At 62.9% G+C, this 56,019-nt stretch carries 57 protein-coding genes (2 of these 57 cut by a window edge); 22 read left to right on the top strand and 35 right to left on the bottom strand.

The features are described from left to right. The 10 genes from fusA to ribH form a co-directional block, all read right to left on the bottom strand. Positions 1-797, bottom strand: partial view of an elongation factor G gene (gene fusA / locus JKV55_RS18225; RefSeq protein WP_202088396.1) — the start only. Its footprint begins 1,297 nt before the window's first position; the window shows 797 of its 2,094 coding nt (coding positions 1-797); the start codon lies at positions 795-797; the stop codon falls past the left edge of the window. A gap of 172 nt (positions 798-969) precedes the next feature. Then, a complete protein-coding gene (locus tag JKV55_RS18220; protein WP_202088394.1) occupies positions 970-2,325 on the bottom strand; it encodes a hypothetical protein in 1,356 nt (451 codons plus the stop codon). A 201-nt stretch (positions 2,326-2,526) separates the two neighbouring features. Further along, positions 2,527-3,462, bottom strand: coding sequence for an ABC transporter permease (locus tag JKV55_RS18215; protein WP_202088392.1), 936 nt, complete (start codon positions 3,460-3,462; stop codon positions 2,527-2,529). A gap of 5 nt (positions 3,463-3,467) precedes the next feature. Further along, positions 3,468-4,442: an ABC transporter permease gene (locus tag JKV55_RS18210; protein WP_202088390.1), complete on the bottom strand. Its 975-nt coding sequence runs from the start codon at positions 4,440-4,442 to the stop codon at positions 3,468-3,470. Positions 4,443-4,761: 319 nt separating this feature from the next. Next, on the bottom strand, positions 4,762-6,318 hold the full coding sequence (locus JKV55_RS18205; RefSeq protein ID WP_202088389.1) for an ABC transporter substrate-binding protein: 1,557 nt from the start codon (positions 6,316-6,318) through the stop codon (positions 4,762-4,764). Positions 6,319-6,338: 20 nt separating this feature from the next. Then, positions 6,339-8,078, bottom strand: a complete 1,740-nt coding sequence (locus JKV55_RS18200; protein ID WP_202088387.1) for a dipeptide ABC transporter ATP-binding protein — start codon at positions 8,076-8,078, stop codon at positions 6,339-6,341. An 806-nt stretch (positions 8,079-8,884) separates the two neighbouring features. Continuing rightward, a complete protein-coding gene (locus JKV55_RS18195; RefSeq protein WP_202088384.1) occupies positions 8,885-9,364 on the bottom strand; it encodes a phosphatidylglycerophosphatase A in 480 nt (159 codons plus the stop codon). Next, positions 9,365-10,330: a thiamine-phosphate kinase gene (gene thiL / locus JKV55_RS18190; protein ID WP_202088382.1), complete on the bottom strand. Its 966-nt coding sequence runs from the start codon at positions 10,328-10,330 to the stop codon at positions 9,365-9,367. A gap of 47 nt (positions 10,331-10,377) precedes the next feature. Next, complete coding sequence (nusB, locus tag JKV55_RS18185) at positions 10,378-10,788, bottom strand: transcription antitermination factor NusB (RefSeq protein WP_202088380.1); 411 nt, start codon at positions 10,786-10,788, stop codon at positions 10,378-10,380. Between the two features lie 13 nt (positions 10,789-10,801). Continuing rightward, positions 10,802-11,269, bottom strand: a complete 468-nt coding sequence (ribH, locus tag JKV55_RS18180) for a 6,7-dimethyl-8-ribityllumazine synthase (protein ID WP_202088378.1) — start codon at positions 11,267-11,269, stop codon at positions 10,802-10,804. Positions 11,270-11,774: 505 nt separating this feature from the next. Here ribH and pflB point away from each other — a divergent pair. The 3 genes from pflB (at position 11,775) to JKV55_RS18165 (ending at position 16,165) form a co-directional block, all read left to right on the top strand. Further along, complete coding sequence (pflB, locus tag JKV55_RS18175) at positions 11,775-14,057, top strand: formate C-acetyltransferase (RefSeq protein WP_202088376.1); 2,283 nt, start codon at positions 11,775-11,777, stop codon at positions 14,055-14,057. Between the two features lie 336 nt (positions 14,058-14,393). Further along, positions 14,394-15,137 carry a pyruvate formate lyase 1-activating protein gene (gene pflA / locus JKV55_RS18170; protein WP_202088374.1) on the top strand — a complete coding sequence of 248 codons (744 nt, stop codon included), beginning with the start codon at positions 14,394-14,396 and terminating at the stop codon, positions 15,135-15,137. Positions 15,138-15,283: 146 nt separating this feature from the next. Beyond that, a complete protein-coding gene (locus tag JKV55_RS18165) occupies positions 15,284-16,165 on the top strand; it encodes a DMT family transporter (RefSeq protein ID WP_202088372.1) in 882 nt (293 codons plus the stop codon). 174 nt (positions 16,166-16,339) lie between these two features. Here JKV55_RS18165 and JKV55_RS18160 read toward each other — a convergent pair whose 3' ends face one another. From JKV55_RS18160 to glyA, 12 genes are all read right to left on the bottom strand, one after another. After that, positions 16,340-16,687 carry a HopJ type III effector protein gene (locus tag JKV55_RS18160; RefSeq protein ID WP_202088370.1) on the bottom strand — a complete coding sequence of 116 codons (348 nt, stop codon included), beginning with the start codon at positions 16,685-16,687 and terminating at the stop codon, positions 16,340-16,342. Between the two features lie 12 nt (positions 16,688-16,699). Beyond that, positions 16,700-17,362 (bottom strand): alpha/beta hydrolase, encoded by a 663-nt coding sequence (locus JKV55_RS18155; protein WP_202088368.1) that lies wholly within the window; start codon positions 17,360-17,362, stop codon positions 16,700-16,702. Between the two features lie 3 nt (positions 17,363-17,365). Further along, positions 17,366-17,911, bottom strand: a complete 546-nt coding sequence (locus JKV55_RS18150) for a HutD/Ves family protein (RefSeq protein ID WP_202088366.1) — start codon at positions 17,909-17,911, stop codon at positions 17,366-17,368. A 42-nt stretch (positions 17,912-17,953) separates the two neighbouring features. Further along, positions 17,954-18,742, bottom strand: coding sequence for a biofilm regulation diguanylate cyclase SiaD (gene siaD / locus JKV55_RS18145; protein ID WP_202088364.1), 789 nt, complete (start codon positions 18,740-18,742; stop codon positions 17,954-17,956). Next, positions 18,735-19,112: a biofilm regulation phosphoprotein SiaC gene (gene siaC / locus JKV55_RS18140; RefSeq protein WP_202088355.1), complete on the bottom strand. Its 378-nt coding sequence runs from the start codon at positions 19,110-19,112 to the stop codon at positions 18,735-18,737. Before siaC ends, siaD begins: the two co-directional genes overlap by 8 nt. 20 nt (positions 19,113-19,132) lie before the next feature. Then, positions 19,133-19,675, bottom strand: coding sequence for a biofilm regulation protein kinase SiaB (gene siaB / locus JKV55_RS18135; RefSeq protein ID WP_202088353.1), 543 nt, complete (start codon positions 19,673-19,675; stop codon positions 19,133-19,135). A gap of 13 nt (positions 19,676-19,688) precedes the next feature. After that, positions 19,689-21,692: a biofilm regulation protein phosphatase SiaA gene (siaA, locus tag JKV55_RS18130; protein WP_202088349.1), complete on the bottom strand. Its 2,004-nt coding sequence runs from the start codon at positions 21,690-21,692 to the stop codon at positions 19,689-19,691. Between the two features lie 131 nt (positions 21,693-21,823). Next, positions 21,824-22,933 carry a bifunctional 3,4-dihydroxy-2-butanone-4-phosphate synthase/GTP cyclohydrolase II gene (ribBA, locus tag JKV55_RS18125; RefSeq protein WP_202088345.1) on the bottom strand — a complete coding sequence of 370 codons (1,110 nt, stop codon included), beginning with the start codon at positions 22,931-22,933 and terminating at the stop codon, positions 21,824-21,826. A gap of 15 nt (positions 22,934-22,948) precedes the next feature. Then, positions 22,949-23,602, bottom strand: a complete 654-nt coding sequence (locus JKV55_RS18120; RefSeq protein WP_202088344.1) for a riboflavin synthase — start codon at positions 23,600-23,602, stop codon at positions 22,949-22,951. Then, complete coding sequence (gene ribD / locus JKV55_RS18115) at positions 23,602-24,717, bottom strand: bifunctional diaminohydroxyphosphoribosylaminopyrimidine deaminase/5-amino-6-(5-phosphoribosylamino)uracil reductase RibD (RefSeq protein ID WP_369409664.1); 1,116 nt, start codon at positions 24,715-24,717, stop codon at positions 23,602-23,604. Before ribD ends, JKV55_RS18120 begins: the two co-directional genes overlap by 1 nt. After that, entirely contained in the window at positions 24,718-25,167 is a 450-nt protein-coding gene (gene nrdR / locus JKV55_RS18110) for a transcriptional regulator NrdR (RefSeq protein ID WP_202088343.1), read from the bottom strand. Between the two features lie 178 nt (positions 25,168-25,345). Then, positions 25,346-26,599, bottom strand: a complete 1,254-nt coding sequence (gene glyA / locus JKV55_RS18105; RefSeq protein ID WP_202088334.1) for a serine hydroxymethyltransferase — start codon at positions 26,597-26,599, stop codon at positions 25,346-25,348. A 300-nt stretch (positions 26,600-26,899) separates the two neighbouring features. Between glyA and JKV55_RS18100 the strand changes: the two genes are divergently transcribed. From JKV55_RS18100 to prmA, 17 genes are all read left to right on the top strand, one after another. Continuing rightward, the gene (locus tag JKV55_RS18100; RefSeq protein ID WP_237332988.1) at positions 26,900-27,508 is read left to right on the top strand and encodes a molecular chaperone TorD family protein; all 609 of its coding nucleotides are present in this window, start codon (positions 26,900-26,902) and stop codon (positions 27,506-27,508) included. Then, on the top strand, positions 27,505-27,852 hold the full coding sequence (locus tag JKV55_RS18095; RefSeq protein WP_439654917.1) for a DUF2956 domain-containing protein: 348 nt from the start codon (positions 27,505-27,507) through the stop codon (positions 27,850-27,852). Before JKV55_RS18100 ends, JKV55_RS18095 begins: the two co-directional genes overlap by 4 nt. Continuing rightward, the gene (locus JKV55_RS18090; protein ID WP_202088322.1) at positions 27,852-28,280 is read left to right on the top strand and encodes a YqaA family protein; all 429 of its coding nucleotides are present in this window, start codon (positions 27,852-27,854) and stop codon (positions 28,278-28,280) included. Before JKV55_RS18095 ends, JKV55_RS18090 begins: the two co-directional genes overlap by 1 nt. Positions 28,281-28,384: 104 nt before the next feature. Beyond that, positions 28,385-30,175, top strand: a complete 1,791-nt coding sequence (locus tag JKV55_RS18085; RefSeq protein ID WP_202088321.1) for a DUF294 nucleotidyltransferase-like domain-containing protein — start codon at positions 28,385-28,387, stop codon at positions 30,173-30,175. After that, positions 30,175-30,789 carry a 3'-5' exonuclease gene (locus tag JKV55_RS18080; protein ID WP_202088319.1) on the top strand — a complete coding sequence of 205 codons (615 nt, stop codon included), beginning with the start codon at positions 30,175-30,177 and terminating at the stop codon, positions 30,787-30,789. The genes JKV55_RS18085 and JKV55_RS18080 overlap by 1 nt, the downstream gene beginning before the upstream one ends. Before the next feature lie 178 nt (positions 30,790-30,967). Then, positions 30,968-32,917, top strand: coding sequence for an acetate--CoA ligase (gene acs, locus JKV55_RS18075; RefSeq protein ID WP_202088317.1), 1,950 nt, complete (start codon positions 30,968-30,970; stop codon positions 32,915-32,917). Positions 32,918-33,043: 126 nt separating this feature from the next. Continuing rightward, complete coding sequence (locus JKV55_RS18070; RefSeq protein ID WP_202088315.1) at positions 33,044-33,787, top strand: DUF1538 family protein; 744 nt, start codon at positions 33,044-33,046, stop codon at positions 33,785-33,787. A 24-nt stretch (positions 33,788-33,811) separates the two neighbouring features. Further along, the gene (locus JKV55_RS18065; RefSeq protein ID WP_202088314.1) at positions 33,812-34,591 is read left to right on the top strand and encodes a DUF1538 domain-containing protein; all 780 of its coding nucleotides are present in this window, start codon (positions 33,812-33,814) and stop codon (positions 34,589-34,591) included. 4 nt (positions 34,592-34,595) lie between these two features. Continuing rightward, positions 34,596-34,946, top strand: a complete 351-nt coding sequence (locus JKV55_RS18060) for a P-II family nitrogen regulator (RefSeq protein WP_202088313.1) — start codon at positions 34,596-34,598, stop codon at positions 34,944-34,946. Positions 34,947-34,956: 10 nt separating this feature from the next. Beyond that, entirely contained in the window at positions 34,957-35,391 is a 435-nt protein-coding gene (locus JKV55_RS18055) for a CBS domain-containing protein (RefSeq protein WP_202088312.1), read from the top strand. A gap of 217 nt (positions 35,392-35,608) precedes the next feature. Continuing rightward, a complete protein-coding gene (gene aroQ / locus JKV55_RS18050; protein ID WP_202088307.1) occupies positions 35,609-36,058 on the top strand; it encodes a type II 3-dehydroquinate dehydratase in 450 nt (149 codons plus the stop codon). A gap of 34 nt (positions 36,059-36,092) precedes the next feature. Beyond that, positions 36,093-36,575 (top strand): acetyl-CoA carboxylase biotin carboxyl carrier protein, encoded by a 483-nt coding sequence (gene accB / locus JKV55_RS18045; RefSeq protein ID WP_202088306.1) that lies wholly within the window; start codon positions 36,093-36,095, stop codon positions 36,573-36,575. A gap of 9 nt (positions 36,576-36,584) precedes the next feature. Further along, positions 36,585-37,925, top strand: coding sequence for an acetyl-CoA carboxylase biotin carboxylase subunit (gene accC / locus JKV55_RS18040; protein WP_202088304.1), 1,341 nt, complete (start codon positions 36,585-36,587; stop codon positions 37,923-37,925). Positions 37,926-38,143: 218 nt separating this feature from the next. Continuing rightward, complete coding sequence (locus JKV55_RS18035) at positions 38,144-38,509, top strand: RidA family protein (protein ID WP_202088302.1); 366 nt, start codon at positions 38,144-38,146, stop codon at positions 38,507-38,509. 120 nt (positions 38,510-38,629) lie between these two features. After that, positions 38,630-38,872 carry a YhdT family protein gene (locus JKV55_RS18030; protein WP_202088300.1) on the top strand — a complete coding sequence of 81 codons (243 nt, stop codon included), beginning with the start codon at positions 38,630-38,632 and terminating at the stop codon, positions 38,870-38,872. Next, the gene (panF, locus tag JKV55_RS18025; RefSeq protein WP_202088298.1) at positions 38,862-40,316 is read left to right on the top strand and encodes a sodium/pantothenate symporter; all 1,455 of its coding nucleotides are present in this window, start codon (positions 38,862-38,864) and stop codon (positions 40,314-40,316) included. The genes JKV55_RS18030 and panF overlap by 11 nt, the downstream gene beginning before the upstream one ends. A 132-nt stretch (positions 40,317-40,448) precedes the next feature. Next, entirely contained in the window at positions 40,449-41,324 is an 876-nt protein-coding gene (gene prmA / locus JKV55_RS18020) for a 50S ribosomal protein L11 methyltransferase (protein ID WP_202088296.1), read from the top strand. Positions 41,325-41,470: 146 nt separating this feature from the next. On the opposite strand, the gene JKV55_RS18015 is transcribed toward prmA, so the two are convergent. Genes JKV55_RS18015 through JKV55_RS18000 form a run of 4 tightly spaced genes read right to left on the bottom strand, consistent with a single transcriptional unit; the run spans position 41,471 to position 45,994 of the window. Beyond that, positions 41,471-42,580, bottom strand: a complete 1,110-nt coding sequence (locus tag JKV55_RS18015) for an ABC transporter permease (protein ID WP_202088294.1) — start codon at positions 42,578-42,580, stop codon at positions 41,471-41,473. Continuing rightward, positions 42,577-43,671, bottom strand: coding sequence for an ABC transporter permease (locus JKV55_RS18010; RefSeq protein WP_202088293.1), 1,095 nt, complete (start codon positions 43,669-43,671; stop codon positions 42,577-42,579). Before JKV55_RS18010 ends, JKV55_RS18015 begins: the two co-directional genes overlap by 4 nt. After that, positions 43,671-44,642 (bottom strand): HlyD family secretion protein, encoded by a 972-nt coding sequence (locus JKV55_RS18005; RefSeq protein WP_202088292.1) that lies wholly within the window; start codon positions 44,640-44,642, stop codon positions 43,671-43,673. Before JKV55_RS18005 ends, JKV55_RS18010 begins: the two co-directional genes overlap by 1 nt. Beyond that, positions 44,639-45,994, bottom strand: coding sequence for a TolC family protein (locus tag JKV55_RS18000; RefSeq protein ID WP_202088291.1), 1,356 nt, complete (start codon positions 45,992-45,994; stop codon positions 44,639-44,641). Before JKV55_RS18000 ends, JKV55_RS18005 begins: the two co-directional genes overlap by 4 nt. A 263-nt stretch (positions 45,995-46,257) precedes the next feature. Here JKV55_RS18000 and dusB point away from each other — a divergent pair, with 263 nt between their 5' ends. After that, complete coding sequence (gene dusB / locus JKV55_RS17995; RefSeq protein ID WP_202088290.1) at positions 46,258-47,223, top strand: tRNA dihydrouridine synthase DusB; 966 nt, start codon at positions 46,258-46,260, stop codon at positions 47,221-47,223. Positions 47,224-47,248: 25 nt separating this feature from the next. Continuing rightward, positions 47,249-47,548 carry a DNA-binding transcriptional regulator Fis gene (fis, locus tag JKV55_RS17990; protein ID WP_094038614.1) on the top strand — a complete coding sequence of 100 codons (300 nt, stop codon included), beginning with the start codon at positions 47,249-47,251 and terminating at the stop codon, positions 47,546-47,548. Between the two features lie 127 nt (positions 47,549-47,675). Here the strand turns inward: fis and JKV55_RS17985 are convergent, their stop codons facing one another. The 9 genes from JKV55_RS17985 to JKV55_RS17945 form a co-directional block, all read right to left on the bottom strand. Beyond that, positions 47,676-47,996: a Rha family transcriptional regulator gene (locus JKV55_RS17985; RefSeq protein WP_202088284.1), complete on the bottom strand. Its 321-nt coding sequence runs from the start codon at positions 47,994-47,996 to the stop codon at positions 47,676-47,678. Between the two features lie 211 nt (positions 47,997-48,207). Further along, positions 48,208-49,845, bottom strand: a complete 1,638-nt coding sequence (locus tag JKV55_RS17980; RefSeq protein WP_202088282.1) for a hypothetical protein — start codon at positions 49,843-49,845, stop codon at positions 48,208-48,210. 12 nt (positions 49,846-49,857) lie between these two features. Beyond that, positions 49,858-50,058, bottom strand: coding sequence for a hypothetical protein (locus tag JKV55_RS17975; protein WP_202088280.1), 201 nt, complete (start codon positions 50,056-50,058; stop codon positions 49,858-49,860). 360 nt (positions 50,059-50,418) lie between these two features. Beyond that, positions 50,419-51,012 (bottom strand): hypothetical protein, encoded by a 594-nt coding sequence (locus JKV55_RS17970; RefSeq protein ID WP_202088278.1) that lies wholly within the window; start codon positions 51,010-51,012, stop codon positions 50,419-50,421. Between the two features lie 990 nt (positions 51,013-52,002). After that, positions 52,003-52,905, bottom strand: coding sequence for a hypothetical protein (locus JKV55_RS17965; protein ID WP_202088276.1), 903 nt, complete (start codon positions 52,903-52,905; stop codon positions 52,003-52,005). A 677-nt stretch (positions 52,906-53,582) separates the two neighbouring features. After that, complete coding sequence (locus tag JKV55_RS17960) at positions 53,583-53,756, bottom strand: hypothetical protein (protein ID WP_202088274.1); 174 nt, start codon at positions 53,754-53,756, stop codon at positions 53,583-53,585. 7 nt (positions 53,757-53,763) lie between these two features. Further along, complete coding sequence (locus JKV55_RS17955) at positions 53,764-54,060, bottom strand: addiction module antidote protein (protein ID WP_202088272.1); 297 nt, start codon at positions 54,058-54,060, stop codon at positions 53,764-53,766. Continuing rightward, a complete protein-coding gene (locus JKV55_RS17950) occupies positions 54,053-54,358 on the bottom strand; it encodes a type II toxin-antitoxin system RelE/ParE family toxin (protein ID WP_202088270.1) in 306 nt (101 codons plus the stop codon). Before JKV55_RS17950 ends, JKV55_RS17955 begins: the two co-directional genes overlap by 8 nt. Before the next feature lie 385 nt (positions 54,359-54,743). Then, positions 54,744-56,019, bottom strand: the 3' portion of a protein-coding gene (locus JKV55_RS17945; RefSeq protein WP_202088268.1) for a helix-turn-helix domain-containing protein. Its footprint extends 128 nt past the window's final position; only the last 1,276 of its 1,404 coding nucleotides appear in the window; the start codon falls outside the window, past its right edge; it ends in the stop codon at positions 54,744-54,746.

The raw sequence follows: 56,019 nt of genomic DNA, 5'->3' as shown, positions 1-56,019 counted from the left end.
TGCATGCCCTTGTTCTTGAACGCGGAACCACAGAAGGCCGGGAACAGGGCCATGGTGCGGGTACCCTTGCGGATGCAACGCTTGATGTCTTCGATGGAGGGCTCTTCACCTTCCATGTAGGCTTCCATCAGGTCGTCGTCCTGCTCTACGGCGCTTTCGATCAGTTTTTCACGGTATTCTTCCACCAGGTCGACCATGTCGGCCGGCACGTCTTCAACGGTGTACTTGTCGGGATCACCGCTCTCGTCCCAGACATAGGCCTTGCGGGTCAGCAGGTCGACCACACCCTTGAACTCGTCTTCGATACCGATGGGCAGCACCATGACTACCGGGTTGGCGGCCAGCACGTCGCGGGTTTGCTGAACCACGCGCAGGAAGTCGGCACCGATACGGTCCAGCTTGTTGACGAAGATGATACGGGCAACGCCGGATTCGTTGGCATAGCGCCAGTTGGTTTCGGACTGGGGCTCAACGCCGCCGGAACCACAGAATACGCCGATACCGCCGTCCAGCACTTTCAGGGAGCGGTAAACTTCAACGGTGAAGTCAACGTGTCCAGGGGTGTCGATAACGTTGAAGCGGTGGTCTTTCCAGAAGCAGCTGACGGCCGCGGACTGGATGGTGATACCCCGCTCGGCTTCCTGCTCCATGAAGTCGGTGGTAGATTCACCGTCATGTACTTCACCCAGTTTATGGATCTTGCCGGTCAGCTTGAGGATACGTTCGGTGGTCGTGGTTTTGCCCGCGTCAACGTGAGCAAAGATACCAATGTTTCTGTATTTGGATAATTCGGACATGATGCAACTTTATATGGTTGATTGAAGAAGTAGACGGAGCATGTGAAGAGTACCGACACACCGCACATCAGTTTTCGAGGCGCACATTATGCAGTAGAACCCTGGCGCGCGCAAATGGCCAGAATGCAGGAGCGCGCATTTTTCGAACAACATCCGGCCTATCGGGAGCGGCTTATGCGCCGCCGCTGGCGGCCTGGTAGTCGAGCAAGGCGGCCAGCAGCCAGATGGCCAGCACCACCAGCACCGACATCAGCCCCAGGTAGCCCAGGTTCCAGCGCATGATGCGGAACGAATCCACCCCGTAGCGCCCCTGAAACGCCAGGTTGATGCCGGACAGGGGCCCGGTGGCGGTGCCCACCGCCCAGGACGACAGAAACACCAGCGCCAGCAGGGTATGGTCGGGTGACAACGGCGCCAGCACCGATCCCGCCAGCGCGATGCAGATGATGGGATGAATGCCCAGCAGCGACAGCAGCACAGTAGCCAGGTAGGTCAGGCTCGCCTCCAGGGCACCAAAGCCCTGCAGCGGCAGGGTACCGCCCCAGGTAACGATCAGGGTTTCCAGGCCGTAACCCAGCACCCCGGCGGCGAGAAACAGCGCCAGCTCGTTGCCCATTTGGGGCAGACGGCCGTTCACCAGCCGCCCCAGGGCCGCCAACGGCGAGCGCCTGGCACCGAACAGCACCAACAGGCTGAGCGCCGGGGCCAGCAGGGTGATCACCGCCAGAATGGACAAGGCCGGCCACAGCTGATGCAGCAGCAGCACCGCCGCCGCCAGCAGGGCCGGCAGCCAGACTCCGCCCGGATGCAGGGGGTAGCCGGTAAAATCTCCCACCGGCGCCGCCTCTTCGCCTTGCTGCCGGCACAGCTGCCAGAAGGTCAGGCCCAGCCCCAACAAGGCCAGCGGCATACTCACCAGCCAGAGGCTGGCCAGGTGCGCCCCGGGCGCCACGCTCAGCGCCACCGCCATGGCGGCGAAAAATGGCGACCAGAAGGCGGCGGCGGTAAAGCCCCGGATCAGCACTATCGACTGTTCCCGGCTCAGGTTGCCCTGCCGGGCCAGGCGATCACCGATGATGAACACCGACGACAGGTTGATGACGGAGCCAAACAGGTGCACCGCCCCCAGGGTAGAGGCCACCGCCCGCCTCCCCCGCGGCAGCCGCTCTTCGCTTTCGCCTGCGGGCCGGCTCACCAGGCCAAGAAAACTCACCGCCACCAGCATGGAAAGCAGGCCGCTGTTGCTGGAAACAATCCGCCCCAACTCCACTGCCGCCCCCTGCCGGACGCTCCAGGCCAGGCAAAGCCCGCCAACGGCCAGCAACAGCAGTGCCTGGATGCGGTTGCGTCGGGCCAGCCCCGGCCACAACAAGGCCGCCGCCGCCCAGTACCCCGCCCCGGCCCAGGTTCGCTCCACCGGGAGCCCCAGCAGATCGGCGGCCACCACCGCCATGGAAAGCAGGATCAGCCCGCCGGACAGGCGTTGGCGGGAAAGAGCGGGAAAACGGTTGAACAGCAGGGTCAGCAAGGCGGGGGCTCCGTTGTTCCGAACTGGGGAAAAACGCCGATCATAACGCCGCACCTGTGCCAATGCATCAGATTACCGGCCGCTACCTTGACGCCGCCCCTGGTAGGCACAACACCCGCCGCGCGATCCGCCAGGCGATGGGGGATTGGGCAAGAGTTCCAAATCCCCAGTCACCGTCCTTAAGCCGCCTCTGCCAGAGGTTTATCCCTTGTAGATCTTGGGATTGAACACGTCCCGCAACCAGTCGCCGAGCAGATTGATCACCAGTACCAACACCACCAGGTAGATGCCGGGGAAGGCGGTGATCCACCAGGAGCCGGAGAAGATGTAGCTGAAGCCCATGCTGATAAGCGACCCCAGCGAGGGCTTGTCCACCGGCATGCCGAGGCCGAGGAAGGACAGCGCCGCCTCGCTCATGATGGCGTTGGCCACCTGCACCGTGGAGATAACCAGTATCGGCGACAGGCAGTTGGGCAGGATATGGCGGAACATGATGCGCATGGACTTGAAGCCCATCACCTGGGCCGCCTCCACGTATTCCTTCTTCTTCTCCGCCAGCACGGTGGCGCGAATGGTGCGGGCGTACTGGGGCCATTCGGCCAGGCCGATGATCACCACCAGCATCAGCACCGCGTACTGGGCGTAGAAATCGGCGCCCAGGGTGGCCTGGAACACCGCCGAGACGATGATGGCCACCATCATGGTGGAGAAGGACAGCTGCACGTCGGCGATGCGCATCAGGAAGTTGTCGATGCGCCCGCCGAAGTAGCCGGCGGACAGCCCCACCACGATGCCGAGGGCCAGTTGCAGTGCCACCGCGCCCAGGCCGATCATCAGCGATACCCGGGAGCCGTAGAGGATGGTGCTGAAGATATCGCGGCCCTGCACGTCGGTGCCGAGCATAAAGCGCTCGTCGCCGCCCGACAGCCAGCTCGGCGGCAGTTCGGAGTCGAGGATGTCGATGGTGGCCAGATCGTAGGGGTTGTGGGGGGCGACCAGCGGCGACAAAAAAGCCGCCGCCGCCAGCGCCACGAACACCGCGAAGCTGACCATGGCGACCTTGTCGCGCAGGAAGTGGTACAAAAAATCCGACCGCTTGAAGCGGGCCCAGCGGCTCAGGCTGACGTCTGTATTCATGGTGCTCATCCCTTGGCAGCCAGGTTGACGGTGGGGTTGATCAGGCCGTAGATCAAATCGACGATGGTGTTGGTCACCACGAAGATAAAGCCGACGAAAATCACGTAGGTGGTGATCAGCGGCGTGTCCACCCGGTTGATGGACTCGAGGAACAGCAGCCCTATGCCCGGCCACTGGAACACCGTCTCGGTGAGTATGGTGTAGGCCACCATGGTGCCGATTTGCACCCCGCCCACGGTGATCAGCGGCAGCAGGGTGTTCTTCAGGGCGTGGATAAACCAGATACGGTATTTGGCCAGGCCCTTGGCCCAGGCGAACTTGACGTATTCGGCACTCAGTTGCTCCAGCATCTCGGAGCGTACCAGGCGGATGAACAGCGGCAGCATGATGGACGACAGCGCTATGCTCGGCAGTATCAGGTTACGGACACCCTGCCAGTTGAACAGCCCCGAGTCCCACCCCAACGGGCTGGTGGTGGTGCCCCGGCCGTAGGCGGGCAGCCAGCCGAGCTCGATGGAAAACACGTACATCAACAGGATGGCGGTGAGGAACACCGGCACCGAAATGCCGATGATACTCACCCCCATGATCGCCTTGGACAGGAAGGATCTGGGCTTGATGGCCGAATACACCCCCAGCGGTATGCTCAGGGCGATGATGATCAGGCTGGCGCAGAACACCAGCTCGAGGGTGGCCGGCAGCTTCTGGAAGATCACCTCCAGGGTCGGCTGCTTGAAGAAATAGGACGTGCCGAAGTCGCCCCGCAGCGCGTTGCCGACGAAGCGCCCGTACTTGACCAGGAAGGGATCGTTCAGCCCCATCTCGGTCCGCATTTGCTGGCGCACCTCTTCCGATACCGACTGCCCCACCAGCTCGCGCAGGGGGTCGCCCAGGTTGTCCTGGATGGAAAAGGCCACCAGGCTGATGACAAACATCACGATCAGGGCCTGGAACACCCGTTTCAGTAAAAACGTCAACATGACCTGATAGTTTCCTTGTAATTGACTCATCGCGACCAGGGTCGCGCGAAAGGATCCGGGCTGTGCCGAAGCCGGACGAGGAATATTCGTTCTCGTCATTCCCCTGCCTGCCCACGCGGAGCCTGGGAAGGAGGTCACAATTTACGGTGTCATGCCCGCGAAGGCGGGTATCCAGAGCCCGTTGCACTTTCCCGTGAATACCGAGGAACTGGCAACAACACATGGACCCCCGCCTGCGCGGGGGTGACGCCTTAAATACCTAAGAGCAGTCCTGAGCGAGCGCATTGCTACTACGATCTCATTCCCGCTCCCTGCCGCATTACTCCTTCACCACCAGGTCGCCCAGGTAGGGGAAGTCCATGGCGTTGACGATGGCCTCGGCCTCCAGGTTGTTGCGTGCGCCCCAGGCCAGGTTCTGCCAGTGCAGCGGCACGAAGGCGGCGTCGTCATAGAGGATGCGCTCGGCCTGCTGCAGCATGGCTTCCCGCTTGGGCAGGTCGGTTTCCAGGTTGGCCGCCTCGATCAGGCCGTCCAGCTTGGCATTGGCGTAATGGCCGCAGTTGTACTGGCCACGACCGGTTTCGTTGTTGCGGGTCATGGTCAGGAATTCCGAGAAGTTGGCAGTGTCCTCGGTGTCCGAGTGCCAGCCGATCATCAGCATGTCGGCGTCGCACTTGTCGAACTCGGGCCAGTACTGGGCCACCGGCATGGTCTTCAGATCCACCTCGATATTGATGCGCGCCAGCATCGCCTTCGCCGCCTCGGCGATACGGAAGTCGTTCACGTAGCGGTTGTTGGGGGCGATCATGCTGATCTTGAAGCCGTCTTTGTAGCCGGCCTCCTCCATCAGCTGCTTGGCCTTGTCCAGATCGAACAGCGGCACCAGTTCGGGGTTGTGGCCGAAGTAACCGGCGGGCGGCTGCTGGCCGGCGGTGGTGGCGAAGCCGCGCATGATGCGCTGGACTATGCCGTCCTGGTTGATGGCATAGTTCACCGCCTGGCGTACCCGCACGTCCTTGAACGGCTCGAAGCGGTCCTGGTTGAGCTGGAAGGTGATGATGCGGGTACCCGGCTCGGTCACCAGCTTGACGTTGGCGGCGGCCTTGACCCTGTCGTGATCGTTGGGGGACACCGGCTTGATAAAGTCCACGTCGCCGGCCAGCAGGGCGGCTACCCGGGTGGCGTCTTCCTTGATCGGCACCAGGGTAATCTTATCCACGTTGCCGGGGGAACCGGTGTCCCAGTAGTCGGCGTTGCGCTCGTATTCCACCTTCACGCCCTGCTGGCGGAACTTAAGCTTGAAGGGGCCGGTGCCCGACACCTGGGTGGAGGCGAAGGAGCTGCCGTGCTTGACCACTTCCGCCTTGTCCTTGCCGTCCTCGGTGGTGCCGCTGTAGAACTTGGAGTCCATCGGGAACAGGTAGGTCACTGTGTTCAGCACCAGCGGGAAGGGCCCTGTGGTCACCAGATCCACGGTGTGCTCATCCACCTTCACCGCCTCGGCGAAGGGCTCGAAGATGGCCTTGAAGTCGGGGGATTCCTTCAGCCGGTTGAAGGTCCAGATCACGTCGTCGGCGGTCAGCTCGTTGCCGCTGTGGAACTTGACGCCCTTGCGCAGGTGGAAGCGCATGGTCTCTTCGTCAAGACGCTCCCACTTCTCCGCCAGCCGGGGTTCGAAGTCGAAGTCCTTGGTCCAGCGCACCAGGGGGTCAAACAGCAGGTGGGACATTTCCAGGGTCTGGCCCGACAACTGCTCGTGGGGATCCATGGAGGTGGGATCCGAGTCGTAGGCGATGGTGATGTCCGCCGCCTGCAGGCTGAAGGCGAAACCGGCGGCAAGCAGCGCCGCTGTTACTTTGTTGAGTCCTTTTTTCATTTCACACTCCGTCGATGGGATTAGTTTTGGCCGGCGGCCACGTCTGAAATATCCAGACCTTCCCGGGACATGCCCTTGAACTCGGGCATCAGGGAAATCAGCGAGCGGCTGTAGGGATCCGCCGCCTTGGTAAAGAGCTGTTCGGTGGGTGCCACCTCCACCAGGGTGCCTTTTTTCATCACCCCGATGCGGTCGCACATCTGCCGGATCACCGGCAGATCGTGGCTGATAAACAGCATGGTGAGCTTGAGTTCATCCTGCAGATCCTTGAGCAGGTTCAGTATTTGTGCCTGCACCGAGACATCCAGCGCCGAGGTGGGCTCGTCGCAGATCAGCAGCCGCGGCCGGGTGGCCAGGGCCCGGGCGATGGAGATGCGCTGGCGCTGGCCGCCCGAGAACTCGTGGGGGAACTTGACCCCGGCGGCCCGGCCCAGGCCCACGTAGTCGAGCAGATCGGCGACGATGCCCCGGATTTGCGCCTCGCTCGAAGCCAGTTTGTGGAAGCGGATGGGCTCGGCGATGATGTCTTCCACCCGCATGCGCGGGTTGAGGGAGGAATAGGGGTTCTGGAACACCATCTGCATCTGCCGGCGCAGGGGGCGGCGCTCCTGCTCGCTCTTGATGGCGGTGAGCTCTATGCCCTCGAACCAGATCTTTCCGCTGTCGGGCGGATAGAGGCCGGTGATGGCGCGGGCGATGGTGGACTTGCCGGAGCCCGACTCCCCCACCAGGCCGAAGGTTTCCCCTTCGAAGATCTCGAAGCTGACGTCGTGGGTGGCCTGCAGGTACTCCCGGCGCGAGGGGAAGAAGGAATCCTTGGTCACGAAGCGCAGGTTGCAGTGCTCTACCCGCAGCAGGGCGCCCTGGTATTGCCGCTGATCCTGGCGCTGGCCCAGCCAGTGGGTTTTCAGATCCAGATGCACCATTTCCCTGGCGTCCTCGATATAGGACACCAGCGGGAAGCGCACCAGCTTGACGTCGGAACGGGGCACGGCGGAGATCAGGCTGCGGGTATAGGCGTGCTCGGGGCTGCCCAGCACCTTGGCGGTGGGGCCGATTTCCACCAGCCGGCCCCGGTACATCACCGCCACCCGATCGGTCACGTTCGACACCACGCCCATGTCGTGGGTGACCAGCATGCAGCCCACGTTGCGCTCCTTGCACAGGGTGCGGATGAGGCTGAGGATCTGATCCTGGATGGACACGTCCAGGGCGGTGGTGGGCTCATCGGCGATGATCAGCTCCGGATCGCACGACAGCGCGATGGCGATCACCACCCGCTGGCGCATGCCGCCGGAGAACTGGTGCGGATACTGTTTGATGCGCAGCTCGGGCTGGGGAATACCCACCGCGTCGAGCAGGGACACCGCCTTCTGCCGGGCCTGCTCACGGCTCAGTTCGGTATTGGCCAGCAGGGTCTCGACCATCTGGTATTCCACCGTGAACAGCGGATTGAGCGAAGTCATGGGATCCTGGAAGATAAAGCCGATACGCCGGCCACGCACGGCACGGATGGCGGCGGGCGGCAGCCCGGAGATCTTCTCGCCATCCAGGTAGACGTCGCCGCTGGCGATGCGCCCGGGCGGACTCAGCAGATCGATAACGGCGTTGCCGATGGTGGACTTGCCGGCGCCGGACTCGCCGACCACCCCGAGTATTTCACCCTTTTCGATATTGAAGGAAAGATCTTCGACGGCGGCCATGACGCCGTGGCGGGACGGATACTCGATCCGCAGGTGTTTCACTTCTAGCAGGGACATCTTCATCCTTAACCGGGGCAAGCCCCTCGATACCGCATCCTTTACCGGCGATGCCTGGGCATGCAACCGACGTCGTTCTGTATTGCCAGCGTGCTATGACAAAAGCCGTCCTGCACTTTACCCGGCAACAAGAAAGTAACATTTGAAAGTATTGTAAGCCCCTTTATGGAAAACTGAATCCCAGTTATCCGGATCTGGCTCACAAATTCAGCAACAAATTTCAAACATGATTCTTAATGCAGAATTTATGACTAACATTTCATATCAAGATAGATCAGCGCGAACCAAAAGAGAATAGAAACTTTGCTCTAAAAAGCAAGCGTGGAAGCATCCAAAGGTGATGTCGGCCAGGTAAAAACAGGTGGAAAACGTTTTCCCCACCTCGGAACTCGACCGGAATAATCCGATCCCGGCGAGATCCCAAAGCAATGGCAGTCAGCCGCGTGGAACAATGTCGCTCCCCATTGCCTGCAGGATCGCACGGTTGACACCGCGCCTTGGGGGTGGCTGCCCCAAAATCCGTCATGTCCGCGAAGGCGGGCATCCAAGGCAGGATGCACCGGCCCGGACGCTGGCGCCGGATCTGCAGACACGCATGGACTCCCGCCTGCGCGGGAGTGACGAGGGGGTGCGGGAGTGCCAGCATAAGACACGGGAATGATACCCGCTCCGTCTTGCCCGCGAAGGCGGGCATCCAGGGCAGGATGCACCGGCCCGGACGCTGGCGACGGACCTGCAGACACGCATGGACTCCCGCCTTCGCGGGAGTGACGAGGGGGCGCGGGAGTGACGAGAAGCCGCGGGGGTTACAAGAAGGCGGCCAGTAGCTGCAAGCAGGCCAGGGCGAACAGGCCGGCGATAACGTCGTCCAGCATGATGCCGAAGCCGCCGTGCACCTTACGGTCGAACCAGCGGATGGGCCAGGGCTTGATGATGTCGAAGAAGCGGAACAGCACGAAGCCGGCCGCAATCCAGCCCCAGCCCGCCGGGGCCGCTATCATGGTGATGCCGAAACCGATGATCTCGTCCCAGACGATGGCGCCGTGATCGTGCCGGCCGATGGCCCGGGTGGCCGCCTCGCAGATTTTGATGCCGGCCACGAAGCCCAGCACCAGCAGCCCCACATAGGCCCACAGCGGTAGCCCCTGCACCAGCAGGTAGAGGGGAATGGCCGCCAGGGTGCCCATGGTGCCGGGCATCACCGGGCTCAGGCCGGAGCCGAAGCCCAGGGCCAGCAAGTGCAGCGGGTTGGACAGCTTCAGCGCCGCCAGCTCGGGTTTTCTCATTCAGGCACTCCGAAAATGATCCCAGCTCTGGGCCTGCAGCCGGTAGGGCTTGCCCTCGGCCAGTAGCTCCACGCCGGGTTCGCCGGCCAGGATGCGGCCGACCCGGGTGAACTTGACCCCGCAGTGGGCCAGGGCCGTTTCCAGCTGGCCGCGGTGGGTTTCCGGCACGGTAAAGCACAGCTCGTAGTCCTCGCCGCCGGTCAGGGCCAGCTCCCAGCCCCGCTCCCGGGGAACGGACGCCTTCATGGCTTCGCTCAGGGGCAGTTGCTCCAGCTCCAGCTGGGCACGCACCCCGGAGGCGGCGGTGATATGGGCCAGGTCCCCGGCCAGGCCGTCGGAAATATCCAAAGCGCTGGAGGCGATATCGCGCAGCGCCTGGCCGGCCAGGATGCGGGGATGGGGGTGTTCGAACTTGGTGCGCACAAAGTCCAGGTGCTCGTCCGGCACCACGATATGGCCGAGCTGCTGCTGCAGGCCGAGGGCGGCATCGCCCAGGGTGCCGGTGACGTAGATGCCGTCGCCGACCCGGGCGCCATGGCGCCGCAGGCCCTTGCCTTCCGGCAGGGTGCCGTGCACCGTCACGGTAATGGACAAGGGCCCCTTGGTCATGTCGCCGCCCACCAGGGCCACGTTGTAATATTCCGCCAGCTCGAAGAAGCCGGCACAAAAGCCCTTGATCCAGCCTTCGTCGACCGCGGGCAGGGTCAGCGCCAGCGAAACCCAGCGCGGATCCGCGCCCATGGCCGCCAGATCCGAGAGGTTTACCGCCAGGGCCTTGTGGCCCAGGGCCAGCGGATCCATGTCCGCAAAGAAATGCACCCCGGCAACCAGGGTATCCGTGCTCACCGCCAGCCAGGTCTGGGGAGGTACCTGCAACAGGGCGCAGTCGTCTCCCGGCCCCATCAGTACGTCCTTGCGGCCGCTGTCGGCGGTAAAATAGTGTTTTATTATTTCAAATTCATTCATAGAAAATGAAAAGCCAGCGACTGCTGGCTTTTTCCCGATGCTTGTTGTTATTTTTTCAACTGCTTGACGACCTTATCGAGCACACCGTTCACGAACTTGTGGCTCTCTTCGGCGGCGAAGGCCTTGGCCAACTCGATGGCTTCGTTAATCACCACCCGATAAGGCACATCTTCACGCCGGGTCAGCTCGTAGGTGGCCAACCGCAGTACCGCCTTGTCCACCACGTCCAGCTCGGCGAGCGGACGGGACAGATAAGGGGAAAACACCGCGTCCAGCTCGGTGGCATGAACCGAGACCCCGAACAGCAGGTCACGGAAATAGTCCAGATCCACCCCTTTGGTGTCCTGCTCCAGCGCAAACTGCTGGGCGATATCGGCCACGTTATCCTTGGTCATTTGCCACTGATAGATGGCCTGGGTAGCGAGACGGCGGGCTTTGCGACGTTCAGACGGTTTCAATGCAGTACTCCTCTTAGTCCAGCTGCTGCAGGACGTTAATCATTTCAAGTGCGCTGAGGGCCGCTTCCGCGCCCTTGTTACCCGCCTTGGTGCCAGCACGCTCGATGGCTTGTTCAATGTTTTCGGTGGTGAGTACGCCGAAGGCGATGGGCACTTCGAATTCCATCATCACGCCGGCCATGCCCTTGCTGTTTTCGTTGGCCACCAGATCGAAGTGGTAGGTGCCGCCGCGGATCACGCAACCCAGCGCCACTATGGCGTCGTACTGGCCGCTCTTGGCTAGCTTCTTGCACACCAGAGGGATTTCAACGGCACCGGGTACCCGCACCAGGGTGATGTTGTCGTCCTTTACCAGGCCCTGACGCTTGAGCACGTCCAGGGCACCGGCGACCAGGCTGTCGTTGATAAAGCTGTTGAAACGGGCGACCACGATCGCCACCTTGGCCTCGGGCGCGGCCATCAGCCCTTCGATTACCTTCATGGGAATCCTTGTTTGAACAAAAGTGCGCACATTCTAGCACAACCAGAGATTGACAAAAGCCTGAGTCCGATTAAGGTCGCCGCCGGAACGTATATGCTGTTTATTACTACATTCCACCCCTTCGGCTATGCTCAATTCCCTGTCGACGCGGCTACGGTCAAAGCCCCATATGGGTGTGGAAAAAGCCGTCATGCCCGCGAAGGCGAGCATCCAGGGGCAGAGTGTGCCGCGCTCCTGGACTCCCGCCTTCGCGGGAGTGACAAAGAAGTAATGCGTAGCGCACAACGCCGGCTCTGCGTGGTTGGCGGAATTCCGCGACTGACGTCGTGATTACGGATTCAACACGACCGCGACACATGAAAATGTAGTAAAATTACAAAGATTCAGAAACCAAGCTTGATCCAGATCAACGGCCGCCTCCCCCCTCGGCAGTAGTCTGGATGCATACGGCAATGGCGCTGATGTACGGCCAACCAGAGCGTCGCCACCTGTTAGCGGAGGTTTTATGACAACGGTCAACAACAACGTAGAGCACGCCTGGCGTGGGTTCGGTGGGGAAAGCTGGAAAACGGAAGTCAAGGTACGCGACTTTATCCAGGCCAACTACAGCCCCTATGAAGGGGACGGCAGCTTCCTGACCGGTCCCACCCCGGCCACCCTGGCCCTGTGGGAGCAGGTGATGAACGGCATCGCCGAGGAAAACCGCACCCATGCCCCGCTCGACTTTGATACCAGCAATCCGTCCACCATCACCTCTCACGCCCCCGGCTACATCGACCGGGAGCTGGAGCAGGTGGTCGGCCTGCAGACCGAGGCACCGCTCAAGCGTGCCATCATGCCCTATGGCGGCGTACGCATGGTCGAGGCTTCCTGCCAGGCCTATGATCGCGAGCTGGATCCGCAGGTCAGCAAGGTGTTTTCCGACTACCGCAAGACCCATAACCAGGCGGTGTTCGATCTCTACACCAAGGACATCCTCAACTGCCGCAAGTCCGGGGTGCTCACCGGCCTGCCCGATGCCTATGGTCGCGGCCGCATCATCGGCGACTACCGCCGCTGCGCCCTCTACGGCGTGGACTTCCTGATCAAGGACAAAAAGGCCCAGATTGCCTCCACCCAGGCGGACCTGGAAACCGGGGTGGACCTGTCCCGCACCCTGCAGCTGCGCGAAGAGCTGGCCGAGCAGGTGCGCGCCCTGGCCGATCTCAAGACCATGGCCGCCGGCTACGGTTTCGACCTGGGCCGCCCCGCCGCCAATGCCAAGGAAGCGGTGCAATGGCTCTACTTCGCCTACCTGGCCGCCATCAAGTCCCAGAATGGTGCCGCCATGTCGCTGGGTCGCACTTCCAGCTTCCTCGATGTTTATATCGAGCGGGATCTGCGTGAAGGCGCCCTGACCGAGGCCCAGGCCCAGGAGCTGGTGGATCACTTCATCATGAAGCTGCGCATGGTGCGTTTCCTGCGTACCCCCGAGTACGACGAGCTGTTCTCCGGCGACCCCATCTGGGCCACCGAGTCCCTGGCCGGCATGGGCCTGGACGGCCGCCCCCTGGTCACCAAAAACAGCTTCCGCTACCTGCACAGCCTGTACAACATGGGCCCCAGCCCCGAGCCGAACCTGACCGTGCTCTGGTCCGAGCAACTGCCGCGGGCGTTCAAGGAATACGTGGCCAAGGTGTCCATCGACACCTCCGCCATCCAGTACGAAAACGACGATCTGATGCGCGCGGACTTCGACTCCGACGACTATGCCATCGCCTGCTGTGTCTCCCCCATGGTGATAGGCAAGCAGATGCAGTTCTTCGGCGCCCGCGCCAACCTGGCCAAGACCCTGCTCTACGCCATCAACGGCGGTGTGGACGAGAAGCTGAAAATCCAGATCGGCCCCAAGGCCGAGCCGCTCAAGGGCGAGGTGCTGGACTATGACCTGGTGATGAGCCGCCTCGACAGCCTGATGGACTGGCTGGCCACCCAGTACGTGACCGCCCTCAACGTGATCCACTACAGCCACGACAAGTACGCCTACGAGGCCATTCAGATGGCGTTCCACGACAAGGAGGTGGTGCGCACCATGGCCTGCGGCATCGCCGGGCTGTCGGTAACCGCCGATTCCCTGAGCGCCATCAAGTACGCCAGGGTGAAACCGGTGCGCGACGAATCCGGCCTGGCGGTGGATTTCGAGATAGAGGGCGACTTCCCCAAATTCGGCAACAACGACGACCGGGTGGACGACATCGCCTGCGATCTGGTGCGCCGCTTTATGGACAAGATCAAGGCCCATCCCTGCTACCGGGATGCCATTCCGACCCAGTCGGTGCTGACCATCACCTCCAACGTGGTGTACGGCAAGAAAACCGGCAACACCCCGGACGGCCGCCGTGCCGGCGAGCCCTTCGGCCCCGGTGCCAACCCCATGCACGGCCGGGACGAAAAAGGCGCCCTGGCGTCGCTGACCTCGGTGGCCAAGCTGCCCTTCAGCCACGCCAAGGACGGTATCTCCTACACCTTCTCCATAGTGCCGAAGGCGCTGGGCAAGGACAGTGAAGGCCAGCAACGCAACCTGGCGGCGCTGATGGACGGCTACTTCCATCACGAGGCCGGACGCGAGGGTGGCCAGCACCTCAACGTCAACGTGATGAACCGGGAGATGCTGCTCGACGCCATCGAGCATCCGGACAAGTACCCCCAGTTGACCATCAGGGTGTCGGGTTACGCGGTGCGCTTCAACGCCCTCACCCCCGAGCAGCAGCGGGATGTGATCACCCGGACCTTTACCGAGTCGATGTAAAAGACGGGGACTGGGGACTGGGGACTGGGGACTGGGGACTGGGGACTGGGGACTGGGGACTGGGGACTGGGGACTACAGTTATATCAGTGAAACAGACTGTCAGCCATTCTCCAGGCGGTCTCAAACAGACAACACCCAAGTCAAATCAGAAGGCCAAAGGGAGCGGCTCCGCCGACCGTCACATGCCAAGGATGGCATGTGCGAGCGTACAGGGAGGTATTTACAGCGTGTCGGCGGAGTTGGCCCTTTGGCCGACTTTCTCTTTAATGGCAAGCCATGCCGAAAATCCTGAACTCGGCATTTGGGCACGGCACCGACACTCCTGGGGAGGAACCATGGCCATTAGCGGACGAATCCATTCCACCGAAAGCTGCGCCACCGTCGACGGTCCCGGCATCCGCTTCCTGGTGTTTATGCAGGGCTGCCTGATGCGCTGCCTGTACTGCCATAACCGGGATACCTGGGATACCGACACCGGCCGCGAGGTCACGGTGGCCGAGCTGATGCCGGAGCTGTTGAGCTACCGGCCCTTTATGCAGGCCTCCGGCGGCGGCATTACCGTTTCCGGCGGCGAGCCCCTGCTGCAGCTGCCCTTCGTCACCGAGCTGTTCGAAGCCTGCAAGGCCCAGGGCCTGCACACCTGCCTGGACACCAACGGCTTCGTGCACCATCACGACGCCGTGCTCGACCGGCTGCTGAACAGCACCGATCTGGTGCTGCTCGATCTCAAGCATATCCGCGACGAACAGCATATCCCGCTGACCCAGGTCAGCAACCGCTTCGCCCTGGGGTTGGCCAGGTACCTGGCCGAACGGGGCCAGGCCATGTGGATCCGCCACGTGGTGGTGCCGGGCTGGAGCGACGATGAACACGACATCGATGCCCTGGGCCGCTTTGTCGCCAGCCTGGGCCCGGCGGTGGAAAAAGTGGAGCTGCTGCCCTACCACAACCTGGGCAGCCACAAATGGGCCAGCTTCGGCCAGGCCTATCCGCTGGCAGGGCTTATGCCGCCCGGCACCGAGAAAATGGTGGCGCTCAAGGCCATCATGGAACGCCATCACCCGATCGTATCCGTTTGAGATCCCATCTCGCGCTCGCAGCCAGGATTCGCGAGTGTGCAAACGCTCGCGAATGACATAGAGTAGACGATTCAGTTGCCATCGTAACTGTCGATGGCCATCACCTCCGCCCTGCCGGGCGATCTGTCTATATCGGGGTTTTGAGTATGTTGCCGGAACGGCGAGGCGATCTGTTCATTCTCACGGCCACCCTGCTGGCGTCCGCCGGCTGGCTGTTTTCCAAAGAAGCCCTCAACGGCCTGCCACCCGCCGGTTTCGTCGGCTGGCGTTTCCTGCTGGCCGCCCTGCTGTTGCTGCCCTTCTGCTGGCGACAGCTGCTGGCCATTCCCGCCGCCAACCTGCTCAAGGCCGGCGCCGTCGGCACCATCATGGGCATGAACCTGCTGTTCTGGATACTGGCGGTGTCCCACAGCGAGGGCATCGGCGAAGGGGCCTTTATCATGAGCCTGTCGATGCTGATGGTGCCGCTGGTGGCCTGGCTGCTGTTCAAGGAGCGCCCGGGGCGCGCCTTCTGGACCGCCCTGCCCATCGCCATGGCCGGTCTGTTCCTGCTCACCATGGGCAGCGGCCTCAGCCTGTCCCTCGGCCAGTTGCTGTTCCTGCTGGCGTCGCTGTCGATGGCGCTCTATTTCAACCTCAACAGCCGTTTCGCCCGCCGTATTCCGCCGGTGGCCCTGACCTTTCTGCACCTGGCGGTGACCGGGGTGATGAACCTGTTCTACTCTGCGCTGTTCGAGCAGTGGCCGGAGCAGATACCGTCCCAGACCTGGGGCTGGTTTGCCGCCAGCGTACTGCTGGCGACCTCGCTGCGCTTCGCCTGTCAGACCATGGGCCAGAAGTTCAGCAACGTGGTCAATGCCGCCATCATCATGATGCTGGAGCCGGTGTGGACGATATTGATCAGCGTGTTCTGGTATCACGAACCCATGCCGCCCCAGAAAATCGCGGGCTGCGTGTTGATCCTGCTGGCCCTGCTCAGCTACCGCAGCCGCAGCCTGCTGGCCTGGTACCGCACCAGGTGGAAGTGAACAAGCTCCCGCGGTTTGGGCCGAATCCATTCGACCCAAACCGCGGGAGCTTGTGGTGGAAGGTCCATGAAGTGGACCCTACGGCAGGCTCTGGTGCATCCTGTAGGGTCGAATTTATTCGACCAGGAGCAGCTCCGGGTATTCGGACGGTCGATTGAAACCGACCCTTGGGCCTTACGCCTTGGGAGCCAGCGGCTGAGCCGCGAACTCGATGCCGAGCCAGCCGGTTTTGATAAAGTTACGGATATTCTGGTGGTCCTGGCCCTCGGGGTTGCCGAGCACGTCGTCCCGGTAATAGCCACCGAAGCAGGCCAGGGTTTCCTCCTCGCTGAAGCCTTGCAGGCGGGCAAAGGCAAACAGCTTGCAGGAGCCGTTGTTCTGCCCCGCTTCATTGCTCAGTTCCCCGTTGGTAAAGGCGGTGGGGGTGAAGTCGTAGAGGCTGTCGATCAGGGCGATCACCTCGGCGAATTCGATTGCTTCGGGGGCCTGTTCCAGCCTGGCCTGCAGTTGCTTGATATTCATCAATGAGTTCCTTCAGTCATTGAGTGCCAGTATGCGGCACAAAAAACGGGAAATATCGGTAATCTCGGCGGCGCAGACGCTGTGCTCCATCGGATAGCTGTGATATTCGGGCAGGAGGCCCAGCAGCTCCAGCTCCCGGCAGGCCTTCTGCCCGAGCAGCTCGGGCACCACCGGATCCCGGCTGCCGTGCAGCACCTGCACCGGCAACTGCCGGTTGGCGTCATTGGGTTCCAGGCTGCCGGCGGTGGCAAAATAGGTGGACATGGCGATGAGGCCGCCCAGGGGCCGATCGAAGCCGAGCGCCGCCTCGTAGGCCACGGCGCCGCCCTGGGAAAACCCGGCCAGCACGATGCGGCGGCTGTCGATGCCCTGCCCGATTTGTTGTTCAATCAAGGCCTGCACCGCCCGGGCAGAGGCCCGCAGCTGGGCCTCGTCCACCTTGCGGTCTATCTCCATCGACAGGATGTCGTACCAGGCCGGCATCACGAAGCCGCCGTTGATGGTAACCGGAATGGCCGGCGCATGGGGAAAGATAAAACGTACCCGCAGTTCGGGCGGCAGCCCCAGCTCCGGCACTATGGGGGCGAAATCGTGGCCATCGGCCCCCAGGCCGTGCAGCCAGATCACACAGGCATCCGGCCGGGGGCCGGTTTCGCGTTCGATATAGGGCAGCATGGTTCAGGCTCCATCAAGGGGATAAAGGGTGATTTCCACCAGCAGCAGGGGCACCTCCGCGGCGGCCAGCTCCAGCGTTTCTCCGGCAGCCAGCACCCAGAGTTCGGGCTCGATGCCGTGACGATACAGCAGGCGGGCCCGGGGTCCCTCGCTGCGGTAGCGCTGGCCGGGCGCCAGCGGGCGCACCGCCAGCTCGGACCGGCCCCAGTCCCGGGCGGTCATCACATTGAAATCCAGGCACTCGTCGCCCAGCAGCCGGCAATTCACGGCGGTCTCGCCGCTGAATTGCAAGGGGATAAAGGGCTGGGTCAATCGCTGCAGCGAGCCGTTCATATCCAGTTCGAAGCCGGCGCCGTCCACCAGCATCAGGATACGCTCGATGCCGGGAAAGAAAGAAAAGGGGCCGCTCTGCCCCACCCGGGCCATGGACACCCGCAGCACAAAGTCCTCCTCCTGTGCCGCGGGCAGCCGGTACAGTTCCCGGGTGGTGCCACCGCCGTTTTTCCAGGGCATGTCGACAAAATCCGCCGCCCCCAATCGCTTTGCCATCTGTTGATTCCACTTATGCGCTTGTCAAAAAGGAAGTCCCGGTCAGGGCGTCGCTACCTGCAGCCGGTCCCGGCCGCTGCGCTTGGCCAGAATCAGCTCGTTGTCGGCCCGGTTGATGGTTCTGTCCAGCGCCTCATCGGGCCGGTAGGCCGTGAGCCCCACGCTCACGCTGAGCAGCAACTGCTCGTCGATGTCCGCCAGGCGCAGGCTGCGCACCGCCTGCATGATGCGGTCGATCAACTGCCGGGCCGGCTCCAGGCCGGTATCCGGCAGCAGCAGCACGAATTCCTCTCCGCCCCAACGGGCACAGAGATCATAACCGCGCAACTGCGCGGAAATGGCCTGGGCCAGCAGGCACAGTACCCGGTCGCCCACGTCGTGACCGAAGACATCGTTGATCCGCTTGAAATGGTCCACATCCAGCATCGCCAGACAGAAGGGCGTCCCCCCGCGCCGGCAGCGTTCCTGCTCTTCTTCCAGCCGAGCCATCAGCAACCGCCGATTGGCCAGGCCGGTCAGCGGGTCGCGCAACGCCGCCTGCCTGAGTTGATCGTTGAGCTCCAGCAGGCTGCGCTGGTAACGATCGGAAATGCGGGTGATCTTCTCCAGCCGCCGCAGCTGCTTGTCGTACTGTTGCAGCAGATCTTCGGTCCGGGAGCGTGCCATGTCGTAGCTGCAGTCGGCAATGCGCAGCAATCGCTCCAGCCGGATGCGGTGCTCCCGATCCCGGGCCAGCAAGGCTTCCAGCACCGGCCGCAACGGGTTGTCCCTGTGTTCGGGAGCGACCAGCAGCCGTTCCAGCTCGGCGTCGTCGGGCAGTCGGCTAGTCATGGGGCAGGATATCGAAGGGGAAACTGCAGTCTTCCTTGAACTCCTCGGCCAGCTCCACCACCCGCTCGTTGTCCGGATCGTAAAACCATTGCACCCGCACCTTTTTGCCCCGGCCAGTGGCGGCTTCCAGCAGGTCGAAGATGTCCATCATCGCTTTCACGCTGCTGGTGTTCATGTAGATGAGCCTAAGCTCCAGGCGCAGCGGGCGCTCGGCCTGTGCCAGAAACTGTTCCACCCACTCGATCACCTCGTTGAAGAATTCGAATGAGTTCTCCGGGTAGGAATCGCCGCTCATGGCGACCACGCCGGTATCCGGGTTACAGAGAATGTCCGGGGTGGATCGGGTACCTGTGATATTCAACGACTTCATAGCTAATTCCGGGTTCACGCTCATATTACCGCCAATAAACTGAAAAACCCCCGGCCTTCGCCGGTGTCCACCAGCTTGGCCGTCATCGGCCGGGAAGATTTCCTGGCCACGTCCAGCAGGCCCAGGCCGGCACCGGTGCCGCTGTCTTCCGCCCTCGGCTGGCGCAGCTGGGTCTTGTAGGCCGCCTTCAGCGCCGCCTTGTCCATGCCGGCCAGTTGCTCGATGCGCCGGCACAGGGCCCGGCCATCGGCCAGCTCGACCCGGTTGCCCGCCAGCACCATATAATGACCTTCATCGCCCCGCGCCACCACCACGGTGGCGGAGCCGTCGCGCTCGCTGTAGCCCATGCGGCCGGCGTAATGGCGGATGTTCTGGGTCAGTTCGATATAAACCCCGAATACATCCATGGCCGCGGCAGGCAGGGCATTCTCCGCCTGCAGGTAGTTGCGCAGGGCATTGCCGATTTCCTCGATAAGACTACGGGAAATGGGACCGTTGAAACAGAGCAGTATCTGGTTTTCGTTGAATTGCTCCCGGATCGAAAGCAGGTCTATGGCTGGCATCGGAATCCCTCGTTCAGCATGCGTCGATTTTAAAGGCGAGCAGGGTGATGTCGTCCCGCTGCGGATGGCTGCCCCTGTAGTCGTCCAGCGCCTGGCGCAGCGCCTCGGCCTGCTCCGCCAGGGGCAACCGGGAGTGGGTACGCAGCAGCTCCCGGAAGCGGCTGCCGCCCAGGCCAAATCCCTTGGCGCCGCCGGCCTGATCCAGGTAGCCGTCGGTGGCCAGGTAGTAGATATGGTCGGCGCTCAGGTGGACACGGCTATCCTCGAAGCGGGCGTCGCGCCTGTCCAGCAGGGTCCGCCGACTGCCCTTGCACTCCTCCACCTGCTCGCCGTCGCTGTAATAGAGCGACATCTTGGCGCCGGCAAACACCAGTTGGCCCGCGCCCGGGTCTACGCTGGCCAGCCCCACGTCCATATTGGTGGCCAGGCCCCGCGGCAGATCACAGTCCTGCAGCATGCCGCGCAGGGTACTATCGGCCAACTGGAGTATGGCCGCCGGCGAGGCGAGGCCCTGTTCGCGGATGGCGTGATCCAGCGCCGCCCGGGCCAGCATGGTCATCAGCGCGCCCGGCACCCCGTGGCCGGCGCAGTCCACCACCCCCACCAGGAAACGTCCCTCCTCGCCGGGATGGAACAGGTAGAAGTCGCCGCCCACCACGTCCCGCGGATGCCAGAGCACGAAATGGTGCTCGCCCAGCACCTGGGTCAGTTGCTGATCGGGCAGTATGGCGCGCTGGATCAGGCTGGCGTAGTCGATGGAATCGTTGATCTGCTGGTGGGCCTGGCGCATCTGGATATTGGCCTCTTCCAGCTCTCGGGTGCGGCTCTGCACCTTCTGCTCCAGCTCTTCGGTATGGCTGCGCACCTTCTCCGCCATCACCCCGAAGGCCTGGCTGAGATCACCGATTTCATCCCCCGAGGACGGCGGCAGGGAGACATCATAACGGCCCTGGGCGATGGCGGTGGCCGAGCCCTGCAGCCGGCGCAGGGGCCTGAGCATGATCCTGTCCACCGCGTAGACCAGGGCCAGCAGCAGCACCGCCAGCATGACGACGAAGGCCGCGAGGGCGCTGTTGACAAAGCCGGCCTCCAGCACCTGGGCCGCGTTCATGTCCACGGCGGTTACCAGGTACCAGCCCAGCTCGGGGATGAAACTCACCGCCAGCAACTGGCGCCGCCCGTCCAGGCTGAACCAGCCGGTACCGACGGCGTCGGGGGCCGACGCGGCCTCGCGCATCAGTTGTCCCAGGCGTTCGCCCTCGGCCGCTGAGCCGAGCAGCTCGGGCAGGGTACGCTGCTCACCGCGGATGCCGGCGGCCGAGCCCAGGGCGATGAGATCAGGGTCCGGATGGGCCTGGAAGGCACCCCGGTCGTCGATGATCATGGGCGTCACCCCCAGCTCCTCGGTGGCGATGAACTCCTGGATAAAGCGGGTGAGATCGATGCCGGTACCGGCCAGGCCGAGGGGACGCCCCTCTTCCTCCACCAGCACGTTCAGCCACACCCGGGTGGTGCCGAGGCGGCTGTCGCGGTTGACGTTGATATTGAGCTTGTCGCCGCTGGCCAGGATATTGAAAAACCATTGGTCGTCGGCGCTGTCGGGGTCGAGCCGGTACTGGGGAGCACCGGTAAAGGGCTTGTCCGGCTCCCGGTAGTAGTAGTCGCGGCTGCCGGCGCTGATCAGGAAGTAGGAGTGGCTGCTGAAATCAGTGGCGAAGCCTTCGGCCTCCCGGAACAGCAGGGCCTTGCCGGCCTCATCCGCCTCGTTCCGCAACCATTGGCGGGTCAGCACGGAATCGGCGAAGCGCCGGGCCAGGGCCAGATCCCGGGACAGGGGCACCAGCAGGTTCTGTCGGTTGAGCTGGGTGAAATTGCGCGCATAGGCCTGGCCGAAGTGCTCCTGCACCGAGGCCAGCATCCGCCAGCCGATGCCGCCGGCCGGGACGAAGGCCAGCAGACAGGCAACCAACAACGCGAGCACGGATTTTGCCCTGAGTCCCCTCCCCCAGATGGCCATCTGCTTCTCCTGTTACCTTGCTTGGCTATTCCTTTGGTGGTGGCGGCCATTGTTGCCCCATCCGGGCCAAAACTCAATCGACGCCGAATAAAAAGCCCGCTGGGAGCGGGCCTTGTCACCACCGTCGGCCGTCAGTCGGTGATATAGTCCACCACTTCCAGGCCGAAGCCGGACAGGGCATGGTAGCGCTTGGGCGAGCTCAGCAGCCGCATCTTGCCCACACCCATGGCGCGCAGGATCTGGGAGCCCACGCCCACCCGGCGGGAGGTGCCCTGCCACTTGGCACCCTCGGGCCGCTCGCCCCGGTCCACCGCCTCGAAGGTGCGCACCAGGGACAGCAGGTGATCCGGGGTTTCCTCTTTGCCGAGGATCACCAGCACCCCGCCTTCTTCGGCGATGCGGGCCATGGACTTGGTCAACGGCCAGGTGCGCGCGGCGTGGCGGTCGGTCATCAGCACGTCGGTCAGCACGTCGTGGATATGCACCCGCACCAGGGTCGGCTGCTCGGCCTGGATCTCGCCCTTCTTCAGGGCGAAGTGCACCTGATTGTCGATGGTGTCGCGGAAGGTGACCAGCTCGAAATCGCCGTATTCGGTAGGCAGATGGCAGCGGGCCACCTGCTCTATGGTGGTTTCGTTCTGGTTGCGGTATTCGATCAGATCGGCGATGGTGCCGAGCCTGATGCCGTGCTGCTCGGCGAACGTCTCCAGATCCGGGCGACGGGCCATGGTGCCGTCTTCGTTCAGGATCTCGACGATCACCGCCGCCGGCTCCAGCCCCGCCAGCCGTGCCAGGTCGCAACCGGCCTCGGTATGGCCGGCGCGGGTCAGCACGCCGCCGTTCTGGGCCTTGAGCGGGAAGATGTGGCCCGGCTGCACCAGGTCCGCCGCCTTGGCGTCCTTGGCCACCGCCGCCTGCACGGTACGGGCCCGGTCGGCGGCGGAAATGCCGGTGGTCACCCCTTCCGCCGCCTCGATGGACACGGTGAAGGCGGTGGAGAACTGCTCGGTATTGCGACTGACCATCAGCGGCAGATCCAGCTGGCGGCAACGGGCCTCGGTCAGGGTCAGGCAGATCAGCCCCCGGCCGAACTTGGCCATAAAGTTGATGTCTTCCGGCCGCACATGCTCGGCGGCCATGATCAGGTCGCCTTCATTCTCCCGGTCTTCGTCATCCATCAGGATGACCATTTTGCCCTGACGGAGGTCGTCGATGATTTCCTGGGTACTGCTTAAGGCCATGGTGTTCTCCCTTTGTTATTTCACGAAACCGCTGGCAGCCAGGGTGGCCAGGGTCAATCCGCTTTGTTGTGATTCAGGCGCACCAGTCAGCAGGCGTTCCAGATAGCGGGCAATGATATCCACCTCCAGGTTGACACGCCGGCCCAATTGCCAGTCGTCCAGGGTGGTTTCTTGTAATGTATGGGGTACCAGGGTCAGTTTAAAGGCCGCCCCCGTTACCGCGTTCACCGTCAGGCTAATGCCGTCCACGGTGATGGAGCCTTTCTCGGCGATATAACGGGCCAGCTCTCCCGGCGCCTCCACCCACAACTCCAGGCTGCTGCCAAGCAGGGTGCGACGCACCACCTTGCCCACGCCGTCCACATGGCCGGACACTATGTGGCCGCCCAGCCGGCTGGTGGGCAGCAGTGCCTTTTCCAGGTTGACCGCCTGCCCGGCCCGGTAGTCGGCGAAGCCGGTACGGCTGATGGTTTCACCGGACACGTCGGCGCAATAGTAGTCCTTGCCCAGTTCGGTGACGGTGAGGCAGACCCCGTTGGTGGCGATGGAATCCCCCAGCTTGACGTCGGACAGGTCCAGCCTGGGACAATGGATCCTGATCACCGACTCATTGCCCTTGCGGCTGATGGCGGCAAGCTTGCCCGTGGCTTCAACAATACCGGTAAACATCAGTTTTTTACCCTTGCGGTCAGTTTGAGATCATCGCCCACCCGGCGGCAGTCCCGCCATTCCAGGGAGGGCACCTGGGTCATGGCGGTCAGTTCCGGCATGGCGAACAGGCCGCGGGCGCCGTCGCCCATCAGCTTGGGTGCCTGGTAGAGCACCAGTTCATCCACCAGCCCCTGGCCGAGCAGGGCGCCGCACAGGCGGGCCCCCGCCTCCACCCAGAGCTGGTTGAGCTGGCGCCGGCCCAGTTCGTCGAGCAACAGCGGCAAGTCGAGCTTGCCGTTTCCGGCCAGCGGCAGCACGCATTCTTCCACCTGTTGCGGGAAACCGCCGCTCACCCGGCCGCGCAGCAGCAGTATGGGGCCGGGCACCGCAAAGAGCCGCAACCCGGGCTGAAGCCGGTTCTGGGTATCGACGATCACCCGCAGCGGCTGGCGTAGGCTCGGTTCGGGATAGCGGGCCCGTACCGAGTCGGGCAGCTCGCTCCAGCGCACATTCAGCGCCGCATCGTCGGCCAGCACGGTGTCGGCCCCGGACAGCACGGCGCAGCTCAGGGCCCGATGCCGTTGTACATCCCGGCGGGCGGCGGGGCCGGTAATCCATTGGCTTTCGCCATTGGCCAGCGCGGTGCGCCCGTCCAGGCTGGCGGCCAGCTTGACGGTCACGAAGGGCCGGCCGGAGCGCATCCGGTGCAGAAAGCCCACATTGACCGCTTCGGCCGAGGCTGCCATCAGCCCCGCCTCAACCGCGATGCCGGCCTCGCGCAGCATGGCCAGGCCTCGCCCGGCCACCTGGGGGTTGGGATCCACCGACGCCGCCACCACCCGGGCCACACCGGCGTCGATCAGCCCCTGGGCACAGGGCGGGGTGCGACCGTGATGGGAGCAGGGCTCCAGGGTGACGTAGGCGGTGGCGCCGCGCGCGCGCGCGCCGGCCTGGCGCAGGGCAAAGACTTCGGCATGGGGTCCGCCGGCTTGCTGGTGGTAGCCTTCCCCCACCAGTTCGCCGTTATTGACGATGACCGAGCCCACCGCCGGATTGGGGCTGGTGGTAAAACGCCCGCGACGGGCCAGCTCAAGCGCCCTGGCCATCCAGCGCGCATCTTGGTTGTTCAGCACTTATTGCTCCAGACGGGCTATTTCCTCGCCGAATTGGCGCAGATCCTCGAAACAGCGATATACGGAGGCGAATCGGATATAGGCGACCTTGTCGAGCTGCTTGAGCTCTTCCATCACCAGGTTGCCGACCAGCTCGGACTTGACTTCCCGCTCGCCGGTGGCGCGCAGTTGGGACTTGATACGGCTGATGGCCTGTTCGATGGCCTCGGTACTGACCGGACGCTTTTCCAGCGCCCGCTGCATGCCGGCTTCCAGCTTGTCTTCGTTGAAGGGCTCGCGGATGCCGGTGGTCTTGATGATCCGGGGCATCACCAGTTCGGCGGTTTCGAAGGTGGTGAACCGTTCCCTGCAGGCATTGCATTCCCGCCGGCGGCGTACCTGCAACCCCTCGCCCACCAGTCGGGAGTCGATAACCTTGGTTTCGGTTGCGTTACAGAAGGGGCAATGCATGATGCCTCCGCGGAGCCGGCGATGGCCCTAGTGTAAAGAAGCGGGCTGGAGATTGCCAGTGGGACGGGGACTGGGGATTAGGGACTGGGGATTAACCAGTCCCTAATCCCCAGTCCCTAATCCCGGCCCTAACAAAACGGGGTCCGAAGACCCCGTTTGATATTGCCGTCAACGACAATCAGGCATAGACCGGGAAGCGGCGGCAGATACCCAGTACCTGCTCCTTCACCCGGGCGATGGTGGCGTCGTCGTTGATGTTGTCCAGCACGTCGCAGATCCAGCCGGCCAGCTCGCGCACTTCGGCTTCCTTGAAGCCGCGGCGGGTCACCGCCGGGGTACCGATACGGATACCGGACGTCACGAACGGAGAACGCGGGTCGTTGGGCACGGCGTTCTTGTTCACGGTAATGAAGGCACGGCCCAGGGCGGCGTCGGCTTCTTTACCGGTGATGTCCTTGTCGATCAGGTCGAGCAGGAACAGATGGTTGTGGGTACCGCCGGAGACCACCTTGTAACCGCGCTTCTGGAAGGCATCGGCCATGGCCTGGGCGTTCTTCAGCACCTGGCCCTGGTATTCCTTGAACTCGGGCTCCATGGCTTCCTTGAAGGCCACGGCCTTGGCGGCGATGATGTGCATCAGCGGGCCGCCCTGGCCACCGGGGAACACGGCGGAGTTCAGTTTCTTCTCCAGCTCCTCGTCGTTGGCCGCGGACAGGATCAGGCCACCACGGGGACCCGCCAGGGTCTTGTGGGTGGTGGAGGTCACCACGTGGGCGTGGGCGATGGGGCTCGGGTAATGGCCGGCGGCGATCAGACCCGCCACGTGAGCCATGTCCACCATGAACCAGGCACCGACCTTGTCGGCGATTTCGCGCATGCGCGCCCAGTCGACCAGGCCGGAGAAGGCGGAGAAGCCACCGATGATCATCTTCGGCTGGTGCTCGACCGCCAGGCGCTCCATTTCCTCGTAATCGAGCACGCCGGCTTCATTGATGCCGTAAGGGATGATGTTGTACATCTTGCCGGAGAAGTTGGCGGGGGAGCCGTGGGTCAGGTGGCCACCGTGGGCCAGGTTCATGCCCATGACGGTATCGCCGGGCTTGACCAGGGCCATAAAGACGGCGGAGTTGGCCTGGGAGCCGGAGTGGGGCTGAACGTTGGCATAAGTAGCGCCGAACAGCTGCTTGGCGCGCTCGATGGCCAGCTCTTCGGCGATGTCGACATACTCGCAGCCGCCATAGAAACGCTTGCCCGGGTAGCCCTCGGCATACTTGTTGGTCAGCTGGGAACCCTGTGCCTGCATCACCCGGGGGCTGGTGTAGTTTTCGGAAGCAATCAGTTCGATGTGCTCTTCCTGACGCAGGGTTTCATCGCTGATAGCCTGCCACAGCTGGGGGTCATAATCGGCGATATTCATGTCACGCTTTAACATCCGTTTCTCCTGACTCGTGCGGTTATCACTGTTGGGGCTAGAGTTTACCCCCAAGGAAGGGCCCGGCCTAGCCCCGGCAAGGCCGTTATCAACATTTTTTTATCTTTATGTTGAAAAGTTCACAAAAAGTTGAATGTTACGCTACAGGCCCATCATAGCCCCGTTACCGGGATGGCGGGCTGGATATAGCTGTTAAACCCGATAGAATAGGCGTTTTGGCCTGCTCTGGCAGCACCCTGCTGTCTGGTGAGAGCACCGCGGGCACCCAAACAAATGTTGAGGGGGAATATGCAAGACTTCATGGTTACCTCGCATCGCCGAGCCGAACTCTATCACTGGTTTACCGCTCTTTTTTCCGCCCCCCTGGCCGACAGCGAGATCCGGGAATTCAACGGCTATGATATGCATGCCTTCCTGGACAGCCTGGCCACCCTGGATCCGCTGAAGGATGCCACCGAAGCCTTCCGCCGGCAGGCCGGCCGGATATTGCAGCTGAAGAAGCCCCATGTGGAACTTACCGAGCAGTACGGCCGGCTGTTCGGCCAACCCTCGCTGCTGGATACCTCGGCCCTGGCCCAACCGGAAGACGAAGCGCTGATGCTGATGGCCATATTGCTCAAACAGCACGGTACTCGGCTGGAAGACGACGATCCGCTCAACGTCTGCAACCAGTTGGAGATGATGGCCACCCTGGCCCTGGCCGCCGCCGACGCGACCGATGACGCGCAGCGCAAGGCCCTGCTGGACAAGCAGCGGGAGCTGGCCAACCTGTTGATCATCGGCTGGCTGCCCGCCTTTGTGGACGCCTGTCGGGAGCAGGACGGCTTCGGCTTCTATGCCGCCGCCGCCGAGCTGCTGCAGGCCATGTTCAGCATGGATCTGCACTATCTCAACAACGTGGCGGAATAATGCGGTACGACAAAAACAAGAAACCCGATGTCTCACCCCAGACCCGGGAAGAAGCCGAACGTATCGCCCGGGCCACCCAGCGCCCGGGGCAGACCAAGGAACAAACCCGGCTGATCGCCCAGGGTATCCAGAAGGGCATAGAGGAATACAAAAAGCAGCAAAAGGCGCGGGCCCGGACCGCCGACAAGGTGAAAAAGCAACAGCACCGCCAACAGGAACAGCTAACGGACACGCCGGAGCCGGACGAGCCGGCGCCAGCGCCGGCCTCATCGGTCCTGCCCTGGCTGCTGCTGGCGCTGAGCTGGCTCGGCTTCGGCCTGTACTTCTGGCTTATGCGCGGCTGATGGATTTTTTTATCGTCTTCGCCAGCAGCCTGCTGGCCGCCACCGTAGCCCCCTTCGCTTCCGAGGTGGTACTGACGGCGGTGCTCAGCCGCCAGCCCGACGCCGCCGTGCTGTTGTGGGCCCTGGCCAGCGTGGGCAACACCCTGGGCTCGGTGGTCAACTGGTGGCTGGGAAAATACCTGCTGCACTACCAGCACAGGCGCTGGTTTCCGGTCAAACCGGTGCAGCTGGCCCGGGCCCAGCACTGGTTCAACCGCTTCGGGGTCTGGACCCTGCTGCTGGGCTGGCTGCCGGTGGTGGGCGATCCCCTCACCTTTATCGCCGGGGTGATGCGGGTGCGGCTGGCGCTGTTCGTGACCCTGGTGTTTATCGGCAAGGCCAGCCGCTACCTGATCGTGATCTGGTTCGCCGAGCAGTTGTTGCTGTAGCCGCCTCCCCCACATTGGTTCACCCCTTGAGTGCGACTAAAGTCGGCTGGACAGCCCCCGGGCGGCGGCGATACTGGGGGGAACGCCGGGGCAAGGAGCCGCACATGCAGGATCAGTTCAACTTCGATCATCCCCCCTTCGATACCCTGACCGCCGAACAGCGCCAGGATGTACTGGATCAGACCGATATCGCCTATTTCAACCGGGGCGAGACCATACTTCACCCGGGGCAATTGATCGACAGCCTCTACATCATCCTCAAGGGGGTGGTGGAGGAACGCCACGCCGAGCGCAACGAAATCTACGCCCACTACACCACCGACGATCTGTTCGATATCCGCGGCCAGTTCGACGGCGAGTGCCGTCACAGCTATGTGGCGCTGGAAGAAACCCTGTGTTTCGTGTTGCCCACCCAGGCGTTTCTGACCCTGATGACCGACAATCACGACTTCGCCGCCTGGTTCCAGCAGGATCTGCAAAGCCGCCAGCAGGCGGCGGCCCCCCAGAAGAACCTGTCGGAATTTATCCTCACCCGCATCGACAACGGCAATATCCAGCCGGCCATGGTGATCGACGGCCAGACCTCCCTCTACCAGGCGACCCTGCTGCTGAAAACCCATCACCTCGAATCCCTTATCGTCACCCACGACGGTAGCTTCGGCATGCTTACCGGCACCGATCTGCTCTACGGCGCCGTGCTGGAGGAAAAACCCAACACCGAGCCGGTGCACCTGTTGGCCAGCTTCAACCTGATTGCGGTGCAGAAAGGCGATTTCCTGTTCAATGCGCTGATGCTGATGATCCGCCACAAGATAGAGCGGGTGGCGGTCAAGGAGCAGGAGCAGCTGGTGGGCATACTGGAGATGACCCAGCTGCTCAGCCAGTTCTCCACCCATTCCCATGTGCTGGGGCTGCGCATACTGCGGGCCGGCAGCATCGACGAGCTGGCCGAAGCCGCCGCCACCCTCGGTATGCTGGTGGAAAACCTGCACAACAACGGGGTACGCCTGCCCTTTATCATGAAACTGCTGGCCAGCCTCAACGAGCAACTGATGCGCAAGGCCTTCGAGTTCGCCTTTCCGGCCCGCTACCACGAGCGGCTGGCGCTGATGGTGCTGGGCAGCGAAGGCCGGGGCGAGCAGATCCTGAAGACGGATCAGGACAACGCCCTGGTGCTGGAGGACGGGCTGGACGCGGCCGAGATCCTGCCCTTCGCCGAGCAGTTCAGCCGCTACCTGGAACGGCTCGGCTACCCGCCCTGCCCGGGCAAGGTGATGGTCAACAACCCGGAATGGGTGCACTCCTTGAGCGCCTGGCAGGAGCGGATCCGCCTCTGGGTACGCCAGAATACCCCCCACAGCCATATGCAGCTGGCCATCCTCAGCGAGCCGCACTTTATCGCCGGTCGCGAATCCCTGGTGCGCCAGCTGCAAAAACAGCTGCTGGCGGCGGTGCGCGGCCAGGAGCTGCTGCTGAGCGAATTCGCCGCCCAGGCGCTCAGGTTCCACACCCCGCTGACCTTTTTCGGCGATATCAAGCAGTCGGAGCAGGGCCTGGACATCAAACGCGGCGGCATCTTCCCCATAGTGCAGGGGGTGCGGGCCCTGGCCCTGGAGCAGGGCATCACCGAGAACGGCACCCTGGAGCGAATCCGCCTGCTGACCGACAAGGGCATCTTCGAGCCGGACTTCGCCGACAACCTGAGTGCGGCCCTCGTCCTGTTCTGGCAGTTGCGGCTGGAGCAGCAGCTGGCCCGGGGGGGCGACGGCCTGAGCCAGCAGATAGACGCCGCCCGCCTGCCCCGCCACCGCCGGGATCTGCTGCGCCACGCCCTGCACGTGGTCAAAAAACTCAAGCAGCGGCTGGAGTTCCACTTCCAGATCCGGAATCTCTGATGCTGCCGCTCAAACGCCTTTGGCTGGCCCGCAAGTTCGCCCACACGCCCTGGCGACACCTGTTCGAGCCTTATCGGGGAGATGAACTGATCGCCATAGATACCGAAACCACCGGCCTGGATCCCAGGCAGGCGGACGTGATCAGCATCGCCGCCGTACCCATCAAGGGCAACCGTATCCTGACCAGCCAGCGGCTGGAGCTGACCCTGACCGCCAGCCCCAAGCTCACCGCCGACAGCATCAAGATCCATGGCCTGCGCCATCAGGATCTACACCAAGGCCTGCCGCCGGACAAGGCCCTGCCCCTGCTGCTGGGCTTTATCCAGAACCGCCCCCTGCTCGGCTACCATGTGCTGTTCGATATCGCCATCCTGAGCCGGCTCACCCGGGAGCAGTTCGGTTTTCCCCTGCCCAATCGCCATCTCGAGCTGGCCCACCTCTACCGCCGGCGTCAACTGATGCAAAACCCGGAACTCGAGCCCAACCTGGGCTTCGATCACATGGCGCGGGAGCTCGGTGTGCCGCTGCTGGCACGCCACACCGCCTTCGGCGATGCCCTGACCACGGCGCTGATGTTCATGAAATTGAAGCAAGCCGGCATCCCGTCCCGCTGACCCGTGCCGCCAGGCTGGATTGTCGACAACAAGGCCGTATACTGGGTAAACAAAATGGCAACAAGCCCGCACCGGGTTGTGATGCTGATGTTGCATCGCTAGCCGAAAGTCTAATTGAGCCAGGCGACCATCTGCGTCACCTTGTTACACAATGGTTATTGCACCAAGGAGCGGAATAATGAGTGAAGTCAAGGTTCATCCGGTTAAAGCCCATATCGCCAAGAACGCCCTGCTGGACGACGCCGGCTACCAGGCCATGTATCGCCAGTCCATCGACAATCCGGACCAGTTCTGGGGCGAGCAGGGCAAGCAAATCGACTGGATCAAGCCCTACACCAAGGTCAAGAACACCTCCTACGATCCGGGCCATATCAGCATCAAGTGGTTCGAGGACGGCACCCTCAACCTGTCCGCCAACTGCATCGACCGCCACCTGGCCACCCGGGCCGACGAGGTCGCCATCATCTGGGAAGGCGACAGCCCCGAGGAAGACAAGAAAGTCACTTACCGCGAACTGCACGAACAGGTGTGCCGCTTTGCCAACGTGCTCAAGGCCCAGGGTGTGGCCAAGGGCGACGTGGTCGGCATCTATATGCCGATGGTGGTGGAAGCCGCCGTGGCCATGCTGGCCTGTGCCCGCATCGGCGCCGTGCACTCGGTGGTGTTCGGCGGTTTCTCCCCCGATGCCCTGGCCAGCCGCATCGTCGACTCCAGGACCAAGGTGGTGATCACCGCCGACGAAGGCCTGCGTGGCGGTCGCCGGGTGGCGCTCAAGGCCAATGTCGATGAAGCCCTCGCCAATCCCAAGGTCGATTCGGTGAAAAAAGTCATCGTCTATCGTCGCACCGGCGGCGATATCGCCTGGCACCAGCACCGGGATATCTGGTGGCATGAAGCCGCCGCCAGCGCCAGTACCGACTGCCCGCCGACCGAGATGAACGCCGAAGATCCGCTGTTCATCCTCTATACCTCCGGCTCCACCGGCACCCCCAAGGGCGTGCTGCACACCACCGGCGGCTACCTGGTGTACGCTGCCATGACCTTCAAGTACGTGTTCGACTACCACGACGGCGACATCTACTGGTGTACCGCCGACGTGGGCTGGATCACCGGCCACAGCTACCTGCTCTACGGTCCCCTGGCCAACGGCGCCACCACCTTGCTGTTCGAGGGGGTGCCCAACTATCCCAAGACCAACCGCATGGCGCAAATCGTCGACAAGCACCGGGTCAACATCCTCTACACCGCGCCCACCGCCATCCGCGCCTTTATGGCCAAGGGCGATGAAGCGGTGGAAGGCACCAGCCGCGCCAGCCTTCGCATCATGGGCTCGGTGGGCGAACCCATCAACCCCGAGGCCTGGGAATGGTACTACCGGGTGATCGGCGACGAGCGCTGCCCCATCGTCGACACTTGGTGGCAAACCGAAACCGGCGGCATCCTGATCACCCCGCTGCCCGGCGCCACCGATCTCAAGCCCGGCTCCGCCACCCGTCCCTTCTTCGGGGTGCAGCCGGCGCTGGTGGACGGCGAAGGCCAGCTGCTGCAAGGCGCCACCGACGGCAACCTGGTGATCCTCGACTCCTGGCCGGGCCAGATGCGCACCGTGTTCGGCGATCACGACCGCTTCGAGCAGACCTATTTCTCCACCTTCCCCGGTACCTACTTCACCGGCGACGGCGCCCGTCGCGACGAGGACGGCTACTACTGGATCACCGGCCGGGTGGACGACGTGCTCAACGTGTCCGGCCACCGCATGGGCACCGCCGAAATCGAATCGGCCCTGGTGGCCCATCCCAAGATCGCCGAGGCCGCCGTGGTCGGCGTGCCCCACGAGATCAAGGGCCAGGGCATCTACGCCTATGTCACCCTCAACGCCGGCGAAGTGCCCTCCGCCGAGCTGCATAAGGAGGTGAAGGACTGGGTGCGCAAGGAAATCGGCCCCATCGCCACTCCGGACGTGATCCACTGGGCCGAGGGCCTGCCCAAGACCCGCTCCGGCAAGATCATGCGCCGCATTCTGCGCAAGATCGCCACCGGCGAGACCGACGCCCTGGGCGATACCTCCACCCTGGCGGATCCGGGCGTGGTCGACCGGCTGATCGAAGAGCGCAGCCGGGTCGCCTGAGCCAGGCTCCGCTAATCCAACGCCGCCTTCGGGCGGCGTTGTCGTTTTATACCTTGTAGTTTGCAGGGTCATTGCGTCATTATCCGTGGACAACAACAATAACCCGCAACCGGAACGCCCCCTATCGTGAACTTCCTTTGGTCTTTATTGCGCCAGGCACGGGACAGCCTGCGCGACCTGGCCCCGGTGGTCCTGGTCATAGGTTTCTTTCAGCTGGTAGTGATCCGCCAGCCCCTGCCCGACGCCCTGGCCCTGTGGGATCTGGTGTCCGGCCTGGTGCTGGTGGTGGTCGGCCTGACCCTCTTTATCAAGGGACTGGAACTGGGGCTCTTTCCCCTGGGCGAAAACCTGGCCCGGGCCTTCGCCGCCAAGGGCTCCCTGTTCTGGCTGCTGCTGTTCTCCTTCGCCCTCGGCTTCGGCTCCACCGTGGCCGAGCCGGCGCTGATCGCGGTGGCGGCCAAGGCGGCGGAGGTGATGGCGCAGGCGGGCCTGATCGACCCGGGCCAGGCCGCCCGGGACGGCTTCGCCTTTCAGTTGCGCATGGTGGTGGCCGCCTCGGTGGGCAGCGCCGTGGTGCTGGGGGTTATCCGCATCATCAAGGGCTGGCCCCTGCACCTTATCATCATCGGCGGCTACGTCCTGGTGCTGGCCCTGACGCTACTGGCCCCGGCGGACATCGTCGGCATCGCCTACGATTCGGGCGGGGTCACCACCTCCACCATCACAGTGCCCCTGGTCACCGCCCTGGGCGTGGGCCTGGCCACCGCCATCAAGGGACGCAACCCCATGCTGGACGGCTTCGGGCTTATCGCCTTCGCCTCCGTCATGCCCATTATCTTCGTGCTGCTGTTCGGCCTCTTCAGCCTGTAACCCGACAGACCAGGAAAGGATCCCATGTCATTTTTCGATACCCTCTGGAGCACCCTGCTGGACATACTGCCGATCGCCGTCATTATTTTCGGCTTTCAGTATCTGGTCATTCGCCAGGGCGTCAAACACCTGCCCCGCATCCTGGTGGGCTTCGTCATGGTGCTGCTCGGGCTGAGCTGCTTCTTGCTGGGGCTGGAACAGGCGCTCTTTCCCTTGGGCGAACTGATGGCCGTCCAGCTGTCGTCCGCCGAGTTCCTGCCGGCCCTGGCGGAAAGCGCCCAGCGCCACTGGAGCGACTATTACTGGATTTATATTTTCGCCTTTACCATCGGCGCCAGCACCACCATCGCCGAGCCCTCGCTGATCGCGGTGTCGCTGAAAGCCGGGGAGATCTCCGGCGGCACCATCAACCCCCTGATGCTGCGCATCGCCGTCGCCCTCGGCATGGCGTTCGGCATCACCCTGGGTACCTGGCGCATCGTCATGGGGCTGCCCCTGCAATGGCTGGTACTCGGCGCCTATGTGCTGGTGATAGCGCAGACCCTGCGCTCCCCCCGCACCATTATTCCCCTGGCGTTCGACTCCGGCGGCGTCACCACCTCCACCATCACGGTACCCATCATCACCGCCCTCGGCCTGGGCCTGGCCAACGCCATTCCCGGCCGCAGCCCGGTGATGGACGGCTTCGGCATGATAGCCCTGGCCTGCCTGTTTCCGATCATTACCGTGATGGGCTACGCCCAACTGGCCGAGTGGCAATCCAGGCGCGCCCGGCCACACCCCCTGACTCAAACCGAAGGATGACGCCATGCGCTTCAAACTGATACTGGTCTTTGTGGATGACGACAAGACCGACGCCCTGCTCGACGCGGCCCGGGAGGCCGGCGCCACCGGCGCCACCATTATCAACAACGCCCGGGGCGAGGGTCTGAAAAAGGCCCAGGGCATCTTTGGCATGGCGCTGACCGCCCAGCGCGACGTGCTGCTGCTGCTGGTGGAGGAGCACCTTTGTCGGAAGATCCTCGAAACCATCGCCGAAGTGGGCCAGTTCGACGACACGCCCGGCACCGGCATCGCCCTGCAGGTGGACGTGGAGGATGCCCTGGGCGTCAAGCACCAGATCAAGACCCTGAGCGAAACCCTGCAAAACAACCTGTAAGAGGCCGAACATGAGCACACAACGCCCGCACTGGATCAAAGTCAAAGACGTCATGCACAACGGCTACTGCGAAGTGGACGGCCTGCTCACCGTGACCGATGCCCTGGCGCTGATGCGCCGGGAAAACGCCCACGCCCTGATCATCAAAAAACGCCACGCGGAGGACGAATTCGGCCTGGTGCTGGTGTCGGACATCGCCAAGAAGGTGCTGGCCCCCAACCGCGCGCCCGACCGGGTCAACCTGTACGAGATCATGTCCAAACCGGTGTTGAGCGTGTCGCCGGAGATGCAGGTGCGCTACTGCGCCCGGCTGTTCCACCAGTTCGGCCTCAGCCTGGCGCCGGTGATCGACGCGAACGACACCGTGTTGGGGCTGGTCAATTATGACGATCTGGTGCTGCGGGGGCTGGCCTGGGAGACCCCCTCCGCTTCTGCCGCCTCCTGAGCACCGGGCCGGTCAGACCATTATCGACGCACTCGGCCGGAAAATTTCGTTCCGGCCAGTGATTAGACCAGTAAATTGCTGCCAATTTTCACGAAATCACTATAATTGGGCGCACTGAGCCAAATGGTGCGATTTTGTTTGCCCAACAGGGCCAAAACCGGCTAGGCTCCATGTTGCTCGATATGTACACCGCAAGATTGACGAGGATTGCTGCATAATGGCCGATAAATTCCGAATTCTGCTGCTTAACGGTCCCAACCTGAACCTGCTGGGCCAGCGTGAACCCGGCATCTACGGCCAGGACAGCCTGAACGATATCGTCGCTCGGCTGACCGAACAGGCCGGCAAACGCGATATCGAACTCAGCCATCTGCAATCCAATGCGGAACACCTGTTGATCGACGCCATCCACCAGGCCTGTGGCAAGCAGGATTTCATTATCATCAATCCCGCCGCCTTTACCCACACCAGCGTGGCCATTCGTGATGCCCTCCTGGGGGTGAACATCCCCTTTATCGAGGTGCACCTGTCGAATGTGCATGCCCGCGAGCCCTTTCGCCATCATTCCTACCTGGCCGACAAGGCGGTGGGGGTCATCTGCGGCCTGGGTGTCGATGGTTACGAATTTGCCCTTGAAGCGGCGGCCCGTTACCTGGCCCGCCGTTAATCCAGCACAGCACTAACACAAAAAGAGAACGCTCATGGATATTCGTAAAATCAAAAAACTGATCGAACTGGTTGAAGAGTCCGGCATCGCCGAACTGGAAATTTCCGAAGGGGAAGAGTCCGTTCGCATCAGCCGCTACGGTGCCCCGGCGCCGGCCATGGCCGTACCCCAGTACCATATGCAGGCCGCTCCCATGCCGGTCGCCGCTCCTGCCGGTAATCCCGGCAATCCCGGTAATCCCGGCAGCGCCGCCCCGGCCGAAGCCGCCGCCCCGGAAATCAGCGGCCACGTGATGCGCTCCCCCATGGTCGGTACCTTCTACCGCGCCTCCAGCCCCGGTGCCAAGAACTTCGCCGAAGTGGGCCAGAACGTCAAGGCCGGCGACACCCTGTGCATCGTTGAAGCCATGAAGATGATGAACCAGATCGAAGCCGACAAGTCCGGCGTGATCAAAGCCATTTTGATCGACAACGGCCAGCCGGTCGAGTTCGACGAGCCCCTGTTCATCATCGAATAAGGAATTCCCATGCTGGATAAAGTAGTCATCGCCAACCGCGGTGAAATCGCACTGAGGATCCTGCGCGCCTGCAAGGAGCTGGGGATCAAGACAGTGGCGGTTCACTCCACCGCGGACCGTGAACTCAAGCATGTGCTGCTGGCCGACGAGTCCATCTGTATCGGTGGCAATCAGGCCAGCCAGTCGTACCTGAATGTTCCCTCCATCATCGCCGCCGCCGAAGTCACCGATGCCGTGGCCATTCACCCCGGCTACGGCTTCCTGGCGGAAAACGCCGATTTCGCCGACCAGGTGGAAAAGTCCGGCTTTATCTTTATCGGCCCGCGTGCCGCGACCATCCGCCTGATGGGCGACAAGGTATCGGCCATCGAAGCCATGAAAAAAGCCGGCGTACCCTGTGTGCCCGGCTCCGATGGCCCCATCGGTGAAGATACCAAGCGTAATGCCACCATTGCCAAGCGCATCGGTTACCCGGTGATCATCAAGGCCGCCGGCGGCGGCGGCGGGCGCGGCATGCGCGTGGTGCGCGCCGAGAACGAGCTGGAAAAAGCCATCGCCATGACCAAGGCCGAGGCCGGTGCCGCCTTCGGCAACGACATGGTGTACATGGAGAAATACCTGGAAAACCCGCGCCATATCGAGATCCAGGTGCTAGCCGACGGCCAGGGTAACGCCATCCACCTGGGCGAGCGCGACTGCTCCATGCAGCGCCGTCACCAGAAGGTGGTGGAGGAAGCCCCGGCTCCGGGCATTACCGCCGAGATGCGCAAGTTTATCGGCGAACGCTGCTGCCGGGCCTGTGTGGACATCGGCTACCGCGGCGCCGGTACCTTCGAGTTCCTGTACGAAAACGGCGAGTTCTACTTTATCGAGATGAACACCCGTATCCAGGTGGAGCATCCGGTGACCGAGATGATCACCAGCGTAGACCTGATCAAGGAGCAGCTGCGCATCGCCGCCGGCCAGCCCCTGTCCATCACTCAGGATGAGGTGGTGATCCGCGGCCATGCCATCGAGTGCCGGATCAACGCCGAAGACCCGAAAAACTTTATCCCGAGCCCGGGTGAAATCACGCGCTTCCACTCACCGGGTGGCCTGGGCGTGCGCTGGGATTCGCATATCTATGCCGGCTACCGGGTGCCGCCCTACTACGACTCCATGATCGGCAAGCTGATCTGCTACGGCGAGAACCGCGACATCGCTATCGCCCGCATGAAGCACGCCCTGAGCGAGCTGGTGATCGACGGCATCAAGACCAATATCCCGCTGCACAAAGAGATCATGAGCGATGAAAACTTCCGCAACGGCGGAACCAACATCCACTATCTCGAGAAAAAGCTGGGTCTGTAAGCCAGGCGGCATCAAGCCCCTCGCCAACGGCGCCGCCAGGCGCCGTTGTTGTTTTTGTAGGGTCGAATTTTTTCGACCGCGCCAGCCATGGCTCAGCCCGTTGCCGTTTTCGGTTCAATCAATGGGAGACGACGGACAACCCTGCGTCCGGCTGCGTTTTCCAGGTAGCCTCTTTCCGCTAGAATATGGCCGCAAAGCCCACCTGAATGAGTCATAGCATGAATATCCATCGCATCAATCCGAGCCGACGCTGGTCCGACATTACCCTGTTCAACGGCATCGCCCATTTTGTCGAGGTGCCGGAAGGCGATCTCGGCGCCGATATCCGGGGGCAGACCGCCCAGGTACTGGCCCAGGCCGAACTGGCCCTGGCCAAGATCAACAGCGACAAATCCCGCTTGCTGTCGGTCACCATCTATCTGACCGACTTCGTTAACCTGGCGGCCTTCAACGAGGTGTGGGATGCCTGGTTCACCGAAGGCACCGCCCCCAGCCGCGCCTGCGTCAAGGCGGAGCTGGCCAACCCCGGCTACCTGGTGGAAATCGCCTTCGTCGCCGCGGCGGGAGAAGGCTTCCTCGACTGAGGCTCCGGCCAGCTAACGGCGCGGCCGTGAACCCATATATGGGGTGCTTCCCCGCGCCCCTCTTATTGATCCAGCAAACACGAGGCTGCTATCCTTCGCCCCCTTCATGGGGGACCCAAAATGACCAATATCGTCCATATCGCCCGTCGGGAAGCCGTGCTGAGCGTGGCGCTGGCCTTGCTGTACCTGGCCGGCTGGGCCGCCACCGCCTATCTGGTACCGCCCGGACTGGCCCTGGCCGGCTGGCCACTGTGGTTTGTGCTGAGCTGTCTGTTCAATCCGCTGCTGTTCGTGCTGCTGTGCGTACTGATGGTGCGGCGCGGGTTCCGGCCGGTCGAGCTGGGAGAGCGCCATGAACCCTGAGTTGCTGATCCCGCTGGTCATCTATCTCGCCGCCATGCTGGGCCTGGGATGCTGGCTCAGCCGCCGTCCGGTGGAGGGCAGCTTCGTGCAGGACTACTTCCTGGGCAACAGATCCATGGGCGGCTTTGTACTGGCCATGACCATGGTGGCGACCTATGCTTCCGCCTCCTCCTTTATCGGCGGACCGGGCGCGGCCTACCGGCTGGGACTGGGCTGGGTGCTGCTGGCCATGATCCAGGTGCCGACGGTCTGGCTCACCCTGGGCGTGCTGGGCAAGCAGTTCGCCCATATTGCCCGCCGGGTCAATGCCCTGACCATCAATGACATGCTGCGGGCCCGCTACCAGAACCCTTTGGTGGTGGTGCTGGCCGCACTCGGCCTGCTCGCCGCCTTCGTCGCCACCATGGTGGTGCAGTTTATCGGTGGTGCCCGGCTGCTGGAAACCGTGACCGGACTGCCCTACGAGGGTGGCCTGATGCTGTTCGCGGTGACGGTGCTGCTCTATACCCTGATCGGCGGCTTTCGCGCCGTGGTGATCACCGATGCGGTCCAGGGGGTGCTGATGCTGCTCGGCACCCTGGTGCTGCTGGCCGGGGTGCTGCATGCCGGCGGCGGCGCGGCGGCCCTGTTTGCGGGGCTGGCCGACATCGATCCCGGCCTGGTCAGCCCGCAAGGGCCGGACGGTTTTCTCGGCATAAGCTTTATGCTGTCGTTCTGGGTGCTGGTGTGTTTCGGGGTGATCGGCCTGCCCCATTCGGCGGTGCGTTGTCTGGCCTACAAGGACAGTGCCGCCATGCACAAAGGGATTATCATCGGTACCCTGGTGGGCGCCGTACTGATGTTCGGCATGCATTTCGCCGGTGCCCTGGGCCGGGTGCTGGTGCCCGAGCTGACCGTACCCGACAAGGTAATGCCCACCCTGATGCTGGCGGTGCTGCCGCCGGTGGTGGCCGGGCTCTTCCTCGCCGGCCCCATGGCCGCCATCATGTCGACCATCGACTCCCAGCTGATCCAGGCCTCGGCCACCCTGGTGAAGGATCTCTACCTCAACTACCTGTGCCGTACCCCGCCCTCGCCCACCGCCATCAAGCGCGCCAGCCGGCTGGTGACCCTGGGGCTGGGCCTGGTCGTGCTGTGGGCGGCCCTGAGCCCACCGGAGATGATCATCTGGCTCAACCTGATGGCCTTCGGGGCGCTGCAAGCCATCTTCTTCTGGCCGCTGGTGCTGGGGCTGTACTGGTGGCGCGGCAACGCCACCGGGGCACTGGCCTCAATGGTAACCGGTGCCCTAAGTTATGGCCTGCTGCTGCATTTCGGCATCAAGCCCCTGGGGCTGCACGCCATAGTGCCAAGCCTGACCCTCTCCGGCCTGGCCTATGTACTGGGTTCATTGCTGAGCCCGCCGCCGCCATCCGCAGTGCGCGAGCTGTTCGGGAACACCTGAAAAAATACCCCGACCGCATCCGCGGCCGGGGCAGAATCCAACCCGATTCACAAGGTAAGGTCTGCCTGCCGACAGGACAGCAGGCCACACCGATGGTAGAATCTCCCCTTTACAGATTCATGAAACGACGCCATGCCCTGGATACAAATTCGCATCAACGCCACCGAAAAGACCGCCGACAAGGTCAGCAACATGCTGATGGGGCGCGGCGCCCAGGCGGTGACCTACATGGACGCCGAAGACAAGCCGGTGTTCGAGCCTCTGCCCGGTGAAACCCTGCTGTGGGACGACACCGTGGTGATCGGCCTGTTCGACGCCGAGACCGACCCGGCGCCGGTGATCGACTTTATGCGCAAGTTCTACCGCAAGGATCTGGTGTACAAGGTGGAGCAGCTGGAAGACAAGGACTGGGTGCGCGAGTGGATGGACAGTTTCCACCCCATGCGCTTCGGCCAACGGCTGTGGATCTGCCCCAGTTGGCGCGAAGTGCCGGATCCGGATGCGGTCAACGTCATGCTGGATCCGGGGCTGGCCTTCGGCACCGGCACCCATCCCACCACCGCCCTGTGCCTGGAGTGGCTGGACGGCCAGGATCTCGAGGGCAAAACGGTGATCGACTTCGGCTGCGGCTCCGGCATCCTTGCCCTGGCGGCGCTCAAGCTCGGTGCCCGGGAAGTGATCGGCATCGATATCGATCCCCAGGCGTTGCAGGCCAGCCGGGACAACGCCGAACGCAACGGCGTGGCCGAGCGGCTGCGCGTCTACCTGCCCCAGGATCAGCCCGAAGGACTGCAGGCCGACGTGGTGGTGGCCAATATACTGGCGGGGCCGCTCAAGGAGCTGTCGCCGCTCATCAGCGAGCTGGTCAGGCCCGGCGGCCAGTTGGCCCTCTCCGGCATACTGGAAACCCAGGCCGAAGGCCTGGATCAGGTGTACCAGCAGTGGTTCGCCATGGAAACCCCGGTGTTCCGGGAAGAGTGGGCCCGGCTAAGCGGCAGCAAGCGCTGAACCGGCAACGCCCTTTCCCCCTCGGCCTCTTTGTTTCATCATGGTCACCCCCGCGAAGGCGGGGGCCCATAGGGCGTTCACCGTACCCCAAACCGGTTTGGCACCTGGCGGTCTCTTCCGGATATCCGCCGTCACGCAGGCCATGGCTAATCAGCTATCCGCCGCCGTTCCCGCCACCCCAAGGCCCAATGCCATCCCCCCAGCACCGCCGCCTGGGCCCAGAGGCCGCCCCAGTAGGGCAGTACCTGGGCGAAGTCCGCCCCCATCTGGTTCAGCCGGAGCATGCCCTTGATGCCCTGAGTGCTGGGCACCAGCTGGGCCAGGGCATCGAGCCAGGGCGGCAGCGCCTCCACCGGCCAGATAAAGCCGGCCACGAACACCAGCGGCAACGAACTCAGCAGCACCAGCAGGGTGACCCGCTCCCGCCGCCGGGCCAGCCGGCCGAGCAGGCAGCCGAGCAGGGCGGTGGCGATAAAGAAGGGCAGCAGGAACAGCAGCAATTCCTGCGGCCGCCCCTGCCGCGGTATCTGGTAGCGTTCGAAGGACCAGCCGAAATAGTAGAGGCCGAGCCCCAGGTAGACCAGTGTCAGGATCCCCACCCGCGCCGTCAGACCGCCCTCCCGTCCCCCGGGCACGCTGAGCAGGCCGGCACCGATCAGCAGGGTCTGGTGCAGGATCAGCAGGAACACCGCCGGTATCACATAACCCAGGTAGCCCTGGCCCGGGTTGAACAAGGGCCTCGCCTGCAGCAGGAAGGGACTGTGCCGCTCGGTCGCGGCCGCCAGCGGCCGGCCGGTGGCGGAAAGACGGGAAACTTTGATCTCGGCGCCCAGGGTGGTGCTTGCCCCCACCAGGCCCTCGGCCAGGGCACCGTAGATCAGGAAGTAGCCGTTGTTGGCGGCGATACCCACCGTCACCGGCCGGCCCAGCAACAGATCCCGGTGAAAGCCGTCGGGGATCAGCAAGATACCGAAGGCCCGCTCGCCATCCAGCCAGTCCTGTGCCTCGGCCAGGGTCGCCGCCTGGCCCGCCAGCCCGACCCTGGGGCTGGCGTCGGCCATAAAGGCCAGCCGGCGCGAGGCCTGGGTGGCGTCCTGATCCACCAGCACCAGGGGCACCTGGCTCACCTCCTGGCGCAGGTAGGGGGTGGGATAGAGAAAGGAATAGAACAGCACGCCGCCGAACACCGTCAGCAACACCGCCTTGTCGGCCCCGAGCCGGGCCAGTTCCACCCGTATCGCCTGCCACAGGGTCATGCCGGCCTCCGGACGGCCTTGAGCCGGACCAGCCCCAACAGCGGCAGGTAGCAGAGGAAGGGCCAGAGCCGCCCGGACGCCGCTCCCCAGCCCTCGCCGTAATAGAGCTGGCCGCTCTGCAGCTCCACATAGTGGCTGGCGGGCAGCAACAGGCGCCAGAACTGGGCGAAGCCGCTCATGTCGGCGGCGGGAAAACTGATCCCGAGAAAGGCGAAGGAAGGCGCGGTCAGCGCCGCCGCCAGGCTCAGGCCCCGGGTGGGATCGAAACTCAGCACATAAAGGGCGAAGCCGAGCAGGCTGGCAGCGGCACTCATGGCGGCCAGCCCCAGCAGCAGCGGTGGCAGCCCGCCCTGCAACGGCCAGCCCCAGAGCCCGAACATCAGCGCCAGCATCAGGGTGCCGTAGAGCAGGCCATAGCCGGTATAGCTCAGCCAGAGTCGTCCCAGCAAGCGGCCGTCGAGCCGCTGCCCGGGCTGCCGGCATCGCCGGTCCAGGCCCAGCAGGGCGGCAGCCACCACCAGTATCTGCAACAGGGCGGGCAGGGCCGCACTCAGCAGGAAGCGACGGTAATCGCTGTTGCCGTTATAAAGCGCCGTGAGCTGGGGCCGGAGCGGCTGGGCCTGCCCCAGCGCCGAGGCCGCCACCGGGCGCACCGCCAGCGCCTGCAGGGTACCGAGCTCGGCGTTGAGCTGGCCGCTCACCTGGGCCAGGGCACTGTTCACCAGCTTGCCCACCAGCATAAACTGGCCGTTGTACACCGCCTCCAGCCTGGGCTGGCGCTGCAGCCGGACGTCCGCCTCGAAACCGGGCGGTACCAGCACCACGCCATAGAGCCGGCCGGCGCGCAGGGCGTGGTAGGCCTCCTGCTCATCGCCGAAACCGGTTACCGCCAGGCCGGGCGAGGCCGCCAGGTAGCGCCCCAGGGTGCGGGACAGGCTGGAGCCGTCCTTGTCCACCAGCGCCACCGGCAGGCCCCGAGCCTGGCCGTTGCCGAACAGGGCACCCAGCAGCAGGAAGAGGACCGGGGGGCCAATCAGCAGCAGGGCCCGCTGCCAGGGGTCCTGCCATAGCGCCTGCCATTCGCGTAGCATCAGAGCTCGACCACCAGGCTCATGCCGGCACGCAGCCCCGCGATGGGCGCCTTGGGCCTGGCTTCCAGCTCGAAGCTGCGCAGATCGAAGCCCTTGCCCGCGTCGGTGGCACGCCAGGTGGCGAAGTCGCCCATGACCCCGATATGGCTGACCACGAAGGGATAACGCTCATCCAGCGCGGGAATGTAAACCTGGATCTCCTGCCCCATGGGCAACCGATGCAACAGGTCTTCCCGCAGGTGGAACAGGGCCCAGGCGTCGTCCATGTCGGTCAGCATCACCACCGGAAAGCCCTGGGGGGCCAGTTCGCCCGCCTGCAGCAGTACCTTGGTGACCTCCCCCCGGTGCGGGCTCAGCACCCGGGTTTCCTCGGCGTAGGCACTGACCTCGGCAACGGCGCCATCGGCCCTGGCCAGCTGGCTTCGGGCGGCGCGGATCTGCTCTTCCCGCGCGCCTTCCTCCGCCATCTCGAACTGCTGATAGGCGGCGCTGGCCGTCAGCCGGGCCGACTGCCACTGGGTATGGGCCTCGTCCCGTTGCTGCAACGATACCACCCCTTCCTGATAGAGATTCTGGATGCGTTGGTAGGTCTTGTGATAGAGCTGCTCCGCCGCCCGCGCCTGCTGCCACTGATCCCGCGCCGCCTGCACCTGCTGGCGGCGGGCGCCGCGCTCGGCCTCGTCGGCCTGGGCCCGGGCCGCGTCCCGCCCCGCTTCGGCCTGCATCAGCCTGGCCTCCAGCTCGGGGCTGGCCAGGGTGAACACCGGCTCACCCCGCTCCAGGCGATCGCCCTTGCGCACCAGAACCTTGTCGATACGGCCGCCGATCTTGCTCGACACCTGGTATTGCTGGGCTTCCAGCTGGCCCTGGATACGCAACGGTGCCGGCTGGTAGGCCCGGTAGAAATGCCACACCAGCCAGATAGCCAGGCCGGCTACTACGACCAAGAGAGCGATCTTTGCTTTATTCATCGGTTACCTTGCACGGCGGCTTGCTGTTGATATTGAGTAAAGGTGTCGGGCTGGCCGGAGACCGCCAGCAAGCGGGCCAGGGACACCACATACTGATAGGCGGCGGCCTGGCGCTGGGTGCGGGCCCCGGACAGGCGCAGCTCGGCATCGGTCACTTCCAGGCTGGTGGACAGACCCTGGGTAAAAGCGTGCTGGCGCAAACGCAGGTTTTCTTCGGCCAGGGCCAGGGTGCTGGCCAGTGCTTCGAACTGCTCTCGTGCCTGCCGGGCCTGGCGCCAGGTTTTCTCCACCAGCAGGCGCAGATCCTGGCGGGTCTGGGCACCAAGATGGCGTACCTGCAGCTCGGCACTGCGGGCCGCTGCCACCAGGCCACCACGGCCATTCCTGTCCACCAGCGCGACCTTGGCCCCCAGGCCCACCACCCAGTCGGGGCTTATCTGGGAGGTGATCGAATCCCGCTCGTGTAACGAATAGTTGCCGAAGGCGAACACCTCGGGATAATAGCGGCCCTGCTCGGCCCGGATGGCGCCATCCGCCTGTTCCAGCTTGGCCGCCAGCACCTTGAGCGCCGGATGGCTGGCTTCCATCCGTTCAATGAAGCCCTCCAGCCCCTCCAGTTCGGGCCCGATAAAGAGCGGGTTGGCCGGGGTGGCCACCGGGCTCGCCACCAGCTCCCGAAAGGCCAGCTCGGCCAGCTCCAGGTTGCGGCGGGCGTTGTCCGCCTCGACCCGCGCATTGTGATAGGCGGCCTCCGCCGACAGCCGCTCGATGCGCGCCACCTGTCCTTGCTGCTCCAGTTTGAGCGCATGTTCATGGTGACGGGCCAGGCTGTCGCGGCTCCGTTCCCGGGTATCCAGCAGCTCCCGTGCCAGTACCACGGTGAAGTAGCGCTCGGCCAGGGTTTCGAACAAGGCCTGTTCTTTCAGCCGCAGCTGCTCCCTGGCTTCATCCAGTTGAGCGGCGCGAATATCCTGGGCGGCGGTAATGCGCCCACCGGTAAACAGCGGCCACAGGGCGGTCACCGAGCCCCGCACCAGGTTCTGATCCACCAGCGGCAGGGTCAGGCCGGCGATACCGGCCGCCACCTCCTGGATCACCGCATCCAGCCCCGCATTCCCCGTATGTACCTGATTCAGGTTCAGATCCGAGCCCTTGAGCTCCATCTTGCGATCCAGGTGCAGATAAGTGGCGCTGGCATCCAGCTGGGGCAGAAACAGGGCCCTGGCGGCCCGCTGCTGGGCCTCGGCCTTGCTCACATTGGCCTGCTCCGCGGCCAGCCCCTGGTGCTGAGCCCGCAGCTGGCGCCAGGCGGCGTCAAATGGCATAGGAGCCGCATATGAGACTGAAATCATCATCCCGGCTAGTAGCAATATCCCTTTTCTAATAAAAAACATAATAAGAACAGTCATCTAGGATCTAGAAAAGGAATCTTAGCCTAACTGGACGCGAAGGGTAAGAGGTCTGTCCAGAAAGGCGTATTCAGCCGGTTTTTCGCACAAAAGACGCCCGGGCATCTTGACTTATAAAAAAATGTGCGCCGGTTAATTTGTGACCTTTTCAGCCTCCTAAAAAATGCGTAAGATACGCGACCCTGAGCCGAGACAGCCGTATTCTCATGGAAATTGGTCCTTACAACTTGTCCGCACCCCTGCTGGTGGCGCCGATGGCCGGAGTGACCGACAGACCCTTCCGCACCCTGTGCCTGCGCATGGGCGCCGGAATGGCCGTGTCGGAAATGATGTCGTCCAACCCCAGGGTGTGGCAATCCGACAAGTCCCGTCGGCGTATGGATCATGAAGGTGAAACCGGTATCCGATCCGTCCAGATAGCCGGTGCCGATCCGGAATTGATGGCCGAGGCGGCCCGGTTCAATGTGGACCAGGGCGCGCAGATCATCGACATCAATATGGGCTGCCCGGCAAAGAAGGTAAACAAGAAGATGGCAGGTTCCGCCCTGCTGCAATACCCGGAACTGGTCGAGTCTATCGTCAGCGCCGTGGTCAAGGCAGTGTCGGTACCGGTAACCCTGAAGATTCGTACCGGCTGGGATCCGGAACACCGTAACGGCGTGCAGATTGCCCGTATCGCCGAGGACTGCGGTATTCAGGCCCTGGCCGTGCATGGCCGCACTCGTGCCTGCATGTACAGGGGGGAAGCCGAATACGACACCATCAGAGCAGTAAAACAAGCCGTCTCCATTCCCGTTGTCGCCAACGGGGATATCGACAGCCCGGAAAAGGCGCGTTTTGTACTGGATTACACCGGCGCCGATGCCATCATGATTGGCCGGGCTGCCCAGGGACGGCCATGGATTTTCAGAGAAATCCGCCACTATCTTGAGCAGGGCACCACTCCCGCACCGCTTCCCAAGGACCAGGAGCGGGCCATGATCCGGGAACATGTTGCCGCACTGCACGAGTTTTACGGTAAAGCGATGGGCGTACGGATCGCCCGGAAACATGTGGGGTGGTACCTGCAAGAGAGTGACGCGGGCCGTGACTTTCGCAGTGATTTCAACGCTCTCGAAGAGGCCGGGCAACAGCTCGACTCTCTGGAGCAGTATTTCGCGAATATAGCTTAACGAACAAAAGAAGAGCAGACCGAATATGTTCGAACAAACTACGACTTCCGATGCACTGGTTACTACTACTAAATCTCCGACCTCCGAGCAGCCCACCCAGCGCCCGCTGCGCAACTCGGTGGAGCAGGCCCTGCGCAATTACCTGGCTCAGCTCAACGGCCAGGAAGTAACCGAGCTGTATGAGTTGGTCCTCGCCGAAGTCGAAGCGCCCATGCTGGACGTGATCATGCAATATACCCGCGGCAACCAGACCCGCGCCGCCAACATGATGGGCATCAACCGCGGCACCCTGCGCAAGAAGCTGAAAAAGTACGGCATGAACTGATAGCTTGGCCACAAGCTATTGATAGCAAAGGCGCTTTACCGGAAAGGTGGGCGCCTTTTCTGCTTTATGTGATACCCCATGTGATACCCGGTGCCGTGTGATACCCCATAGGGCGGGTTTTCTCTCCCTATCTCTTCAGTCTCCCCAGACCAGCCGGCAGCCAGGCGCATCGCGTCAGGAGGGGATTGGGGATGACTGGCGTGACGGCCTGTTGCTCCAGTTCCTGCCAACGGTCCACCAGCCGAGCGGTAAACTCAGGGCACAACTGGGCAGCCACCACATAACCGTCGCGCTTGTTGACGTGGTAAGCCGTTCCAGGGCGGCCTCCTGCAGGCTTTTCTCTCACTGGGGTAAAAATGATGACGCGCCTTTCGGCCAAACGCTCAATGGATTGCTTCACTTTGTCGTGACGGGATTCCACCAGATCGGCAATCTCGCGGCTGCTCATGGTCGGATCACCGGCTGGCCGGAATTACGGTAGCGCGGTCGTTGGAGGCAGGCATTGAGGGGAAGCCGGGGTGGACCCGGCCATTGAGGGAGAAGTTCACCCAGCCAGGTAAGCCGGGTAGTATGGGGCGAGTGAGGCTAGCGCCAACTTATGAACTCGGCGCTCAGTCTTGGAGCGGTAATCGCTCCAGGGGCGCATGTGGCCCTTGCGCTTATCGGTTCATATAAACCTGCTGTGCGGCAGCGGGGCCTACCGCCCCCTCAAGCAAATCATACGAATCCCTCAGGCTCCAGTCGCGCACCGCGGCCGAGGGATTAACCGGCCCATCTTGCCGCCCCTGAGTCATCATCTGCTGCTGCGCAGCTTCGGTACCCAGGGCAGCTTGCTGCAATCCCCAAAGTTCACTGCGGTTATTGCCTGTGCGCCAGGCGCTGGCCAGCGGGTTAACAGGATCGCTCTCCCTCTGGTTTGGGCTCCCGCCGCTCCTGCCAGCCTTCTCGATGATCTTCTCCTCGATGCCGGCGTACACAGCGTTTTGCTGCTGCTCTTCCTGCACTGCCAGCATTTCGTTGTAGATCTCGTCGACCGCTGCCGGGTTGCTGGTCAGGTTTTTCAGTTCCCCTCGTTGCGCCAGGGCCTGCAGGAACTGCTGACGATCGGGGTCTTTTCCTGCCCACGCCGTTAGTTGATCGCCTTGCTTATCGCCATTGCCGCCCATGCCATAGAGCGACTGCAGGCTGCCCAGTCCTTCACCGCGCCGTTCGGTTACTTGCTTCAGCGCGGCTTCCTGCTGCTCGGGTGACATATCCTGGTATCCACGGGAGCCGACCAATCTGGTGATCGCCTTTTCCGACTCCAGCAGGTAATCCTTGGCGGCGCCTTTGTAGCCTTTGTGGTCCGGCCCTTCGGTGAAGCCCAGCTTCTCCTGAATGCCGCTATTCACTACCGCCTGGCTCAGGTAGGTATGCTGCCCCAGGTAGTTACCCAACGTGGGAATGGTGAAGTGCTTGATGGGGTCGTTCTGGTCAGGGCTGCGGCCTTCGGTGACCGGCTTGCGTTCGGTAGTGCCGTCGTCGTAGGTGACCGCCAGGTTGATGGCGAAGCGCGGCACACCGTCCGCCCCCGGCGGCAGCGGCATGAAATCGCTGAACTCGGCCTTGGTGATCAGCTTGCCGGTAGCGGGGTCAATTTTGCCCACTACCTTGCTGGCGTCACCCTTGCTGATCACCTTCATGGAGTCGACAATCGCCGGGTTGTTGATGCGCTGGTGCAACGCCTGGGGCTCCATGGCATCCAGTTCACCGGCTGCCCCTTGCTTGATGATGCCGTCCAGCTCACGCAGTGCGGTTTGCCCGGCCTGCAGTGCCTCGCTGTTGTACAGGCCAATGTTGAACTTGCCGGCGCGAGGATCGGTGGCAATTCGCATTTCATCATCCGTCAGCGGCTGGCCGGCGGCGGCTTTCTCATAAATCACCGAAAACAGTGGCGTGTGCTCTTCCTGGAACCGCTGCCGCTCCACCTGCTCAACCTCAAACTGCTGCGCCCTGGCCAAGCGAGCCTCCTGCTGCTGTTGCAAGGAAAGCGTGCGCTTGCGGTAATCCTGATCGGCGGCAAATTGCCTCAGCCCCTGATCATGGGTTCTATCGCTCTCAAAATCCTTTCGCTTTGCCCTGCCTTCCGTATGCTTCATGTCCCATTGCTTGTAGTCGTGGTCGCGCTGGCTTTCCAGCTCGCGCAACCCCATCAGCTTGTCGGCCCGCGCATCTTCCTTCTTGCCCCGTTGGTAGCCGTCCATCATCTGGAAACCAGAAATGAACCCGTTGGCCAGTGAACCCAGTCCTTCCGCCATGTTGATGCCCTCTCAGTGAGTGTGGGTGGAATAGTCTTTGATATGAGTGTGCGCCGGTTGGCCCTCGGCCCATTGCTCGGGAAACCGCCGCTTGAAGTAGTCATCGAACTCGGCCCGACTCATGCCGCTGCCGGTGCCGGCGGCGAAAGGGCCGCCGGTTATCAGTTCGTCGACTGCCAAGGCAATCTCATCGCTGTCTTCTTGCTTGCTCACGATCTCTTCTCCTGCTGCCAGAAACGAAAAAGCCCCGGCGGTGAGGCCAGGGCTGGTTGGTCATGTGATAGACAAATATCCCATGATGGAGACAGGCTAACGCCGGGAGAGAGGCGAAGCAATACGGGCTGTTGGCTACCGGCAGCTGGCGTTGCGCACTGGCTGTGCGCAACTGCGCAGTTGGATGCGCAGTTGGATGCGCAGTGCGCAGGCGGAGCAAACCCTTTGCTGGCAAGGCTTTCATCCACTCCATCCGCCGCCGTCTATGTTCGCCGATCGCAACTGGTCAGAGCAGATTGCGCAGCACCACTAATCTGGTCTGACCTGATCAAAATGTGAGCCCAGAAGGGAAAGGCACCCCTAGAGATGTCCAGCCTTACTCAGTTGCTCCGCCAGTGCCTTGGCCAAACTGCTCGTAAATACGCTATTGGTTACATTCGCCAGCCCCTGAGCATGAGTGCTTGCCCCACCAACCCACGATTTTTTGTTGGTTGCCGTATCAAAAAGGGTGACCTGGTATCCGTCATTCCGACTGAACGTGCTCATAGGAATGGCTGAACCATAGGCGGTTATTGTGTTCCCCCAGACATTAGCATTGCCCTGGGCCACATAACCAAAGTTGTGCTCTCGGGTAACATTACCGCCGTAGTCAACGATCAGGTAACCATCTATCCCCTTTTGCTGGATCATGCTGGTGACAGCCTGCTCTTCATAAACCCGAGTTGGCGGAAACAGCTCCAGACCTCTGATACAGCCCCCTCCCTTCTCGATAATGGCGCCGCATAACGCCCCCTGAAGCAGTGACGCATACTCAAGATTCACACCCGGGGTGACGACAAGGAATCTGTTGTACTTTTTCCCCATAAACTCGGGGTCGGTGAAGCTGGTTATATCTGTTGATGCGCACCCAGCAAGGGTGGCGAACACTGTTAACGCTAGCCCGGCTTTTATCATTCGTTACTCCCTGTTATTGCTGTGTTTCCCAATCTTATCCGTACCCAATCAAGTCTATCATCGCTCCAGGCGCAACCTGTGATCATGGCCTCATGAATGGCACTTCAGATGTTGGCTACCAAAGAGGAAATCCTGCTTTGAAACCGGCGCGGTTTTGCGCCCGTCCCTTGCCTGTTGAACTGTCGCCCGAACTGTCGGATGAGCTGTCGGGTGAACTGTCGCCGATCCCCGCTCCAGCCCGGCCTGCCCTGGGCTTGGAAGTGTCGGGTAAACTGTCGGGTAATGTGTCGCTGGTGCCACCCAAGGCCTGGCTGGAGCCGGCTTTGAATGTGTCGGGTAAAGTGTCGGGCAATGTGTCGCCCGGCCAGGGGAGCCCTGATCCGGGGCACCCATACGCGCGGGGAATATCGTTCCATCGCCTGGATCAGCTCCATCCGGCGGCGTTCGGCAATCGGGGCACCCATACGCGCGGGGAATATCGGGATAGTCCCATCCCCCCTGCTCTGGCTGGCGTGTTGGGGACTCGTTTCCAGGAACGATACCCCGCCCACTCCCCAAGTAGGGGGCGTTCGGTAGGGTGGGCGTTTCGCCCTCCCTGCTGCGTCAGCCTTCTATGTGCGATCGCTCCGATGTACCCGAAACAGGTACACAGCGGGGTTGCTGCCGGGTGTCACCGATTTGGTGACAGTGTCACAGCCGAAAACCCGGCAGTGGTCCCGGCCCGGTTGTGTGCCGCTTTGGTACACCTTCCCGTGTTCCAATTTGGCACACGAACGACAGCCCTTGTGGAGCCTGGGCGGTGGTTTGCGCTCCACAATGTTTCCCTGTTTCGGGGAATGCTCCCCGTCTTGGGGAGCAAAGGGGCGTTATATCCCAACCACAAATTGTGGATGGGAATGCTCCCCCGTCCTGGGGAGCAAAGGTTTACCGTTCTTGTGAAGGCTTTACAGGATCTGTAAAGGTCCGGGCTTTTTCGGCGTTTTCCGAAAATCACAGGCTCAGCAGGTTTTCCAGGGTGGCGTCAAAGCGTTGGGTGTCCTTGCGGTCATGGTCGATCAGGTACCGCAATACCGTCTTGGCTTCGGCCTTGTGGCGGGGGCGGATCTCGGCCAGCAATGACAAGGTGAAGTGCTCGCGGGCATGCGCTTCTTCCGGCCCATCCCAGTCCGTGGCCGCATTGCGCAGCCGGTACAGGTCATGCCAGAAAGCCAGCTCGTGAAGGCAGTCTTCCAGGGTGTGCGGCACCAGCTCCGGGTGTTGGCGGAACCGGGCGGCGGCGTCCTTGTCATCAATGCCGCCATGCCGGCCGGCCCTTACGCCTTTCAGCACACGCACACAGAAGCGGTCGGCCTCGGTCATCATGTCCGGATCATCACCGAACCGGGCGGCGGCCTCGGCTTGGTTGATGGCCTTCGCTCTGGTGCGCTCGGCCAGCTCTCGCAGGTCAGCAAAGCCGATAGAGCCGAAAGCGGCGGTCAGGGTGTTGCCGGTGCTGGCAAGCAGGTATTGGGCATAGCGGCTTTCCAGCTCCCTGGGCGGGGTCTTGATGCGCTCGGCGGCGGCCAGAGCCTTATCTATCAGCGCCGGGTTGCCGCTCTGGATGGTCTCGCGCAGCCACAGCACGGCGTCCAGCTCCTTATCCCCGGTCACGGCCCGCTGCTCCGGCAGCATCACGGCGGCCACGCTGGTGGCTGTGGTGCCTTGCAGGGGCGGCAGGGTGAACAGCTCCCGGTGCTTGGGGTTGTCGCTGAATGCGCCCGAGCGCCGGGCTATGGTCTTCACGGTGCCAACGGGCAGGCCAAGCAGCGCGGCGACCTCGGTGAAGGAATGGCGGCGCTTCAGCTCGATGATTTGCTGGCGCTGTTCGGTGGTGGTGGTGCTGGGTCTGGCCATGTAGTTTGAATCCGGTGGTTTCAATGTGGTGATTGTATCATCGTTTGAATCTGGTGGTTTCAATTCGGCATAACGCCTGACAAATCAGGGTGGCCAACGCTGGGATTTCAGCGGTGAAGCAGGACCGGCTACTACGAAAGTTTCGTAGTAAAGGGACCGCGTTCGACGGGGAGCCATTCGAGAGCTCGGCGGGAAAGGCCGGCAGGTGGTAGGCAGGGCCGGCCAAGAGACAGCAACAAGAACTGTATATCCATACAGCACCGGTAAGCGACCCCAGTTTGGGGTTGTTTTTCGACCCCAGTTTGGGGTTGTTTTTCGACCCCGGTTTGGGGTCGTTTTGGCAAATACCCCCGACTTGGGGGTGTTTTTACCCCCCTTTTAGGGGTGTTACTCCAGTTTGAGGGGGTGAGGTTGATTGGCGTTGTCCATCCCCTATCAAGGAACTACAATTCCCTCGGAAGCCCCTGTTCTGCTACCTCCGGAGGCAATTGTAGCCTGGTACGTGTAGCACTTCGGGGGCTTTTGCTTATGCCCCCAGGCATTACATCGTGTTGCCGGCACCGATAGCGCTTAGTATGCTTTGCTTAAGACCTCGACGGTCACCCTCCTTGGGCAATTGCAGCCCTCTGGACTGGTGACTGCCGGGGTTTTCCTTCACATAATGAAGAACCCATCTCTCAGCCAGCCGGCTTTTCGTTATCAGGCATCAACCGGGACAAGTCCATGGTCTTCAGCATTTCCACGTTCGCCTTGTGACGACGATGATTGTCCTGCCGTAGAGACTCGATCTCATCAAGGGTCAGCAGCCTGGGGATTTTCTCGCCGGCGGGCAATTGCCGTTTGGGCTTCATGGCGTGGTCAATGCTGCTCAACATGAGCCCGGGCGGTAATGTCCACACCCAGCGCCTTGGTCACCGCCATGATGGTCCTCAGGGTCGGATTGCCCCGCTCGCTGAAGCTCCGGTAAAGCTGCTCGCGGGACAGGCCGGTTTCCCTGGCCAGCTCGCTCATGCCCCTGGCACGGGCGGCAATGCCGATCGCCTTGGAGATATAGGCAGCGTCCCCGGTCTCCAGCGCATCGGCGATAAACTCGGCGATGGCCTCCGGACTGCTCAGGTACTCGGCGGGGTCGAACTCGGTGAATGCTTCAGCCATGGTGCTGTTCCCTCCATTCCTTCAATATCTGGTGAGCGGTCTCGATATCCCGGCGCTGGCTGCCCTTGTCGCCACCGCACAGCAGCAACACCAGCACCTCACCCTGCTGGTAGTAGTAAACCCGGTAGCCCGGCCCGTAGTGAATACGCAGTTCGCTGACGCCCTGCCCCACCGGGGCCACGTCGCCGGCCAGGCCGGCAGCCAGCCGGTTGATCCGGGACACTACCCGGGCCCTGCCGGTATCGTCCTTCAGCTTCTTCAGCCACTGCCGGAACTTGGTTGATTCGATCACCTTCATGGCGTGAATTGTAGTTTATAACCCACACAGGAACAACAGACACAGGCATGGGATTCACCCGGGCGGCCATGGCTGTTATGCTGCGACTCAGCCCGTGAACCCAGTCCACACGGCCAAAGCCCTGAAGCCTGCCCAGCGTCAGGGCTTTTTCTTGCCTGTGGCTCCCGGCTGCGTTCGCCGGCGTTGCCGGCCAAGCCGCCCGGCACGCGGTGCCGGTAGTGAGGTACCGCGGTCGTTGTTGGCCTTTTCGCCCAAATTTCGCCGCCGGCGACCAATTGTGATGCCACCCCTTGGGAATCCCCTTAATGACAAAGGGCTGGTATATAAACATATAAGAGCACACATCATGTCCACCTCTACCCGGCTGACCATATAAGGGGACACATCATTTCACCCCCTCACAGCTCCAGGCATTCAGCGCCCGCTGTACGGTCTTGGTTGAGATCCCCAGCCGCTCGGCCACTTGCTGCCGGCTCAAGCCCTGGGCGGCCAGCTCCCGCGCTCGCTGCCGGCGTTCCACCTGGGTGCGCTGGCGCTCCTGCTGATACTGGGCGGCAGCCCTGATACCCTGGCTTCTTCTGCGCTTCTCCATTCGTTTGGCATGCCGTAAAAGTTTCTCCGGCTTGCCGATCAGGGTCAGCATGTGGGCCTGCTCCTGCTCGGTAATGGCCAGGTCGTCGATAATGCGGACATTGGTCAACCGGTAACGCTGGTTCTGCCCGCTGCTGGCCGGGTGCCCCACGCTCTCCCGAAATCGCGCCAGCAGGGCGCCCAGCCGCACCGGCAGCCGCTCGAGAGCATACTTGCCGTGCGGGTCGTTGAAGCATTCGGCGGCGTACTGCTGGCACTCCCTGAGTAGCGTCCGCTCGTCGTGGCAGAAGTCGGCGGCGGCCTGGGCAAAGGCAAACAGGGCCCGGGCCCTGTGATCACTCAGCCCTTCCCGCAGGGCCGCCAGGGTTTTCAGATCCTCCATTCGGGCGGCGGCCAGGGTGCGGGCATTGAGCAACTGCCTCACGCTCTGCCGGTTCCCCTCTGGCTGCCGGCGCTCGCCCGGGGCCCGCTTCACCGGGGCCGGGTAAGTGCGCTCGTACCACCGGAGCAAGGGCCGCTCCAGCTCGGCGAAGTCTACGGGCTGCGCCAGCTGCGCATAACTCACCTGGTGGCCGTTGCGCTGGTTCACACTGCCGGCCAGCCGCAGCACCCGGGCGGCGTCCCGTGCCTTGGGATCGGCGCCAAAGTCCGCCAGCCGCCGGATAAGCAGATCCTCCACCCGTTGCCAGCGGCCAAGGATCTTGGTTCTCAGCTCGGCCTGGGCGCTGCCTTTGCCCTTGTCGGTACCGATGAAAAAGGGCGCCTTAAGCGCCCATATCAGGTAGATGCCCCGGCCACTGTCGGCGGCCAGGGTCGGCAAGGGTAAATCCCCCGCATTCTCCAGCACGGCCTGTAAGCGCTCCCGGTAGCTCAGCCCGACCAGGGCCGGGATCTGGTAGGTGTCCAGATCCACAAAGCAGGCGTTCAGGTGGGTGATGTTGGCCACGCTGCGCCGGCGGAAGGGGGCGATCCCGTTCTGGCTCAGGTACACATCCGCGGCGCCGATGGCGGCCAGCCGCTCGGCTTCATCAGGCGCCAGCACCGGCGGATGGCTGAACTCCCGCCAGCAC

Origin of the sequence: Zobellella iuensis, assembly GCF_016746085.1 — a bacterium.
Taxonomy (GTDB): domain Bacteria; phylum Pseudomonadota; class Gammaproteobacteria; order Enterobacterales; family Aeromonadaceae; genus Oceanimonas; species Oceanimonas iuensis.
This window is presented reverse-complemented; position numbering and strand designations above follow the sequence as displayed.

Excerpts from the sequence above, each read along its gene's own strand:
- JKV55_RS18150 (WP_202088366.1), bottom strand. The coding sequence starts at position 17,911 with ATGGCAAAGCGATTGGGGGCGGCGGATTTTGTCGACATGCCCTGGAAA.
- glyA (WP_202088334.1), bottom strand. The coding sequence starts at position 26,599 with ATGTTAAAGCGTGACATGAATATCGCCGATTATGACCCCCAGCTGTGG.
- JKV55_RS18085 (WP_202088321.1), top strand. The coding sequence starts at position 28,385 with ATGCAGGATCAGTTCAACTTCGATCATCCCCCCTTCGATACCCTGACC.
- acs (WP_202088317.1), top strand. The coding sequence starts at position 30,968 with ATGAGTGAAGTCAAGGTTCATCCGGTTAAAGCCCATATCGCCAAGAAC.
- JKV55_RS18210 (WP_202088390.1), bottom strand. The coding sequence starts at position 4,442 with ATGTTGACGTTTTTACTGAAACGGGTGTTCCAGGCCCTGATCGTGATG.
- JKV55_RS18160 (WP_202088370.1), bottom strand. The coding sequence starts at position 16,687 with ATGAATATCAAGCAACTGCAGGCCAGGCTGGAACAGGCCCCCGAAGCA.
- JKV55_RS18100 (WP_237332988.1), top strand. The coding sequence starts at position 26,900 with ATGGTTACCTCGCATCGCCGAGCCGAACTCTATCACTGGTTTACCGCT.
- aroQ (WP_202088307.1), top strand. The coding sequence starts at position 35,609 with ATGGCCGATAAATTCCGAATTCTGCTGCTTAACGGTCCCAACCTGAAC.
- dusB (WP_202088290.1), top strand. The coding sequence starts at position 46,258 with ATGGAAATTGGTCCTTACAACTTGTCCGCACCCCTGCTGGTGGCGCCG.
- JKV55_RS18000 (WP_202088291.1), bottom strand. The coding sequence starts at position 45,994 with ATGATTTCAGTCTCATATGCGGCTCCTATGCCATTTGACGCCGCCTGG.
- JKV55_RS18120 (WP_202088344.1), bottom strand. The coding sequence starts at position 23,602 with ATGTTTACCGGTATTGTTGAAGCCACGGGCAAGCTTGCCGCCATCAGC.
- siaD (WP_202088364.1), bottom strand. The coding sequence starts at position 18,742 with ATGACTAGCCGACTGCCCGACGACGCCGAGCTGGAACGGCTGCTGGTC.
- JKV55_RS18030 (WP_202088300.1), top strand. The coding sequence starts at position 38,630 with ATGACCAATATCGTCCATATCGCCCGTCGGGAAGCCGTGCTGAGCGTG.
- JKV55_RS18090 (WP_202088322.1), top strand. The coding sequence starts at position 27,852 with ATGGATTTTTTTATCGTCTTCGCCAGCAGCCTGCTGGCCGCCACCGTA.
- JKV55_RS18055 (WP_202088312.1), top strand. The coding sequence starts at position 34,957 with ATGAGCACACAACGCCCGCACTGGATCAAAGTCAAAGACGTCATGCAC.
- accC (WP_202088304.1), top strand. The coding sequence starts at position 36,585 with ATGCTGGATAAAGTAGTCATCGCCAACCGCGGTGAAATCGCACTGAGG.
- JKV55_RS17965 (WP_202088276.1), bottom strand. The coding sequence starts at position 52,905 with ATGGCCAGACCCAGCACCACCACCACCGAACAGCGCCAGCAAATCATC.
- JKV55_RS18065 (WP_202088314.1), top strand. The coding sequence starts at position 33,812 with ATGTCATTTTTCGATACCCTCTGGAGCACCCTGCTGGACATACTGCCG.
- JKV55_RS18015 (WP_202088294.1), bottom strand. The coding sequence starts at position 42,580 with ATGACCCTGTGGCAGGCGATACGGGTGGAACTGGCCCGGCTCGGGGCC.
- pflA (WP_202088374.1), top strand. The coding sequence starts at position 14,394 with ATGGCCATTAGCGGACGAATCCATTCCACCGAAAGCTGCGCCACCGTC.
- nrdR (WP_202088343.1), bottom strand. The coding sequence starts at position 25,167 with ATGCATTGCCCCTTCTGTAACGCAACCGAAACCAAGGTTATCGACTCC.
- JKV55_RS18010 (WP_202088293.1), bottom strand. The coding sequence starts at position 43,671 with ATGCTACGCGAATGGCAGGCGCTATGGCAGGACCCCTGGCAGCGGGCC.
- fis (WP_094038614.1), top strand. The coding sequence starts at position 47,249 with ATGTTCGAACAAACTACGACTTCCGATGCACTGGTTACTACTACTAAA.
- JKV55_RS18205 (WP_202088389.1), bottom strand. The coding sequence starts at position 6,318 with ATGAAAAAAGGACTCAACAAAGTAACAGCGGCGCTGCTTGCCGCCGGT.
- JKV55_RS17955 (WP_202088272.1), bottom strand. The coding sequence starts at position 54,060 with ATGGCTGAAGCATTCACCGAGTTCGACCCCGCCGAGTACCTGAGCAGT.
- accB (WP_202088306.1), top strand. The coding sequence starts at position 36,093 with ATGGATATTCGTAAAATCAAAAAACTGATCGAACTGGTTGAAGAGTCC.
- JKV55_RS18195 (WP_202088384.1), bottom strand. The coding sequence starts at position 9,364 with ATGAGAAAACCCGAGCTGGCGGCGCTGAAGCTGTCCAACCCGCTGCAC.
- siaB (WP_202088353.1), bottom strand. The coding sequence starts at position 19,675 with ATGCCAGCCATAGACCTGCTTTCGATCCGGGAGCAATTCAACGAAAAC.
- JKV55_RS18060 (WP_202088313.1), top strand. The coding sequence starts at position 34,596 with ATGCGCTTCAAACTGATACTGGTCTTTGTGGATGACGACAAGACCGAC.
- pflB (WP_202088376.1), top strand. The coding sequence starts at position 11,775 with ATGACAACGGTCAACAACAACGTAGAGCACGCCTGGCGTGGGTTCGGT.
- JKV55_RS17980 (WP_202088282.1), bottom strand. The coding sequence starts at position 49,845 with ATGGCGGAAGGACTGGGTTCACTGGCCAACGGGTTCATTTCTGGTTTC.
- prmA (WP_202088296.1), top strand. The coding sequence starts at position 40,449 with ATGCCCTGGATACAAATTCGCATCAACGCCACCGAAAAGACCGCCGAC.
- JKV55_RS17960 (WP_202088274.1), bottom strand. The coding sequence starts at position 53,756 with ATGAAGCCCAAACGGCAATTGCCCGCCGGCGAGAAAATCCCCAGGCTG.
- siaC (WP_202088355.1), bottom strand. The coding sequence starts at position 19,112 with ATGAAGTCGTTGAATATCACAGGTACCCGATCCACCCCGGACATTCTC.
- JKV55_RS17970 (WP_202088278.1), bottom strand. The coding sequence starts at position 51,012 with ATGATAAAAGCCGGGCTAGCGTTAACAGTGTTCGCCACCCTTGCTGGG.
- JKV55_RS17985 (WP_202088284.1), bottom strand. The coding sequence starts at position 47,996 with ATGAGCAGCCGCGAGATTGCCGATCTGGTGGAATCCCGTCACGACAAA.
- JKV55_RS17950 (WP_202088270.1), bottom strand. The coding sequence starts at position 54,358 with ATGAAGGTGATCGAATCAACCAAGTTCCGGCAGTGGCTGAAGAAGCTG.
- ribBA (WP_202088345.1), bottom strand. The coding sequence starts at position 22,933 with ATGGCCTTAAGCAGTACCCAGGAAATCATCGACGACCTCCGTCAGGGC.
- JKV55_RS18165 (WP_202088372.1), top strand. The coding sequence starts at position 15,284 with ATGTTGCCGGAACGGCGAGGCGATCTGTTCATTCTCACGGCCACCCTG.
- JKV55_RS18005 (WP_202088292.1), bottom strand. The coding sequence starts at position 44,642 with ATGAATAAAGCAAAGATCGCTCTCTTGGTCGTAGTAGCCGGCCTGGCT.
- panF (WP_202088298.1), top strand. The coding sequence starts at position 38,862 with ATGAACCCTGAGTTGCTGATCCCGCTGGTCATCTATCTCGCCGCCATG.
- JKV55_RS18200 (WP_202088387.1), bottom strand. The coding sequence starts at position 8,078 with ATGTCCCTGCTAGAAGTGAAACACCTGCGGATCGAGTATCCGTCCCGC.
- ribH (WP_202088378.1), bottom strand. The coding sequence starts at position 11,269 with ATGAAGGTAATCGAAGGGCTGATGGCCGCGCCCGAGGCCAAGGTGGCG.
- JKV55_RS18155 (WP_202088368.1), bottom strand. The coding sequence starts at position 17,362 with ATGCTGCCCTATATCGAACGCGAAACCGGCCCCCGGCCGGATGCCTGT.
- thiL (WP_202088382.1), bottom strand. The coding sequence starts at position 10,330 with ATGAATGAATTTGAAATAATAAAACACTATTTTACCGCCGACAGCGGC.
- siaA (WP_202088349.1), bottom strand. The coding sequence starts at position 21,692 with ATGGCCATCTGGGGGAGGGGACTCAGGGCAAAATCCGTGCTCGCGTTG.
- JKV55_RS18215 (WP_202088392.1), bottom strand. The coding sequence starts at position 3,462 with ATGAATACAGACGTCAGCCTGAGCCGCTGGGCCCGCTTCAAGCGGTCG.
- JKV55_RS18035 (WP_202088302.1), top strand. The coding sequence starts at position 38,144 with ATGAATATCCATCGCATCAATCCGAGCCGACGCTGGTCCGACATTACC.
- JKV55_RS18080 (WP_202088319.1), top strand. The coding sequence starts at position 30,175 with ATGCTGCCGCTCAAACGCCTTTGGCTGGCCCGCAAGTTCGCCCACACG.